Origin of the sequence: Pseudomonas sp. B21-012, assembly GCF_024749305.1 — a bacterium.
Classification (GTDB): Bacteria; Pseudomonadota; Gammaproteobacteria; order Pseudomonadales; family Pseudomonadaceae; genus Aquipseudomonas.
In genome coordinates this window covers 5,362,726-5,419,052 of record NZ_CP087197.1, presented here as the reverse complement: position 1 = coordinate 5,419,052, position 56,327 = coordinate 5,362,726, and the positions used below count along the sequence as shown (strand labels likewise).

The 56,327-nt window shown below is 61.2% G+C and carries 50 protein-coding genes, 2 tRNA genes and 2 rRNA genes (2 of these 54 only partly in view); 27 read left to right on the top strand and 27 right to left on the bottom strand.

Going from position 1 to position 56,327, the window contains the following annotated elements:
* Window positions 1–1,427 carry the 5' portion of a DNA primase gene (gene dnaG, locus LOY37_RS24950; protein ID WP_258715935.1) on the bottom strand. The gene continues 544 nt to the left of window position 1, outside the view, so 1,427 of the gene's 1,971 nt are visible here — the first part of the coding sequence; its start codon is at window positions 1,425–1,427; its stop codon lies beyond the left edge, outside the window.
* Window positions 1,428–1,731: 304 nt separating this feature from the next.
* Entirely contained in the window at window positions 1,732–1,947 is a 216-nt protein-coding gene (gene rpsU / locus LOY37_RS24945; protein WP_002551877.1) for a 30S ribosomal protein S21, read from the bottom strand.
* Window positions 1,948–2,148: 201 nt separating this feature from the next.
* Between rpsU and tsaD the strand changes: the two genes are divergently transcribed.
* Window positions 2,149–3,174 carry a tRNA (adenosine(37)-N6)-threonylcarbamoyltransferase complex transferase subunit TsaD gene (gene tsaD, locus LOY37_RS24940; protein ID WP_038998431.1) on the top strand — a complete coding sequence of 342 codons (1,026 nt, stop codon included), beginning with the start codon at window positions 2,149–2,151 and terminating at the stop codon, window positions 3,172–3,174.
* Window positions 3,175–3,200: 26 nt separating this feature from the next.
* Here the strand turns inward: tsaD and plsY are convergent, their stop codons facing one another.
* Window positions 3,201–3,770, bottom strand: coding sequence for a glycerol-3-phosphate 1-O-acyltransferase PlsY (gene plsY, locus LOY37_RS24935; RefSeq protein ID WP_045199269.1), 570 nt, complete (start codon window positions 3,768–3,770; stop codon window positions 3,201–3,203).
* A gap of 74 nt (window positions 3,771–3,844) precedes the next feature.
* On the opposite strand from plsY, the gene folB reads away from it, so the two are divergent.
* Complete coding sequence (gene folB, locus LOY37_RS24930; protein WP_045199271.1) at window positions 3,845–4,198, top strand: dihydroneopterin aldolase; 354 nt, start codon at window positions 3,845–3,847, stop codon at window positions 4,196–4,198.
* Window positions 4,189–4,698, top strand: a complete 510-nt coding sequence (gene folK / locus LOY37_RS24925) for a 2-amino-4-hydroxy-6-hydroxymethyldihydropteridine diphosphokinase (RefSeq protein WP_213603086.1) — start codon at window positions 4,189–4,191, stop codon at window positions 4,696–4,698. The genes folB and folK overlap by 10 nt, the downstream gene beginning before the upstream one ends.
* Window positions 4,699–4,761: 63 nt before the next feature.
* On the opposite strand, the gene LOY37_RS24920 is transcribed toward folK, so the two are convergent.
* From LOY37_RS24920 to LOY37_RS24870, 11 genes are all read right to left on the bottom strand, one after another.
* Entirely contained in the window at window positions 4,762–5,991 is a 1,230-nt protein-coding gene (locus LOY37_RS24920; RefSeq protein WP_258715934.1) for a multifunctional CCA addition/repair protein, read from the bottom strand.
* Window positions 5,992–6,046: 55 nt separating this feature from the next.
* On the bottom strand, window positions 6,047–7,609 hold the full coding sequence (locus LOY37_RS24915; protein ID WP_045199277.1) for a SpoVR family protein: 1,563 nt from the start codon (window positions 7,607–7,609) through the stop codon (window positions 6,047–6,049).
* Entirely contained in the window at window positions 7,606–8,877 is a 1,272-nt protein-coding gene (locus tag LOY37_RS24910) for a YeaH/YhbH family protein (RefSeq protein WP_045199279.1), read from the bottom strand. Before LOY37_RS24910 ends, LOY37_RS24915 begins: the two co-directional genes overlap by 4 nt.
* A gap of 134 nt (window positions 8,878–9,011) precedes the next feature.
* Window positions 9,012–10,934 (bottom strand): PrkA family serine protein kinase, encoded by a 1,923-nt coding sequence (locus LOY37_RS24905; RefSeq protein ID WP_010221441.1) that lies wholly within the window; start codon window positions 10,932–10,934, stop codon window positions 9,012–9,014.
* Between the two features lie 281 nt (window positions 10,935–11,215).
* Complete coding sequence (glpE, locus tag LOY37_RS24900; protein WP_045199281.1) at window positions 11,216–11,545, bottom strand: thiosulfate sulfurtransferase GlpE; 330 nt, start codon at window positions 11,543–11,545, stop codon at window positions 11,216–11,218.
* A 14-nt stretch (window positions 11,546–11,559) separates the two neighbouring features.
* Window positions 11,560–12,435, bottom strand: coding sequence for a symmetrical bis(5'-nucleosyl)-tetraphosphatase (locus LOY37_RS24895; protein WP_258715933.1), 876 nt, complete (start codon window positions 12,433–12,435; stop codon window positions 11,560–11,562).
* Window positions 12,435–12,815 carry a Co2+/Mg2+ efflux protein ApaG gene (gene apaG / locus LOY37_RS24890; protein ID WP_258715932.1) on the bottom strand — a complete coding sequence of 127 codons (381 nt, stop codon included), beginning with the start codon at window positions 12,813–12,815 and terminating at the stop codon, window positions 12,435–12,437. The genes LOY37_RS24895 and apaG overlap by 1 nt, the downstream gene beginning before the upstream one ends.
* 104 nt (window positions 12,816–12,919) lie before the next feature.
* On the bottom strand, window positions 12,920–13,726 hold the full coding sequence (gene rsmA, locus LOY37_RS24885) for a 16S rRNA (adenine(1518)-N(6)/adenine(1519)-N(6))-dimethyltransferase RsmA (protein ID WP_045199287.1): 807 nt from the start codon (window positions 13,724–13,726) through the stop codon (window positions 12,920–12,922).
* Window positions 13,723–14,712, bottom strand: a complete 990-nt coding sequence (gene pdxA, locus LOY37_RS24880; RefSeq protein ID WP_258715931.1) for a 4-hydroxythreonine-4-phosphate dehydrogenase PdxA — start codon at window positions 14,710–14,712, stop codon at window positions 13,723–13,725. Before pdxA ends, rsmA begins: the two co-directional genes overlap by 4 nt.
* Entirely contained in the window at window positions 14,709–16,028 is a 1,320-nt protein-coding gene (locus LOY37_RS24875; RefSeq protein WP_045199291.1) for a peptidylprolyl isomerase, read from the bottom strand. Before LOY37_RS24875 ends, pdxA begins: the two co-directional genes overlap by 4 nt.
* The gene (locus LOY37_RS24870; protein WP_258715930.1) at window positions 16,009–18,819 is read right to left on the bottom strand and encodes an LPS-assembly protein LptD; all 2,811 of its coding nucleotides are present in this window, start codon (window positions 18,817–18,819) and stop codon (window positions 16,009–16,011) included. The genes LOY37_RS24875 and LOY37_RS24870 overlap by 20 nt, the downstream gene beginning before the upstream one ends.
* Before the next feature lie 130 nt (window positions 18,820–18,949).
* On the opposite strand from LOY37_RS24870, the gene LOY37_RS24865 reads away from it, so the two are divergent.
* From LOY37_RS24865 to LOY37_RS24855, 3 genes are read left to right on the top strand one after another with little or no spacing between them, the layout of a single operon-like run.
* Window positions 18,950–19,975, top strand: coding sequence for an aminoglycoside phosphotransferase family protein (locus LOY37_RS24865; RefSeq protein ID WP_258715929.1), 1,026 nt, complete (start codon window positions 18,950–18,952; stop codon window positions 19,973–19,975).
* Window positions 19,972–20,643, top strand: a complete 672-nt coding sequence (murU, locus tag LOY37_RS24860) for an N-acetylmuramate alpha-1-phosphate uridylyltransferase MurU (RefSeq protein ID WP_258715928.1) — start codon at window positions 19,972–19,974, stop codon at window positions 20,641–20,643. Before LOY37_RS24865 ends, murU begins: the two co-directional genes overlap by 4 nt.
* Before the next feature lies 1 nt (window position 20,644).
* Window positions 20,645–21,409: a DnaJ domain-containing protein gene (locus tag LOY37_RS24855; RefSeq protein WP_258717224.1), complete on the top strand. Its 765-nt coding sequence runs from the start codon at window positions 20,645–20,647 to the stop codon at window positions 21,407–21,409.
* Here the strand turns inward: LOY37_RS24855 and LOY37_RS24850 are convergent.
* The gene (locus tag LOY37_RS24850) at window positions 21,406–22,410 is read right to left on the bottom strand and encodes an alpha/beta hydrolase family protein (protein ID WP_213603098.1); all 1,005 of its coding nucleotides are present in this window, start codon (window positions 22,408–22,410) and stop codon (window positions 21,406–21,408) included. The genes LOY37_RS24855 and LOY37_RS24850 overlap by 4 nt on opposite strands.
* A 94-nt stretch (window positions 22,411–22,504) precedes the next feature.
* Between LOY37_RS24850 and LOY37_RS24845 the strand changes: the two genes are divergently transcribed.
* The 9 genes from LOY37_RS24845 (at window position 22,505) to trpE (ending at window position 33,314) form a co-directional block, all read left to right on the top strand.
* The gene (locus tag LOY37_RS24845) at window positions 22,505–24,895 is read left to right on the top strand and encodes a PAS domain S-box protein (RefSeq protein WP_258715927.1); all 2,391 of its coding nucleotides are present in this window, start codon (window positions 22,505–22,507) and stop codon (window positions 24,893–24,895) included.
* A gap of 9 nt (window positions 24,896–24,904) precedes the next feature.
* Window positions 24,905–25,534 carry a response regulator transcription factor gene (locus tag LOY37_RS24840; protein ID WP_093378971.1) on the top strand — a complete coding sequence of 210 codons (630 nt, stop codon included), beginning with the start codon at window positions 24,905–24,907 and terminating at the stop codon, window positions 25,532–25,534.
* A gap of 259 nt (window positions 25,535–25,793) precedes the next feature.
* On the top strand, window positions 25,794–26,918 hold the full coding sequence (locus LOY37_RS24835; RefSeq protein WP_038998451.1) for an ABC transporter ATP-binding protein: 1,125 nt from the start codon (window positions 25,794–25,796) through the stop codon (window positions 26,916–26,918).
* Window positions 26,919–26,958: 40 nt separating this feature from the next.
* Window positions 26,959–27,990 (top strand): ABC transporter substrate-binding protein, encoded by a 1,032-nt coding sequence (locus tag LOY37_RS24830; RefSeq protein ID WP_258715926.1) that lies wholly within the window; start codon window positions 26,959–26,961, stop codon window positions 27,988–27,990.
* Window positions 27,991–28,054: 64 nt separating this feature from the next.
* Window positions 28,055–29,302: an ABC transporter permease gene (locus tag LOY37_RS24825; RefSeq protein WP_045199309.1), complete on the top strand. Its 1,248-nt coding sequence runs from the start codon at window positions 28,055–28,057 to the stop codon at window positions 29,300–29,302.
* Window positions 29,303–29,313: 11 nt separating this feature from the next.
* Complete coding sequence (locus LOY37_RS24820) at window positions 29,314–30,141, top strand: ABC transporter permease (RefSeq protein WP_045199311.1); 828 nt, start codon at window positions 29,314–29,316, stop codon at window positions 30,139–30,141.
* Window positions 30,142–30,273: 132 nt separating this feature from the next.
* Entirely contained in the window at window positions 30,274–30,948 is a 675-nt protein-coding gene (gene rpe, locus LOY37_RS24815; RefSeq protein WP_045199313.1) for a ribulose-phosphate 3-epimerase, read from the top strand.
* Window positions 30,945–31,763, top strand: a complete 819-nt coding sequence (locus LOY37_RS24810) for a phosphoglycolate phosphatase (protein ID WP_045199315.1) — start codon at window positions 30,945–30,947, stop codon at window positions 31,761–31,763. The genes rpe and LOY37_RS24810 overlap by 4 nt, the downstream gene beginning before the upstream one ends.
* Window positions 31,764–31,832: 69 nt before the next feature.
* Window positions 31,833–33,314: an anthranilate synthase component I gene (gene trpE, locus LOY37_RS24805; RefSeq protein WP_258715925.1), complete on the top strand. Its 1,482-nt coding sequence runs from the start codon at window positions 31,833–31,835 to the stop codon at window positions 33,312–33,314.
* Between the two features lie 47 nt (window positions 33,315–33,361).
* On the opposite strand, the gene estP is transcribed toward trpE, so the two are convergent.
* The gene (estP, locus tag LOY37_RS24800) at window positions 33,362–35,281 is read right to left on the bottom strand and encodes an esterase EstP (protein ID WP_408980735.1); all 1,920 of its coding nucleotides are present in this window, start codon (window positions 35,279–35,281) and stop codon (window positions 33,362–33,364) included.
* 407 nt (window positions 35,282–35,688) lie between these two features.
* On the opposite strand from estP, the gene LOY37_RS24795 reads away from it, so the two are divergent.
* The 4 genes from LOY37_RS24795 to LOY37_RS24780 are packed head-to-tail and all read left to right on the top strand — an operon-like array spanning window position 35,689 to window position 38,932.
* Entirely contained in the window at window positions 35,689–36,282 is a 594-nt protein-coding gene (locus tag LOY37_RS24795) for an aminodeoxychorismate/anthranilate synthase component II (protein ID WP_195885148.1), read from the top strand.
* 9 nt (window positions 36,283–36,291) lie between these two features.
* The gene (gene trpD, locus LOY37_RS24790; RefSeq protein ID WP_045199323.1) at window positions 36,292–37,341 is read left to right on the top strand and encodes an anthranilate phosphoribosyltransferase; all 1,050 of its coding nucleotides are present in this window, start codon (window positions 36,292–36,294) and stop codon (window positions 37,339–37,341) included.
* A complete protein-coding gene (trpC, locus tag LOY37_RS24785) occupies window positions 37,338–38,174 on the top strand; it encodes an indole-3-glycerol phosphate synthase TrpC (RefSeq protein WP_258715923.1) in 837 nt (278 codons plus the stop codon). The genes trpD and trpC overlap by 4 nt, the downstream gene beginning before the upstream one ends.
* A gap of 53 nt (window positions 38,175–38,227) precedes the next feature.
* Window positions 38,228–38,932: a lipoyl protein ligase domain-containing protein gene (locus LOY37_RS24780; RefSeq protein ID WP_258715922.1), complete on the top strand. Its 705-nt coding sequence runs from the start codon at window positions 38,228–38,230 to the stop codon at window positions 38,930–38,932.
* Here the strand turns inward: LOY37_RS24780 and crp are convergent.
* Window positions 38,929–39,573: a cAMP-activated global transcriptional regulator CRP gene (gene crp / locus LOY37_RS24775; protein ID WP_045199329.1), complete on the bottom strand. Its 645-nt coding sequence runs from the start codon at window positions 39,571–39,573 to the stop codon at window positions 38,929–38,931. The two genes, LOY37_RS24780 and crp, sit on opposite strands and share 4 nt — an antisense overlap.
* 192 nt (window positions 39,574–39,765) lie before the next feature.
* Between crp and LOY37_RS24770 the strand changes: the two genes are divergently transcribed.
* Window positions 39,766–40,188: an OsmC family protein gene (locus tag LOY37_RS24770; RefSeq protein ID WP_010221469.1), complete on the top strand. Its 423-nt coding sequence runs from the start codon at window positions 39,766–39,768 to the stop codon at window positions 40,186–40,188.
* Between the two features lie 31 nt (window positions 40,189–40,219).
* On the opposite strand, the gene LOY37_RS24765 is transcribed toward LOY37_RS24770, so the two are convergent.
* The 8 genes from LOY37_RS24765 to hemJ form a co-directional block, all read right to left on the bottom strand.
* Window positions 40,220–40,639: a hypothetical protein gene (locus tag LOY37_RS24765; RefSeq protein WP_258715921.1), complete on the bottom strand. Its 420-nt coding sequence runs from the start codon at window positions 40,637–40,639 to the stop codon at window positions 40,220–40,222.
* Entirely contained in the window at window positions 40,639–41,679 is a 1,041-nt protein-coding gene (locus tag LOY37_RS24760) for a DUF2157 domain-containing protein (RefSeq protein WP_258715920.1), read from the bottom strand. Before LOY37_RS24760 ends, LOY37_RS24765 begins: the two co-directional genes overlap by 1 nt.
* Window positions 41,680–41,687: 8 nt before the next feature.
* Entirely contained in the window at window positions 41,688–42,335 is a 648-nt protein-coding gene (gene coq7, locus LOY37_RS24755) for a 2-polyprenyl-3-methyl-6-methoxy-1,4-benzoquinone monooxygenase (protein ID WP_258715919.1), read from the bottom strand.
* Window positions 42,336–42,400: 65 nt separating this feature from the next.
* Window positions 42,401–42,739, bottom strand: a complete 339-nt coding sequence (locus LOY37_RS24750; RefSeq protein WP_045199336.1) for a histidine triad nucleotide-binding protein — start codon at window positions 42,737–42,739, stop codon at window positions 42,401–42,403.
* Between the two features lie 71 nt (window positions 42,740–42,810).
* The gene (locus LOY37_RS24745) at window positions 42,811–43,584 is read right to left on the bottom strand and encodes an SDR family oxidoreductase (RefSeq protein ID WP_045199338.1); all 774 of its coding nucleotides are present in this window, start codon (window positions 43,582–43,584) and stop codon (window positions 42,811–42,813) included.
* Window positions 43,585–43,664: 80 nt separating this feature from the next.
* Window positions 43,665–44,123, bottom strand: coding sequence for a DUF805 domain-containing protein (locus LOY37_RS24740; RefSeq protein WP_052676537.1), 459 nt, complete (start codon window positions 44,121–44,123; stop codon window positions 43,665–43,667).
* A 31-nt stretch (window positions 44,124–44,154) separates the two neighbouring features.
* Window positions 44,155–45,111 (bottom strand): nitronate monooxygenase family protein, encoded by a 957-nt coding sequence (locus tag LOY37_RS24735; protein WP_093378996.1) that lies wholly within the window; start codon window positions 45,109–45,111, stop codon window positions 44,155–44,157.
* Window positions 45,112–45,144: 33 nt separating this feature from the next.
* On the bottom strand, window positions 45,145–45,570 hold the full coding sequence (hemJ, locus tag LOY37_RS24730; protein ID WP_045199341.1) for a protoporphyrinogen oxidase HemJ: 426 nt from the start codon (window positions 45,568–45,570) through the stop codon (window positions 45,145–45,147).
* Window positions 45,571–45,712: 142 nt separating this feature from the next.
* Here hemJ and argC point away from each other — a divergent pair, with 142 nt between their 5' ends.
* Both argC and erpA read left to right on the top strand, forming a co-directional pair.
* Complete coding sequence (gene argC / locus LOY37_RS24725; RefSeq protein ID WP_213603112.1) at window positions 45,713–46,747, top strand: N-acetyl-gamma-glutamyl-phosphate reductase; 1,035 nt, start codon at window positions 45,713–45,715, stop codon at window positions 46,745–46,747.
* Window positions 46,748–46,905: 158 nt separating this feature from the next.
* Window positions 46,906–47,256 carry an iron-sulfur cluster insertion protein ErpA gene (erpA, locus tag LOY37_RS24720; RefSeq protein ID WP_010221479.1) on the top strand — a complete coding sequence of 117 codons (351 nt, stop codon included), beginning with the start codon at window positions 46,906–46,908 and terminating at the stop codon, window positions 47,254–47,256.
* Window positions 47,257–47,313: 57 nt separating this feature from the next.
* Here erpA and LOY37_RS24715 read toward each other — a convergent pair whose 3' ends face one another.
* Together LOY37_RS24715 and LOY37_RS24710 are read right to left on the bottom strand one after the other, a co-directional pair.
* A complete protein-coding gene (locus LOY37_RS24715; RefSeq protein ID WP_258715918.1) occupies window positions 47,314–48,405 on the bottom strand; it encodes an anhydro-N-acetylmuramic acid kinase in 1,092 nt (363 codons plus the stop codon).
* A gap of 3 nt (window positions 48,406–48,408) precedes the next feature.
* The gene (locus LOY37_RS24710) at window positions 48,409–49,830 is read right to left on the bottom strand and encodes a peptidoglycan DD-metalloendopeptidase family protein (protein ID WP_045199347.1); all 1,422 of its coding nucleotides are present in this window, start codon (window positions 49,828–49,830) and stop codon (window positions 48,409–48,411) included.
* Between the two features lie 210 nt (window positions 49,831–50,040).
* Between LOY37_RS24710 and tyrS the strand changes: the two genes are divergently transcribed.
* The 5 genes from tyrS to LOY37_RS24685 form a co-directional block, all read left to right on the top strand.
* Entirely contained in the window at window positions 50,041–51,240 is a 1,200-nt protein-coding gene (tyrS, locus tag LOY37_RS24705) for a tyrosine--tRNA ligase (protein WP_045199348.1), read from the top strand.
* Between the two features lie 604 nt (window positions 51,241–51,844).
* Window positions 51,845–53,381 (top strand): 16S ribosomal RNA (locus LOY37_RS24700).
* Window positions 53,382–53,466: 85 nt separating this feature from the next.
* Window positions 53,467–53,543 (top strand) — tRNA-Ile (locus tag LOY37_RS24695).
* 10 nt (window positions 53,544–53,553) lie between these two features.
* Window positions 53,554–53,629, top strand: a tRNA-Ala gene (locus LOY37_RS24690).
* Window positions 53,630–53,851: 222 nt separating this feature from the next.
* Window positions 53,852–56,327, top strand: a 23S ribosomal RNA gene (locus tag LOY37_RS24685); it runs 415 nt beyond the window's last position.
* The 16S and 23S rRNA genes sit together here with 2 tRNA genes alongside, the layout of an rRNA operon.

Here is a 56,327-nt window from a genome sequence, read left to right as displayed (position 1 = left end):
GTCCACTGCTGTTGCTGCGGCGCATACTCGGGCTGGTGAAAATCAGCGTAATCCGGCGTGTAGTCGGGAATCGCGTCGTAATCGATGCCCGGGTCGTAACTGGGTGGAGCTTCAACGGGCGCGCTGTGCGCCAGTTGTTCGACCTGCTGGTTGTCCAGGCCGGTGATTTCCTTGAGGCGATTGCGCATCAATGCGCGAAGATTCGCCCCGGGCACTTTTTCGATCAACGGTGCAGCGAGGGTGGCCATGTGTGCCTTGCCCTCGAGCGAGCGCGGGTCAGCTTCCTCGGTCAACTGCTGGAAAAAATAATCGGCCAGCGGCTGCGCATGCTGATTGATGCGCGCGCGGAAGGCATCAGTGCCTTCGGCGCGTACCAGGGTGTCGGGGTCTTCGCCTTCGGGCAAAAACAGAAAGCGCGCCTTGCGCCCGTCCTGCAGGCTCGAAAGCGTTGCTTCCAGGGCGCGCCAGGCGGCGTTGCGGCCGGCCTGGTCGCCGTCGAAACAGAACAGCACGCTCGGCACCACGCGAAACAGACGCTTGAGGTGCTCTTCGCTGGTGGCCGTGCCCAGGGTTGCCACCGCGTTGCGCAAGCCTTGCTGCGCGAGGGCGATGACGTCCATGTAGCCTTCGACCACGATGATCTCGTCGAGGTTGCGGTTGAATTTGCGCGCCTCGTACAGCCCGTATAGCTCCTGGCCCTTGTGGAACACCGGGGTTTCCGGGGAGTTGAGGTACTTGGGCTTGTCGTCGCCCAGAACCCGGCCGCCGAAGGCGATGACCCGGCCGCGGCTGTCGCGGATCGGGAACATCACCCGGTCGCGGAAACGATCGTAGCGCTTGCCGGATTCGGCGTTCTCGATCAGCAGGCCGGCGTCGATCATGGCCTTTTGCTGCAGGGTATCGCTGCTCAAGTGCTTGAACAGGTTGTCCCAGCCGGGCGGGGCAAAGCCCAGGCCGAAGTCGCGGGCGATCTCGCCGGACAGGCCGCGGCCCTTGAGGTAGTCGACCGCAGATTTGCGCGTCGGATGGCTGCGCAGTGCCTGGCGATAAAACTCGGCGGCTGCTTCAAGCAGCGGGTAGAGCGGTGAATCGACCGGTTGCCGGGGTTTGTGACCACGCCCGCTTTCTTCGCGGGGGATCTCCATGCCGGCGGCCTTGGCCAGTTCCTCGACGGCCTGGGGGAAATCCAGGTTGTCGTGGTCCATGATGAAGCCAAGGGCGTTGCCGCCCGCGCCGCAGCCGAAGCAGTAGTAGAACTGTTTGTCGGGGCTGACGCTGAAGGACGGGGTCTTTTCCTTGTGGAACGGGCAGCAGGCCGTGAGGTTCTTGCCAGCTTTTTTCAGCTGCACACGCGAACTCACCACATCGACGATGTCGGTACGGTTAAGCAGGTCGTCGATAAAACTCTGGGGAATCAGCCCGGCCATGGCACTCTCATCATCAGGCGATAAGCAAGTGTAATCGCTAATGCGGCGGGAACGGCTGCGCGTTCGAGCGATGTCGAATGGCGTAACACAAAATACGGAAAGACGTGCTCGTCTGCAGCCGGTGAAGGCTCGTCAGGAAGGACGTGCACAGCTGGCGTTGCGGCCAGTTCTGACGATTCAGGCAGGTTGTCCATGCTGCAGGGCAACAGGACGCCTTGGGCCCGAAGGCCAAAGGATCAAGCAACAACTGCCGGCAGCCCGGCTGTGGGCCGGGCGAGGCAGAAGCTTGCGACGGACGTCTGTATTAGTACAGACGAACGGCGCGGCGCTGTTCGCGCTGAACTTTCTTGGCGTGACGTTTAACAGCGGCTGCTGCTTTGCGCTTACGCTCAGAAGTCGGCTTCTCGTAAAATTCGCGGCTACGAACTTCAGCCAGAACACCGGCTTTTTCGCAGGAGCGCTTGAAACGACGCAGAGCTACGTCGAAGGGTTCATTCTCTTTAACTTTGACGGCTGGCATCCAGAGCTACCTTCATTCATTACCGGGGTCAACGAACTCGTGGCAAAAATGTGCGCTGGAGAACGTCGGTTTTTAAGGGTTGCGGATGTTAACCCTTAGCCGACCGGAATGCAAAGCCTCTGATCGAAAACCGCTGGTCGGCGTCGGGAGCGGGGACTATCATGCGCGCCTTCGAATTCAGCCTCAACAAGGCACGGACCCATGCTAGTACTGGGATTGGAAACATCCTGCGACGAAACCGGCGTCGCATTATACGACAGTGAACGCGGCCTTTTGGCCGATGCATTGTTCAGTCAGATCGACCTGCACCGCGTCTATGGCGGGGTAGTGCCGGAGCTGGCCTCGCGTGATCACGTCAAGCGCATGCTGCCGTTGATCCGCCAGGTGCTGGCCGAAGCCGACTGCGTCGCCACCGAGATCGACGCCATCGCCTATACCGCAGGCCCCGGCCTGGTCGGCGCACTCCTGGTGGGCGCTTCCTGCGCCCAGGCCCTGGCCTTTGCCTGGGGGATTCCGGCGCTTGGCGTGCATCACATGGAAGGTCACCTGCTGGCGCCGATGCTCGAAGAGCAGCCACCCGAGTTCCCGTTCGTCGCCTTGCTGGTGTCGGGCGGGCATACCCAGTTGGTGCGCGTCGACGGTATCGGTCAGTACGAGTTGCTCGGCGAGACCCTCGATGACGCCGCCGGCGAAGCCTTCGACAAGACCGCCAAGCTGATCGGCCTGCCGTACCCGGGTGGCCCGGAGATCGCTCGCCTGGCAACCCAGGGCGTGCCCGGGCGCTTTGTCTTCCCGCGGCCGATGACCGACCGCCCGGGGCTGGATTTCAGCTTCAGCGGCCTGAAAACCTTTGCCCTCAATACCTGGCAGCAGTGCCAGAGTGCTGGGGACGACGGTGAGCAAACCCGTTGCGACGTGTCGCTGGCCTTCCAGCAGGCGGTGGTGGAGACTTTGACCATCAAGTGCAAGCGAGCCCTCAAGCAGACCGGCCTCAAGCGCCTGGTGATCGCTGGCGGCGTCAGTGCCAACAAGGCCTTGCGCGCTTCGCTGGAAGACATGCTGGCTGGCATCAAGGGTAATGTGTACTACGCCCGGCCGCAGTTTTGCACCGATAACGGCGCCATGATTGCCTACGCCGGCTGCCAGCGTCTGGCCGCCGGGCAGCAGGAAAGCCTGGCGATCAGCGTGCAGGCGCGCTGGCCAATGGAGCAACTGGCGCCGCTGTGAAGCTGAGCGTTGCTCATGCAGTGGATTCAGAAATGCCGTTCGCGTCCGGCGAAAAGGTCGCGTAGATTGCCGCGGTGACGCCAGACGATCAGCACGGTCAGCACGCTGATTGGCAGCAACGCTTCCGGCTCGCGCCAGGCCAGTAGTGGCAGGGTCAGTGGCGTTGCCACCAGCGCCGCCAGCGAGCTGGTGCGGGTCAGGTAGAAGGTCAGCAGCCAGGCGCTGATGGCCAGCAAGGCGGCTGGCGGGTAAAGCCCCAGCAGCATGCCGGCGGCGGTGGCGACACCTTTGCCGCCGCGAAAGCGGAAGTACACCGGAAACAGATGGCCAATCACCGCGCACACGCCGATCCAGGCCTGTTGCTGCAGGTCGAGGCCAGCAAGATTGGCGACCAGCACGGGCAGCAGGCCCTTGCACAGGTCGCCAAGCAGGGTCAGGACCGCCAGTTTGCGGCCGGCCAGGCGCAGCATGTTGGTTGCACCGGCATTGCCTGAACCGCTCATGCGCGGGTCCGGGCTGCCATTGAGGCGGCTGAGGACGATGGCAAAGGACAGAGAGCCAAGCAGGTAGGCGCACAGCGCCAGTAACCAAAACATGCTAACCATTCCGGGCGAGGACGCCCTAATTCTAACGGCGCAACGCGCCCTTGTCGTGCTGTGGAGAGAAGTGCTTGGACAGAGTGTTCATCGAGGGGCTGGAAGTCGATACCGTGATCGGCGCCTATGACTGGGAGCGCGGAATCCGCCAGTGCCTGCGCCTGGACCTGAGCTTTGCCTGGGATAACCGCCCGGCCGCAGCCGGAGACGACCTGACCAAGGCCCTGGACTACGCCAGCGTGTCGGCGCGCATCCAGGCGTTTGCCGAGCAGTCCGAGTTCCAGTTGGTGGAAACCTTCGCCGAGCGCCTGGCGGCGGTGCTGATGAGCGAGTTCCAGATTCCCTGGTTGCGCCTGAAACTGACCAAGCCTGGCGCGGTACCGGCCGCCACTGGGGTCGGCGTGGAGATCGAGCGCGGATGTCTCTGAACAGGGTTTACCTCGGGCTGGGCAGCAATATCGAGCGCGAGCGGCACTTGACCGCCGGGCTCGATGCCCTGGCCGAAATGCTCACCGACATGCACTGTTCGGCGGTGTTCGAAAGCCAGGCGGTGGGCATCAAGAGCGGACCGTTCTTCAACCTGGTGGTCAGCGGTTTGACCGAGCTGCCGCTGATGGAACTGGATCGCCGGCTCAAGTTCATCGAGGCCGACAATGGCCGCTACGCCCCCGAGCGCAAAGGTCTGCCGCTGGATATCGACGTGCTGATGTACAACGACCTGCATGGCAGTTTCGACGGGCTGGTATTGCCGCGGGCAGAGATTCTCAAGAACGCATTCGTGTTGTGGCCGCTGGCGTTGATTGCGCCAGCGCTTAAGCACCCGGGTGCCGGCAAAACCATGAGCCAGCTGTGGGCCGAGGCGCAAATCGAGCAAGTGCTGGCGCCGGTGCCGTTCGAGTGGCGTGGGCAGCAGTTGACCGGTCTTTAGCTTCGATCGCGGGGCAAGCCCGCTCCCACAGGATTGTAGGAGCGTACTTGCCCCGCGATAGGTTCAGCGCCCGAGACCTTCCTTGTACGCCTTCAACGCCTTCAGCCGCTCGCCCTTGAGCGCCTCGCCCAGCGCCTGCCCGGTCAGCCCTCGTTGCACCAGCGGTTGCACCTGCACTGCACGCGCCGCCGCCGCTGCGCCGCGCAGGTAATCAGCCTGTGGATAATCACGTTGCTCCAGGCCCTTGCGGCCCCGGGCGTCCATCTCGCAGGCGACGATAAACTCCTCGAAACGCTGCGGCCGGCGGTACACATCGAAGCTTTGCAGTAGCTCCAGCAAGGTCGAGGCGCGCAGTTCCAGGGCCCGGTGGCAGTGGGTGTGATATTCCCCGACCAGCAAGGCCAGTTCCTGGCATTCACGGGGCGCCTTGAAGCGCTGGTTCACCGCCTTGATCAACTTCAGCCCGCGTCGCTCGTGAGCGATGTGCCGTGGCCATTCTTCCTCTGGGGTAAGGCCCTTGCCCAGATCGTGCAGCAAACAGGCCCAGCGCACGCTCAGGGGCTGCTGGTGCAGGGCGGCTTGCTCGAGCACCGAGAGGGTGTGGATGCCGCTGTCGATCTCCGGGTGATGGGCCTCAGGCTGCGGCACACCGAACAGCGCATCGAGCTCGGGCATCAGTTGCTTGAGGGCGCCACAATCGCGCAGCACCTGGATGAATACCTGGGGTTGGTCCTCCATCAGCGCCCGGGCGATTTCCTTCCAGCTGCGCTCGGCGGTCAGGGCTTGCAGTTCGCCTGAATCTCCCAGTTCGCGCATCAGCTCGATGGTTTCCGGGGCCACGCTAAAGCCCATGCCGGCATAGCGCGCGGCAAAGCGGGCGACGCGCAGCACGCGCAAGGGATCTTCGGCGAATGCCGGGGAAACATGGCGCAAAATTCGGGCTTCTAGGTCTTTCTGGCCGTTATACGGGTCGCAGATATTGCCCTCGTCGTCCTCGGCCATGGCATTGATGGTCAGGTCGCGGCGGATCAGGTCCTGCTCGAGGGTAACCTCGGGGCTGGCGTGGAAGGTGAAGCCGCCATAGCCGCGTCCGCTCTTGCGCTCGGTGCGCGCTAAGGCGTATTCCTCACCGCTTTTGGGGTGCAGGAACACCGGGAAATCCGCCCCGACCGGGCGATAGCCCAAGGCTTGCATTTGTTCCGCCGTGGCGCCGACCACGACCCAGTCGATATCACTGACCGGCCTGCCGAGCAGGCGGTCGCGTACGGCGCCGCCGACTTTGTAGATCTGCATGTAGAACCTCCGTTGATGCCACAGGATAACCTGTCTGGCAGCAACGGAGGGCGTGCTAGAGGTGCACTACCGCCAGGTCCAGGCGACCATAGTCAGCTTCGCCGTGCTCGCCTTTGGGCGGCACATGGTGGGTTTTCATCACCTGCTCGCCCTGCAGGGTCTCCAGGTGGATGTCAAAGCCCCAGAGGCGGTGCAGGTGCTTGAGAACCTCCTCGGTTGAGTCGCCCAGGGGTTTGCGGTCGTGTTGCTGGTGGCGCAGGGTCAGCGAGCGGTCGCCGCGACGGTCGATGCTCCAGATCTGCACGTTGGGTTCACGGTTGCCGAGGTTGTACTGGGCGGCCAGGGTCTCGCGGATAATCCGGTAGCCACTTTCGTCGTGGATGGCCGGTACCAGCAGGTCTTCGCGCTGATCGTCATCGAGGATGCTGAACAGCTTTAGGTCGCGGATTACCGTCGGCGACAGGTACTGGAGAATGAAGCTTTCGTCCTTGAAGCTGCTCATGGCGAACTTGATGGTCGACAGCCAGTCACTGCCGGCGATGTCGGGGAACCAGCGGCGGTCCTCTTCGGTAGGGTGTTCGCACATGCGGCGGATGTCGCGGTACATCGCAAAGCCCAGGGCATAAGGGTTGATGCCGCTGTAATAGGGGCTGTCGAAGCCTGGCTGGAACACCACGCTGGTGTGCGACTGCAGGAACTCCATCATGAAGCCTTCGGTCACCAGGCCTTCGTCATACAGATCGTTCATCAGGGTGTAGTGCCAGAAGGTTGCCCAGCCTTCGTTCATCACCTGGGTCTGGCGCTGCGGGTAGAAGTACTGGGCGATCTTGCGCACGATACGCACGATTTCACGCTGCCAGGGTTCGAGCAGCGGCGCGTGTTTCTCGATGAAGTAGAGGATGTTCTCCTGGGGTTCGGCCGGGAAGCGCGCGTTGTCGCGGTCGCTGTTCTTGTCGGCGCCCTTGGGAATGGTGCGCCACAGGTCGTTGATCTGTTTTTGCAGGTGCTCTTCGCGTTCCTTCTGGCGGCGCCGCTCTTCTTCGGCGGAGATCGGGTAGGGCCGCTTGTAGCGGTCGACACCGTAGTTCATCAGCGCGTGGCAGGAGTCGAGCAGGTCTTCGACGGCATCGATGCCATGGCGTTCTTCGCACTGGGTGATGTACTGCTTGGCAAACACCAGGTAGTCGATGATCGAGCTGGCGTCGGTCCAGGTGCGGAACAGGTAGTTGCCCTTGAAGAAGCTGTTGTGCCCGTAGCAGGCGTGGGCAACCACCAGGGCCTGCATGCAGATGGTGTTTTCTTCCATCAGGTAGGCGATGCAGGGGTCGGAGTTGATCACGATCTCGTAGGCCAGGCCCATTTGACCGCGGCTATAGGACTTTTCAGTGCTCAGAAAGTGTTTGCCGTAGGACCAGTGGTGATAGCCCAGCGGCATGCCGACGGAGGCGTAGGCGTCCATCATTTGCTCGGCAGTGATCACCTCGATCTGGTTGGGGTAGGTGTCCAGGGCGTAGCGCTCGGCCAGGCGGCTGATTTCCCGGTCATAGGCCTGGATCAGTTCGAATGTCCATTCGGACCCGGTAGAAATAGGGTGGCGCTTCTGCTCTCTAGCGGTCATGTCACTAACCTGCGCTGGAAGAGTTCACGGAAGACCGGATAGATATCGCCGGCCGACACCAGCTGCTGCTGGGCGAACGTATCGGCAAAGGCTTCGCCGATACGCTCATACTCGTACCACAATGCCTGATGTTCGCGAGGGGTGATCTCAACGTAAGTGTAGTACTGGACGAACGGCATGATCTGCTTGGTAAGAATCTCGCGGCAGATCGGCGAGTCGTCGTTCCAGTTGTCGCCGTCCGAGGCCTGGGCGGCGTAGATGTTCCATTCATTGGCCGGATAGCGTTCTGCCATGATCTCCTGCATCAGCTTCAGGGCGCTGGAGACGATGGTGCCGCCGGTTTCCCGAGAGTAGAAAAACTCCTCTTCGTCGACTTCGCGGGCGCTGGTGTGATGGCGGATGAACACGACTTCGATCTTGTCGTAGTTGCGCTTGAGGAACAGGTACAAAAGGATGAAGAAGCGCTTGGCGATGTCCTTGGTGGCCTGGGTCATGGAGCCGGAAACGTCCATCAGGCAGAACATCACCGCCTTGGAACTGGGGTTGGGTTGCTTGACCAGCAGGTTGTACTTGAGGTCGAAGGTGTCGAGGAACGGCACGCGGTGGATGCGCGCGCTCAATCGCTCGATTTCCGCTTCAATTTCCTGAATATCGCCGAAGTTGTCCGGTTCTTCGCGCTTCAGGCGCGCCAGTTCTTCCTGCGCCTCACGCAGTTTTGCCCGGCTGCTGCCGGACAGGGCGATACGCCGGGCATGGGCTGAACGCAGGGTGCGGATGATGTTGATGCGTGACGGGTTGCCTTCGTTGCTGATACCGGCGCGCACGGTCTTGAAGGTGTCGGTGCCGGTCAGGTGACGTTTGACCAGGTTGGGCAGTTCGAGGTCTTCGAACATGAACTCGAGGAATTCTTCCTGGGTAATCTGGAAGACGAACTCGTCCATGCCTTCGCCAGAGTTGCCGGCCTTGCCGCGGCCGCCGCCCCCGCCGCCCCCTTGCGGACGGGCGATATGCTCGCCCGCGGTGAATTCCTTGTTGCCAGGGTGCACCACGGTCTGCTTGCCGCCGCGGCCATGGTGCAGCACCGGCTCGTCGATGTCGCGACCGGGAATGCTGATCTGCTCGCCATGCTCCATATCGGTGATGGAGCGGCGGCTCACGGCCTCCTCGACGGCCTTCTTGATATGGTCACGGTAACGCCGCAAAAAGCGCTGGCGGTTGACCGTGCTCTTGTTCTTGCCGTTCAGGCGTCGGTCGATCACATAGCTCATAGGCCCCTCCGGGAGTAGGCGGTAGCTGCAAGCTGTAAGCTTCAAGCTTCAAGTTGGATCACCGCTGCCCCCGCAAGCCGACACGTATTTGACCTACGTGCGCGACTTGCAAATGACAGCTTGCAGCTTGGCGCTTATTGCGATTTTCTGACTCGCAGGTACCATTCCGAGAGCAGCCGAACTTGCTTGTCTGTGTAACCGCGTTCCACCATTCGGGTGACGAAGTCGTTGTGCTTTTGTTGATCCTCTTTGCTGGCCTTGGCGTTGAAGCTGATGACCGGCAGCAGGTCCTCGGTGTTGGAGAACATTTTCTTCTCGATCACCACCCGCAGTTTTTCGTAGCTGAGCCAGGTCGGGTTCTTGCCGTTGTTGTTGGCCCGGGCGCGCAACACGAAGTTGACGATTTCGTTGCGGAAATCCTTCGGATTGCTGATGCCGGCCGGCTTCTCGATCTTCTCCAGCTCTTCGTTGAGGGCGATGCGGTTGAGGATCTCGCCGGTTTCCGGGTCGCGATACTCCTGGTCCTGAATCCAGAAGTCGGCATACAGCACGTAACGGTCGAAGATGTTTTGCCCGTACTCGCTGTAGGACTCCAGGTAAGCGGTCTGGATTTCCTTGCCGATGAACTCGATGTAGCGCGGTGCCAGGTACTCTTTGAGGTAGCGCAGGTAGCGTTCGCGCACTTCGGCCGGGAACTGTTCCTGTTCGATTTGCTGCTCCAGCACATACAGCAGGTGCACCGGGTTGGCGGCAATTTCGTGAGGGTCGAAGTTGAACACCTTGGAGAGGATCTTGAAGGCGAAGCGGGTCGACAGGCCGTTCATGCCTTCGTCCACTCCAGCGGCGTCGCGGTACTCCTGGATCGACTTGGCCTTGGGATCGGTGTCCTTGAGGTTTTCGCCGTCGTACACCCGCATTTTCGAGTAGATGTTCGAGTTTTCCGGCTCTTTGAGCCGTGACAGCACGGTGAACTGGGCGAGCATCTTCAGGGTGTCTGGCGCGCAATGGGCCTTGGCCAGCGAGCTGTTGAACAGCAGCTTGTCGTAGATCTTGATCTCGTCGCTGACCCTCAGGCAGTACGGCACCTTGACGATGTAGATACGGTCGATGAAGGCTTCGTTGTTCTTGTTGTTGCGGAAACTGTGCCATTCCGATTCGTTGGAGTGGGCCAGCAGGATCCCGGAGTAGGGGATCGCCCCAAGGCCTTCGGTACTGTTGTAGTTACCTTCCTGGGTTGCCGTGAGCAGCGGGTGCAGGACTTTGATTGGCGCCTTGAACATCTCGACGAATTCCATCAGGCCCTGGTTGGCCCGGCACAGTGCGCCCGAGTAGCTGTAGGCGTCGGCGTCGTTCTGCGGATATTCCTCGAGTTTGCGGATGTCGACCTTGCCGACCAGGGCGGAAATGTCCTGGTTGTTTTCATCACCCGGTTCGGTTTTGGCCACGGCAATCTGGTTGAGGATCGACGGGTAGAGTTTGACCACTTTGAACTGGCTGATGTCGCCCCCGAACTCGGCCAGTCGCTTGGTCGCCCAGGGCGACATGATGGTGTTCAGGTAGCGTCGTGGAATGCCGAAGTCTTCTTCGAGAATGGCGCCGTCTTCAGCGGCGTTGAACAGCCCCAGGGGCGATTCGAACACCGGTGAGCCCTTGATGGCATAGAAGGGCACCTTCTCCATCAATTGTTTGAGCTTTTCGGCCAAGGACGATTTACCACCGCCCACCGGGCCCAGCAGGTAAAGGATCTGTTTCTTCTCTTCCAGGCCTTGGGCGGCATGGCGGAAATACGACACGATCTGGTCGATGCACTCTTCCATGCCATGGAAGTCTTCAAAGGCCGGATAACGGCGGATCACCTTGTTGGAGAAAATGCGCGACAGCCTTGAGTTGTTCGAGGTGTCGACCAGTTCCGGCTCGCCGATAGCCATCAACAGGCGTTCGGCCGCCGACGCATAAGCGCTGCGATCGCTTTTGCAGAGCTCAAGGTACTCTTGCAGCGAAAGTTCTTCCTGACGGGTGGACTCGAAACGTTGTTGGAAGTGGCTAAAAATACTCATGACGTCACCTCGCTCGATACGTGGAGCCGACGCCGGATCAGTCAGCTGATGCTGGCATGCAATCGACACCGCCGATTGCTGTATACCCCCCAGAACACCTAGAACTCGCTACCGATGACCCGCACGCCGGTGTACCGGCTCTCCCCTTTTTGGATGGCCTGCGCTTAAGGATAGTTCGTTATCGGGGAGGTCAAGGGCGGTTGTACATGAAGTTCGCCATGACCGTTCGTCTGGCCAGGCGCGAGCCCGCACAGGACGCGGGCTGCGAGAGATGAAAAAAATTATTCGGCAGTGCCTTGGGCGGTTTCTGCAGGGTAGGTGCCACGCCACAGCTCGAAGCCGCCGTCGAGGCTGTAGACGTCGGAAAAGCCCTGGCTGATCAGGTAGGCGGCAGCGCTCTGGCTGGAGTTACCGTGATAGCAGACCACTACGGTGGGGGCATCGAGATCGGCAGTGCGGATGAAGTCCGCTACCGAGTGATTGTCCAGGTGGCTTGCGCCGGTAATGTGGCCGGCGGCAAAGGCTTGCGGGTCGCGAATATCGACCACGACCGCACCTTGCTCGCGCAGCGCCTGGGCCTGCTCGGGAGGGATGCGTTTGAATTCGCTCATGGGTACGGTTTCCTTCAGGACTGGTCGTTCATTCTAGCCGGTTGTGCGGACGCAGGCTGCGTGCGCGGGGTGCCTTGCTCGGTGCATTCACAGCGCTGCAATGCGCCGGTATCGACGTTGTACAGGGTCATCGCGCCACCCCAGACGCAGCCGGTGTCCAGGGCGATCACCCCGGGCTCCTTGCAACGCCCTTCAAGGGCGGCCCAATGGCCGAAGATGATTTTCACATGCCTTGAGCGGCGGCCCTTGTGGGCGAACCAGGGCTTGTAGCCGGGCGGGGCGGTGTCGGCGCCTTCCTTGCCTTTGAGGTCGAGCTTGCCTTCGCTGGTGCAAAAGCGCATGCGGGTGAAGTAGTTGGTGATCACCCGCAGGCGGGTGACGCCGCTCAGGTCCTTGCTCCACTTGTTCGGCTCGTTGCCGTACATGCCATCGAGGTAGGGCTTGAAGCGATTGTCGTCGCGCAGCGCTTCCTCAACTTCGCCTGCCAGCTCCAGGGCCTTGCCCAGGGTCCACTGCGGCGGGATGCCGGCGTGCACCAGCACTACGCCGCGCTGCTCGTCGTAATGCAGCAGCTTTTGCCGGCGCAGCCAGTCGAGCAGTTCGCCAGCATCTGGCGCATCGAGAATTTCGCGCAGGGTGTCGCTTTTTTTCAGGCGCTCGATGTTGTGCCAGGCGGCCAGCAGGTGCAAGTCATGGTTGCCCAGTACGCACACCAGCGATTCGCGGATGGAATAAAGGAAGCGCAAGGTTTCCAGTGATTCCGGGCCGCGGTTGACCAGATCGCCGACCAGCCACAGGCGGTCGACCTCTGGATCGAAGTTCACCCGTTCGAGCAGGCACTTGAGCGGCTGCAGGCAGCCTTGCAGGTCTCCGACTGCGTATACCGCCATCAGTGCAGGGCTCCGGGGACGGCGAGGCGGAAGGGGGCAATGACGGCGTCGAAACGCTTACCGTCCTCGGCAAACATCTGATAGCTGCCCTGCATGGTGCCGACTTTGGTGCTGATCACCGCGCCGCTGCTGTAGGTGTGGCTTTGCCCGGGTTCAATGGTCGGTTGCTGGCCGATCACACCGGCGCCCTTGACCTCTTCGACATGGCCATCACCGTTGGTGATCAGCCAGTGTCGTGACATCAGCTTGGCGGTCACAGAGCCATTGTTCTTCACCGTAATGGTATAGGCGAAGGCGAAACGGTCGTTTTCGGGGTCGGATTGTTCTTTGAGAAAGCGGGTCACGACGCTGACGTCGATCTGGTAACGGGGATCAGACATGCAAGGGGCCTTGGCAACAGACGCGGATACGGCGATGGCGTCAGTCTAGGCTATCGGCGGGGTAGCCGGCCAGTCATGCGGGCATGACTGGCCTATGGCGCAGGTTACGCGGCGCCCTGTTGCTCGGCCAGCTTGTCGGCCAGGCGCACGAAGGCGGCGAGGTCGAGTTGCTCGGGGCGCAGGCTGCCATCGACGCCGGCAGCTTCAATGGCGTCGCTGCTGAGCAGGGCCTTGAGGGTATTGCGCAGGGTTTTGCGGCGCTGGTTGAAGGCTTCGCGAACGATGCGTTCGAGCAGGCGATGGTCCTTGGCCGGGAACGGCAGGGTTTCGTGTGGCACCAGGCGCACGATCGCCGAATCGACCTTGGGCGGCGGGTTGAACGCGCCGGGACCGACGTTGAACAGGTGTTCGACCCGGCAGTGGTACTGCACCATGATCGACAGGCGGCCCCAGTCGCCACCGCCAGGGCCTGCGGCCAGGCGCTCGACCACTTCCTTCTGCAGCATGAAATGCATGTCGCGGATCAGCTCGGCGTTGGCCAGCAGGTGGAAGATCAGTGGCGTCGAGATGTTATACGGCAGGTTGCCGACCACGCGCAGGCTGTGGGGGGCAGCGCCGAGGGTGGTGAAGTCGAACTTCAGTGCATCGCCCTGGTGCAGGCGAAAGTTGTCGCGGTTAGCGAACTGCTGGTTGAGGATCGGTACCAGGTCCTTGTCCAGCTCGACCACGTCCAGCTGCGCGCCGCTGGCGAGCAGGCCGGAGGTCAGGGCGCCCTGGCCAGGGCCGATTTCCAGCATGCGCTCGCCGGCCTTGGCGTGGATCGAGCGCAGGATGCGGTCGATGACCCCGGCGTCGTGCAGGAAGTTCTGGCCAAAGCGCTTGCGCGCCTTGTGTTGGTATTGCTCGGTCATTTTCGGGTCTCGGCCATCTGGTAGGCGGTTTCCAGGGCGACCTGCAGGCTGCCGGTGTCGATCTTGCCGCTGCCGGCCAGGTCCAGGGCGGTGCCGTGGTCGACCGAGGTGCGGATGATCGGCAGGCCCAGGGTCACGTTGACCGCAGCGCCGAAGCCTTTGTACTTGAGCACGGGCAGGCCCTGGTCGTGGTACATCGCCAGCACTGCATCGCAGTGCTCCAGATATTTGGGGGTAAACAGGGTGTCGGCGGGCAACGGGCCGCGAAGGTCCATGCCTTCGCTGCGCAGGCGCGCCAATGTCGGTTCGATGGTGTCTATTTCTTCGTGGCCCAGGTGGCCACCCTCGCCGGCATGCGGGTTGAGGCCGCAGACCAGGATGCGCGGGTTGGCTATGCCGAACTTGTGTTGCAGGTCAGCATGCAGGATCCGCGTGACGCGCTCCAGACGCTCGCTGGTGATGGCATCGGCAACCTCACGCAGCGGCAGGTGCGTGGTCACCAGGGCCACGCGCAGGCCGCGGGTCGCCAGCATCATCACCACTTGCGCGGTGTTGGTCAGGTCGGCGAGAAACTCGGTGTGCCCGGAAAAGGCGATACCGCTTTCGTTGATCACACCCTTGTGCACCGGTGCGGTGATCATCCCGGCGAAATACCCGTCCAGGCAGCCTTGCCCGGCGCGGGTCAGGGTTTGCAGGACGAATGCGGCGTTGGCTTTGTCCAGCTGGCCGGCGACCACCGGGTTTTGCAGCGGCGTGTCCCAGACATACAAGCTGCCTGCCGGAGCGGGCTGGTCGGGGAGGGCGTCGAGGCTCACCGGCAGCAGCGTGACGGCCACGCCCAGCTGCGTGGCCCGCTCGGCGAGCAGGTCACGGCTGGTAATGGCAATCAGGGGGTGCGGCTGGGATTGCGTGGCGAGCAGCAGGCACAGGTCAGGACCTATGCCGGCCGGCTCGCCGGGTGTGAGGGCGAAGCGCTGCGGTTTCACTGCGCGGCCTGATCGGCGCCAGGAAGCTTGATTTCGACGTAGGCTTCGTCACGGATCTGACGCAGCCAGGTCTGCAGTTCTTCATCGTACTTGCGGTTACGCAGTACGTTCATCGCTTGTTGCTCGCGGGCCTGTTCGGTGCTGTCGGTGGCGCGGCGGCCCAGCACTTCGAGCACGTGCCAGCCATACTGGGTCTTGAATGGCTTGGTCACCTGGCCCTGTTGGGCGTTGGCCATTTCTTCGCGGAACTCTGGCACCAGGGCGCTTGGATCGATCCAGTTGAGATCGCCGCCATTGAGTGCCGAGCCAGGGTCTTCGGAGAAGCTCTTGGCCAGCGTGGCGAAATCTTCACCATTCTGGATGCGGTCATACAGCCGTTGTGCCAGTTCCTTGGTCGCCGCTTCGCTGCGAATCTCGCTTGGCTTGATCAGGATGTGGCGGACATGCACTTCGTCGCGCATGGTGGCACCACCGCCGCCGCGTTTTTCCTGCATCTTGATGATGAGGAAACCGGTAGGAATACGCAGTGGCTGAGTCACGTCGCCGACGCTCAGGCTGCTGAGCAGCTTGGCGAGCTCTGGGGGCAACTGGCCGGCTTTACGCCAGCCCATTTCACCGCCTTCCAGGGCGTTCTCGCTGGCGGAGCTGGCGATTGCCATCTGGCCGAAGTCGGCACCGCTTTTCAGGCGCGAGTAGACCTCACCAGCCTTTTGCGCGGCCGCCTGGATCTGCGCCGAGTTGGCGCTTTCCGGGGTCGGGATGAGGATATTGGCCAGGCGCCATTCTTCCGACAGTTGCATCTGGCCTTGCTCCGAGGCGAGGAAGTTCTTCACTTCCTGCTCAGAGACCTGGATGCGCTCGGCAACCCGGCGCTGGCGCACACGGCTGATGATCATCTCGCGACGAACCTGCTCGCGGGCATCTTCGTACGACAGGCCGTCATGGGCCAAAGCGGCGCGGAACTGTTCCAGGTTCATGCCATTGCGCTGAGCAATGGTGCCGATGGCCTGGTTCAGTTCTTCGTCGGTGATGCGGATGCCCGAGCGATCGCCGATCTGCAGTTGCAGGTTCTCGACGATCAGGCGCTCGAGCACCTGTTGGTCCAGGACACCGGCAGGCGGCACCTGGCCGCCACGCTTGGCGATGGTCTGCTGGACTTCGCGTACGCGGCTGTCCAGCTGGCTTTTCATCACCACGTCGTTGTCGACGATGGCCACAACGCTGTCCAGAGGTTGCACGGCGGCGTGCGCCGTGCCGGTCAGCAATACTGCGCCCAGCAACAGCGGGCGCAGACAATCAGTAAGCTTGGTCTTCACGAGTACGATAACCTTGAATGCCCTGGTCGAGGAAAGACTCGACCTTGTTGCCCACTACGCCGCCGAGGCCTTTCAGCACAATCTGCAGGAAGACGCCGTGGTCGCCTTTTTCGTTTTGCGGAATTGCCTGGCTGTAATCGTCGTAATCGATCCAGTAACGGTTGATCAGACGCAGCTTCCAGCAGCAGTTGTCATATTCGAAACCACCGAAGGCTTCCAGCGTGCGGTTGCGGTTGTAGTCATGCTGCCAGCGCGCGATCGCGGTCCACTGCGGAACGATCGGCCACATGACCGAGAAGTCATGCTGCTGGATCTTGTAGTAGTCCTTGATGTAGTTCGCGTCACCCGGCTGGCCATAGTCGCCACCACCTACCTGCCAGCGACCAGTGGCGCTGTTGTAGATGACCATGTCGTTGCGGTAGCGGTAACCGAGGTTGACCACCTTGTTGACGTTGTCTTCAGGCTGGTAATGGAACATCGCGCTGCCCGAACGGGTGCTGCGGCTGTCCGGATCCCAGTTGAAATCGGAATTGAAGCGCCAGTCACGATTGAAGCGGTATTCGTATTCCAGTGCGTACGGGGAAACGTCCGACTGTGCGTCCTGACGGTCCTTGTAGGCAATGCCAGGCAACTGAACCTTGCGGTCCTTGAAGTACAGGGCCTGGCCAACGCTCAGGCGCTGACGTTCAAAGCCGTTCTCTTCGATCCAGCGGTTGGTCACGCCCAGCGACAGCTTGTTCTCGTCGCCGATACGGTCGTTGCCGCTGAAACGGTTGTCGCGAAACAGCGAGGCGTAGTTGAAGGTGTACTCGCTGGTGTCGAAGACCGGGATGTCCATCTGGTTCTTGTACGGGACGTACAGGTAGTACAGACGTGGTTCCAGGGTCTGGGTGTAGTTCTTGCCGAACCACTGGGTGTTACGGTCGAAGTACAGGCCGCTGTCGACGCTGACGATCGGTACATCGCGATCCTGCGAAGAGTTGAACCGGCCGAATTCGCGCGGCTGGCCTGGTGCCTGGGCCTTGCCCTGACTGTCGAGGTCGAGGTCATAGTGGGTGTAGGCGTACTTCAGCGATGGCCGCACATAACCATAGCTTGCTTCCATCGGCAGGCTGATGGTCGGCGCCAGGTGCAGGCGAGTGCCGTTGGCCCGGGCCAGACCTGTGATGTTCTGGTCGATGCGGCCACCGTCAGCGCGAACGCTGGTATCGAGCTTGCCGTCCTTGTCGAAGACAGTGCCGTTCTTCAGATCACGCTCGAAGCGTACAGCCTCGGATTCGTAGGTGAAGTTCATCCCGCCCGGGTGGTAAGGCAGCATGCCGTTGAAAGTGACCTGCGGCAGGCGGTCATACGGGGTGATCTGCGAAATGGTCGCCAGCTCGAAAGCCTGCACGTTCAGCCGCGCGGTGTAGGTATCGCCGCGATAGGTCAACGCACCTTGCTGATTGACGAAGTCCCGGCTTTCGACACCGATCTGATCCGATTCCAGGTCCTGGAAGTAGAACGGGTCGCTGAAGTCGGTGTAGTCGACTTCAGTCATCAGGCGCTCGTCGAGGCCGCCCTTGTGCTGCCAGTTGACCATCCAGCGCTGATCTTTGTAGTCCGTCTGCAGCTTGCGGTCATCATCCTTGTCATTCAGGTAGGCACCACCGAACTGTCCTTCGCTGGACTTGGTCAGGTAGCGGAACTCGCCTTCCATCAACATGCCGCGCTTGGCCATGTAGCGTGGATACAAGGTGGCGTCGTAGTTTGGCGCCAGGTTGAAATAGTACGGCGTGACCAGCATGAAGCCGGTATCGCTGCTGGTGCTGAACGACGGCGGCAGGAAACCGGACTGGCGGCGGTCATCGATCGGGAAGTAGATGTACGGTGTGTAGAACACCGGGAAATCCTTGACCCGCAGGGTGACGTTGGTCGCGGTACCGAAGCCGGTGGCCGGGTTCAGGGTAATGTTGTTGCCTTTGAGCTGCCAGGCGTTGCTGTTCGGCTCACAGGTGGTGTAGGTACCATCCTTGAGGCGGATGATGGCGTTTTCTGCACGCTTGGCGTACAGGGCGCTGCCGCGGATGCGCGATTTGTGCATCACGTATTCGGCGTTATCGACCTTGGCTTCACCGGTGTCGAGCTGGATGTCGGCGTGATCGCCGACCACCAACGAACCGTTGTCGCGAATCTTCACATTGCCGCTCAGCTCACCACGGTTCTCGGCCTGGTACAGGTTGGCCTCGTCGGCCTCGACCTGCATGCTGCCCTGGCGCATGACTACGTCACCGGCGAGGGTGGCGATCTGCTGCTCCTGCTGGTAGCGCGAAACCTTGGCACCGATGAAGGTCGGCGACTCGTCTTTGGGCGTGGTGTCGGTCATGCCCGGACGGGTCGGCTCGATGTAGGCACCGGCGCAGTAAGGCCCGGTTTCGGCGAGCTGGGCTGGGGTGAGCTGGTCACGAGGGACCCAATCCAGATGGCTGGCATCGGGGCTACGGGATTTCAGCACGCGGCCTTTGGCTTCGGTGACCAGCACCGGACCTTGAGCCTGCTCCTGGGCGACCTCGCCGGAGCCGGCTGGCGTTTCACCGGACGAGCTGGCGGCCGCCCCGGCGTGCACCGGGCGCGGCGGCAGTGCGGCGGCAGGGGTTTTGGGCTTGCAGTCCCAGCCTCCGGCAGCAGACACTTGGCAGTCGAACTGCTCTGCGGCAACCACGTATGGGGTGGCCAGAGGTTGCATCGCCAGCAAACCGCCGGTGACCAGCAACGGGAATTTTTTACGAAACGCGGGGGATTTCAATGCCATCTTATTAGTCCGGGCTTCCTGCGTGCCATCTGCCCGCGTGTGGGGCCGCACGCCTCTCGATGGTCTGAAAAAGATGCTGGATAATAAAGCATGACCCGCTTGACGGCTAGGGCCGTCGGAGACCCTTGTAATGCCCGATCACGATGTACGCTTGCAACACCTGAATGTCTGGCTCGCCGAGCAGCTGGCAAATCTGTTCCATAAACAGGGCTGGGGCACGGTTCCCGCGGGTAGCCTGACCGCCGCCAGCAGCGATGCGAGCTTTCGCCGCTACTTCCGCTGGCAGGCCGAAGGCCACAGCTTTATTGTCATGGATGCGCCACCACCGCAGGAAAACTGCCGGCCATTCGTTGATATTGCCCACTTGCTGGCCACGGCCGAGGTCAATGTTCCGGTCATTCATGCCCAGGACCTTGAACGTGGTTTCCTGTTGCTCAGCGACCTGGGCACCCAGACCTACCTCGATGTGATCAACGCCGAGAACGCCGATGGCCTGTTCAACGACGCCATTGATGCGCTGCTGGCCTTCCAGCAGTTGCCGATGAACGCGCCGCTGCCAAGCTACGACGTGGCCCTGTTGCGCCGCGAGCTTGAGCTGTTCCCCGAGTGGTACGTCGGCCGTGAACTGGGCCTGGGCTTTACCGATGCGCAACTGGCCGCCTGGCAGCGTATCAGCAGCCTGTTGATCGACAGCGCCCTGGCCCAGCCAAAGGTGCTGGTGCACCGCGACTATATGCCACGCAACCTGATGGACAGCAAGCCAAACCCCGGCGTGCTGGACTTCCAGGACGCGGTGTACGGGCCGGTCACCTATGACATCACCTGCCTGTTCAAGGATGCCTTCCTGAGCTGGCCGCAGGCACGCGTGCAGGGCTGGCTCGAGGATTACTGGCAGCGCGCCCAGGCCAAGGGCATCCCGGTGCAGGCCGAGTTCGAGGACTTCCACCGCGCCAGCGACCTGATGGGCGTGCAGCGTCACCTCAAGGTCATCGGCATCTTTGCGCGCATCTGCCACCGCGACGGCAAGCCGCGTTACCTGGCCGATGTACCGCGCTTCTTTGCCTATATAGATGAAGTGATCGCGCGCAGGCCGGAGCTGGCCGAACTCGATGAACTGATCGAGAGCCTGCAGGCCGCAGCCGGAGCGCGTCCATGAAAGCGATGATTCTTGCTGCAGGCAAAGGCGAGCGCATGCGCCCGCTGACCCTGCACACCCCCAAGCCGCTGGTGCCGGTGGCAGGTATGCCGCTGATCGAGTACCACCTGCGTGCGTTGGCAGCGGCCGGCCTCAAGGATGTGGTAATCAATCACGCCTGGCTCGGGCAGCAGATCGAAGATCACCTGGGCGATGGTTCGCGCTGGGGCCTGAACATCAGTTACTCACCCGAAGGCGAGCCGCTGGAGACCGGCGGCGGCATCTTCAAGGCCCTGCCGTTGCTGGGCGATGAGCCTTTTGTGTTGGTCAATGGCGATATCTGGACCGAGTACGACTTCGCCGGCTTGCCGAAGCATCTCGACGGCCTGGCCCACCTGGTGCTGGTGGATAACCCTGGTCATCATGGCAAGGGTGACTTCTGTCTGGATAAAGGCCAGGTCAGCGATGCTAACGCCGATGCTGACACCCTGACCTACAGCGGTATCGCCGTCCTCGCCCCACAGCTGTTCGCCGACTGCCAGGCCGGCGCCTTCAAGCTGGCGCCGTTGCTGCGCCAGGCGATGACGGCCGGGCAGGTCAGTGGTGAGCATTTCAGCGGGCACTGGGTGGATGTCGGCACCCTGGAGCGGCTGGCCGAAGTCGAGCAACTGCTCGCTGAGCGCCGCTGATATGTTGTGGCCGAGCACAGTGATAGGTGCCGGAGCAGGCTTTGCCATCGCCAGTATTCCCGGGGCGTTGTTGGGGGCGTTGCTGGGCCAGGCGATGGACCGCCGTTTGCAGTTGCACAGTTGGGCGCATCTGCGTGAACGCCTGGGTGGGCGGCCGGTGCTGCGTGACGACGAGGTACTGTTCGTCCTGCTTGGGCGCCTGGCCAAGAGCGACGGACGGGTGGTCGATGGCCATATCCAGCAGGCACGGGTGGAGATGCAGCGCCTGGAAATGAGCGAGCCGGCCAGGCGCCGCGCCATCGCCGCGTTTAATCGTGGCAAGGCTGGCAAGGAGCGCCTGGGTGTTCATCTGCGCCGCCTCAAGCAACAGCCGCATGCCGCCGAAGGCATGTTGCGCGCATGCTGGCGCATGGTCTGGGCTGATGGCCAGGCTGGCCGGCATGAATGCGAGCTGCTGCTGGCGTGGGGCCAGGCCCTTGGCTGGTCGGCAGCCAAGGGCCAGGCCCTGGCGCTGGACTATGAGCCGCAAAAGGCTGTGCTGGCCGATGGCACGCTGGGTTATCCACAAGCCTTGCGCATGCTTGGGGTCAGCGCCGACAGCGAAGCCGGGCAGATCAAACAAGCCTACCGGCGCCTGCTCAGCCGTCATCATCCGGACAAGCTGGTGGGCAATGGCGCAAGCCCCGCGCAGGTTCGCGAGGCCACCGAACGAACCCGCGAACTGCATCAGGCCTACGCCGTCATCCGTAAACGCCGTGGCTTCTAGTCGAGTTTTTCCGGGCTGAGCCAGCCGCGGATGCGGCGGAACAATTGCTCCTGTTCCGCCGCGCTGTTGCCTGGCATGGCGGTCAGGCTGACCTGCCGGTAGTTGGCGTCCTTCAAGCGTTTACTGGCTTGCAGGCGCTGCTCGGCGGCGCGCCTGGCCTGGGGCAGGGTGGCGTAGAAGAAGTCTGCGGTGGCTACCTTGAGGTTCGGCGCCAGGCTGTCCAGGCTCTGTTCGGCCTGGGCTGGCGTCTGCGCGGCGACCATTACCAGCTTCTGCACCTGGGCCGGTTGCCGTTCGCTCAGGTAACGCGCTGCCCAGTAGGCGCCGCTGCCGTTGCCGAGCAGGACAATGCTGCGGGCGTTCTGTTGCTGAGCATAGGCAACGGCCGCATCGAGGCGGGCGAAGATGCGTTCGGCATCGGCCTTGTCATCGTCGACCGGCGCCTTCGCTTGTTCGATACTTTCGCTGTTCTCGCTTTCGGCTGCCGTGGCCTGCTCGATACTGGCGTTGGCATTGGCCGGGGTGTCCTTGGCCGGTGCGCTTTCGCCTGGCTCGGCCTTTTTTTCCACTGCCGGGGGTACTTCGACGCGCGCCTGCGGGGCGCTGGCAAGCAAATCCGGCTGGGCCAGGCTCAGGCTGTGCCAACCGGCATCGGGAAACTTGCGCCGCAGCGGGCCGACGGTTTTCGGCCAGTCGGCATTTTCGCCAGCACCGGCAAGAATGATCAGGGCGCCTTCGGGTTCGGCAGTGTTGGCCGGTTTCCACAGGGCCAGGAAGCTGTCGCTGCCAGCCTGCAGGGTTTGCTGTTCGGCTGCAGGAACCTGGCGTTCCAGGGCCTGGGCGTCTTCCTGGCTGCGTTCGGCCAGCGGTTGGCGTTCGACTGCGGCAGGTTTGCTGTCGGCAGCCGCTTCTGGCGTTTCGCCAGCGGCTGCTTGTGCGGTACAAGGTAGTATCAGTGACAGGCATAACGCCGGCAGCGTCGTGCGATAAAGTGCGAACATGGATCGATCCAGGCCAGATTAATACCGGCAGCCTAATAGTATTTGCTCAGGACGGCCATGCTCGGTGGCCGTCCTACCCTTGATGAGAGTGCAGATGAAGCTTTTGCGCTGCCTGTTGCTTATCGGCTGTTTTTGCCTGCCCTTGATCACAGGGGCAGCTTCGCCTGCCACGCCTGCGCAGGTTGTGCTGGAGCCGGCTCAGCAGCAATGGCTTGAGCAACACCGCAGCCTGCGCGTCGGGCTGGTGTTGCAGGCACCTTTTGCCCAGTTCGACCGGCGCCTGCAGCAGCTCTATGGGGTCAACGTCGAGCTGATGAACTGGCTTGGCCGTTCGCTGGGGCTGGACCTTACCTGGCGCAACTTTACCGATCAGGCTGCCCTTGAGCATGCGCTGCAGGCCGGCGAAGTCGATCTGGCCCCAGGTCTGACCCAGACACCTGCCAGCCTGCGCCTATGGTTGTTCAGCGATCCCTACATGCGCGTGCCGCAATTGATTGTCGGCCCGCGTACTGGCGCGGTGGCGGTTGATCTGGAGAAGCTCGCCAGTACCGATCGGGTCGCCGTGCGCATGCCCAGCACTGTCGCCGACTACCTGCGTGCCACCTACACCAACCTCAACCTGCAAGGCGTGCCTCAGGAGCGCCAGGCGTTGCAGCTGGTGCTCAGCGAACAGGCGCGGTTTGCCGTGGTAGATGAAGCGCAGTTGAGCCGTCTGTCTCGGGAAAGTGAATTCAGCGAGCTGGTGGTGGTCGGTGATATCGGCCTGCCGCAGTTGCTGCGGGTCGGCTCGCGCCGGGACTGGCCGGAGCTGGCCGAGATTCTTGAGCGCGGCCTGCAGGCCGTTCCGGCCAAGGACCTGGAGCAACTCCACCAGCGCTGGCTGGAGCCTAAATACCCGCGCCTGAGCGAATCCCCGGGCTTTTGGCAGAACCTGGGGCTGTTGCTGGCGGCGCTGCTGCTCAGTTGCGTGGCCATCGTCATTTGGCAGCGTCGGCAACTACAGCAGCTCGAGTACAGTCTATTGGCCACCCGCGACACCCTGGCCCAGCGCCAGGCCCGCGAAGAAGCCTTGCGCCTGAGCCAGTTTTCCATCGACCAGAGCACCGTGGGCATTCTCTGGGTCAACTGGGACAGCCATGTGCGCTATGCCAACCGGGCCGCCGAAAGCATGCTCGGTTACCCCTCGGGGGCGCTGATCGATCGGCCGCTGATTGATTTCGAGCCGAACCTGCACATGGACCGCTGGCTCGATCTGTGGAAGCGTGCCCGTGCCAGCGATGAAGCCCCGCAGCATTTTGAAACCCGGTGCCTGCGTGCCGATCGCAGCCTGCTGCCGGTGGATGTGTCGCTGAGCTTTCTGCGCTTTCGTGATGCCGAATACCTGGTGGTGTTTCTTGCCGATGTCACCGAACGCAGGCGCGCCCTGGCGGCGCTGCGCGAGAGCGAGGCACGGCTCAAGGGTATTGCCGGCAACGTACCCGGCCTGGTGTTTCGCCTTGAACGCAACCCGGCCGAAGGCGAGCTGGAGTTCCCCTACATCAGTGAAGGCAGTGAAGCCCTGGTGGGCTATGCGCCTGCGGCGTTGCAGCATCCGGACATGGGCCTGCGCAACCTGGTGCACCCTGACGACCGCGCCGATTACCACCGGGTCCAGGACCTGGCCCTGGCCACTGACAGCGACTGGTCCTGGCAAGGGCGGATCCTGACCCGCCAGGGCGAGCAGCGCTGGGCCGACATCAAGGCCAGTACCCGCACCCTGGCGGATGGCCGGGTGGTCTGGGACGGAGTGGTCTGGGACATCAGCCAGAGCAAGCGCGTCGAGCTCGAGCTGGCCCGTTCACAGGAGCAACTGCGCGAACTGTCGGCGCACCTGGAAAGCGTTCGCGAGGAAGAAAAAGCCCGTATTGCCCGGGAAGTGCACGATGAGCTGGGACAGATGCTCACGGTGCTCAAGCTTGAAACATCCATGTGCGAACTGGCCTACGCCGAACTGGACCCCGGCCTCAACGAGCGCCTGGGCAGCATGAAGCGCCTGATCGCCCAGCTGTTCCAGCTGGTGCGCGATGTGGCCACCGCCTTGCGCCCGCCGATCCTCGATGCCGGCATTGCTTCGGCCATCGAGTGGCAGGCCCGGCGTTTCGAGGCGCGCACGCAGATCCCCTGCCTGGTGCAGGTACCGGAGAATCTGCCACCCTTGAGTGATGCCAAGGCCATTGGCCTGTTCCGCATCCTGCAAGAGGCGCTGACCAATGTCATGCGCCATGCCCAGGCGCATACTGTGCAGATCAGCCTGAGCCTCGATGGCCAGACCCTGCGCCTGACGGTGATCGATGATGGCGTAGGGTTTGTCCTCGAGCAAAGTCGGCCAACGTCCTTTGGCCTGGTCGGTATGCGTGAGCGGGTGCTGATGCTCGGTGGCAGCATGACCCTGGAAAGCGAGCCGGGCGAGGGCACCAGCCTGAGCGTGGCCATCCCCCTGGATTAGGAGCATTGCGTGATTCGAGTACTGGTTGCCGAAGACCACACCATTGTCCGTGAAGGCATCAAGCAGTTGATCGGCCTGGCCAAGGACATGCAGGTAGCGGGGGAGGCCGGCAATGGCGAACAGCTGCTGGAAACCTTGCGCCATACCGAGTGTGAGGTGGTGCTGCTGGATATTTCCATGCCCGGGGTCAATGGCCTGGAGGCGATCCCGCGGATTCGCGCCTTGAACAACCCACCGGCGATCCTGGTGCTGTCGATGCACGACGAAGCGCAGATGGCAGCGCGGGCGCTGAAAGTCGGCGCTGCCGGCTACGCCACCAAGGACAGTGATCCGGCATTGCTGCTCACCGCGATTCGTCGGGTCGCCGGTGGCGGGCGTTACATCGACCCGGACCTGGCTGACCGCATGGTCTTCGAGGTCGGCCTCACCGATGCCCGGCCGCTGCATTCATTGCTGTCTGAGCGCGAATTCTCGGTGTTCGAGCGCCTGGCCCAGGGCGCTAACGTCAACGATATTGCCCAGCAACTGGCGCTGAGCAACAAGACCATCAGCACCCACAAGGCGCGGCTGATGCAGAAGCTCAACGTCACCTCGCTGGCGGAGCTGGTGAAGTACGCGATGGAGCACAAGCTGTTGTGAGTGTTCCAGAAGCGACATTGCGCTGAGCTCATCGCGGGTCAAGCCCGCTCCTACAAAGTAGGGATCTGTAGGAGCGGGCTTGACCCGCGATAGCATTGAACCTGCCATGCACATATCCAAAAACGCCACTCTTGTAGGGCAATCCCTACCCCAACCCTTCCATCCTGCTGATATCAATCTCTCTCCACCGCCGATTTGCGCCGCTTGCCGCCTTCACTAGGCTTTGGATACAGCAGTCATCCAACAAAAAGGTGCGGGTATGAGTGAGGTGAATTCGAGCGCTGCAACCGGCGAAGTGCTGGTCAGCTTCCGTGGTGTGCAGAAGAGCTACGACGGCGAATCGCTGATCGTCAAAGACCTCAACCTGGATATCCGCAAGGGTGAGTTTCTCACCTTGCTCGGCCCGTCCGGTTCCGGCAAGACCACCAGCCTGATGATGCTCGCCGGCTTCGAAACGCCGACTGCAGGCGAGATCCAGCTGGCTGGCCGTTCGATCAACAACGTGCCGCCGCACAAGCGCGACATCGGCATGGTGTTCCAGAACTACGCGCTGTTTCCGCACATGACCGTGGCTGAGAACCTGGCCTTCCCCTTGAGCGTGCGCAACCTGAGCAAGACCGACATCAGCGAACGGGTCAAGCGCGTGCTCAACATGGTCCAGCTCGACGCTTTCGCCCAGCGTTACCCCGGCCAGCTTTCCGGTGGCCAGCAGCAACGGGTAGCCTTGGCCCGGGCGCTGGTGTTCGAGCCGCAACTGGTACTGATGGATGAACCGCTGGGCGCCCTCGACAAGCAACTGCGCGAACACATGCAGATGGAGATCAAGCACCTGCACCAGCGCCTGGGCGTCACTGTGGTCTATGTGACCCACGACCAGGGCGAAGCGCTGACCATGTCCGACCGCGTCGCGGTATTCCACCAGGGCGAGATCCAGCAGATCGCCGACCCGCGCACCCTGTATGAAGAGCCGAAAAACACCTTCGTCGCCAACTTCATCGGCGAAAACAACCGCATCAATGGCCGCTTGCTCAGCCACGATGGCGAGCGTTGCCAGGTGCTGCTGCCGCGCGGCGAGAAGGTCGAGGCGCTGGCGGTCAATGTCGGCCAGGCCGGCGAGCCGGTAACCCTGTCGATCCGCCCCGAGCGCGTGCGCCTCAACGGCCACAGCGAAAGCTGCGTCAACCGTTTCTCCGGGCGCGTGGCCGAATTCATCTACCTGGGCGACCACGTGCGGGTACGCCTGGAAGTCTGCGGCAAGGCCGATTTCTTCGTGAAGCAGCCGATTGCCGAACTCGACCCGGCCCTGGCCGTGGGCGATGTGGTACCGCTTGGCTGGCAGGTGGAGCACGCCCGCGCGCTCGATCCTCTGCTGGAAGCCAATTGAAGGTTTGCTTCACCAACCCTGTTCTGTGGAGAGAATAATAATGCTCAAGCACTTGAAGTTGACCGCCCTGACCCTGGGCCTGTTTGCGGCAAGCCAGGCCATGGCGGCCGACCTGACCGTGATTTCCTTCGGCGGCGCCAACAAGGCGGCCCAGGTCAAGGCGTTCTACGAGCCATGGGAGAAGGCGGGCAAGGGCAAGATCGTCGCTGGCGAGTACAACGGTGAAATGGCCAAGGTCAAAGCCATGGTCGACACCAAGAGCGTGTCGTGGAACCTGGTGGAGGTCGAATCGCCGGAGCTGGCCCGTGGTTGCGACGAGGGTATGTTCGAAGAACTTGATCCTGCGCTGTTCGGTAACGAGTCCGACTATGTTCCCGGCGCTATCCAGCCGTGCGGTGTCGGCTTCTTCGTCTGGTCCACGGTCATGGCCTACAACGCCGATAAGCTGAAGACTGCGCCGACCAGTTGGGCGGATTTCTGGGACACCAAGCAGTTCCCAGGCAAGCGCGGCCTGCGCAAAGGCGCCAAGTACACCCTCGAGTTCGCCCTGATGGCCGACGGTGTTGCGCCCAAGGACGTTTACAAGGTACTCGCCACCAAGGAAGGCCAGGACCGCGCCTTCAAGAAACTCGACGAACTCAAGCCGAGCATCCAGTGGTGGGAAGCCGGTGCCCAGCCGCCGCAGTACCTGGCCTCGGGTGACGTAGTCATGAGCTCGGCCTACAACGGCCGGATTGCCGCGGTGCAAAAAGAGAGCAACCTGAAAGTCGTATGGAACGGCGGTATCTACGACTTCGACGCCTGGGCCATCCCCAAAGGCGCCAAGGATGTTGAAGAGGCAAAGAAATTCATCGCCTATTCGGTCCAGCCTGAACAGCAGAAGACCTACTCCGAGAACATCGCCTACGGCCCGGCCAACTCCAAGGCCGTCGCGCTGCTGTCCGACGAGATCAAGAAAGACATGCCGACCACCCCGGAAAACATTGCCAACCAGGTGCAGATCGACGTGGCGTTCTGGGCCGACAACAGCGAGCAGCTGGAGCAACGCTTCAACGCCTGGGCTGCCAAGTAAGGGCTGCTGATGGGGCGTCGGCTTGCCGCCGGCGCTCCTTGTTCTCAAGATTTCGGAGTTCGCTATGGCCATCGCAGTGCCCCTGAATGAAGGCGCCGGTTCCAACCTCAAGCAGCGTCTCAAGCGTGCCGAGCGGGTCAACCGCTGGAAGGCGCAAGCGCTGATCGCACCGCTGGCGCTGTTTCTGCTGCTGGTGTTCCTCGTGCCGATTGCCGCGCTGTTGTACAAGAGCGTGGGCAACCCGGAAGTGGTCGGCGGATTGCCGCTGACTGTGACGGCTGTGGCCGAGTGGGACGGCAAGGGCCTGCCAGGGGAGGCGGTATATAAGGCGCTAAGCGAAGACCTCGCGCAAGCACGCAAGAACCAGACCCTGGGCGATACCTCCAAGCGTCTGAACATGGAGCTGGCCGGCTATCGCAGCCTGCTGGCCAAGACCGCGCGAGCGTTGCCGTTCAAGACCGAGCCGGCTTCCTATAAAGAAGCCCTGCAGGAACTGGACGAGCGCTGGGGCGATCCGGCCTACTGGCAGGCGATCCGCCGTAACACCAGTAGCGTCACCCCGTTCTACCTGCTGGCGGCCCTGGACCATCGTATCGATGACCTCGGCGAGCTGGCCAAGGCCACCCCGGACCAGGCCATTTACCTGGACATCTTCACCCGTACCCTGTGGATGGGCTTCGTCATCACAGCCATCTGCCTGGTGCTGGCCTATCCGCTGGCCTACCTGCTGGCCAACCTGCCGACCCGGCAGAGCAACCTGCTGATGATTCTGGTGCTGCTGCCGTTCTGGACCTCGATCCTGGTGCGGGTCGCGGCCTGGATCGTGCTGCTGCAATCGGGCGGGCTGATCAACAGCGCGCTGATGGCCATGGGCATCATCGACAAACCGCTGGAACTGGTGTTCAACCGCACCGGGGTGTACATCTCCATGGTGCACATTCTGCTGCCGTTCATGATCCTGCCGATCTACAGCGTGATGAAGGGCATTTCGCCCACCTACATGCGTGCGGCGATATCCCTGGGCTGTCATCCGTTTGCCAGCTTCTGGCGCGTGTACTTCCCGCAAACCTACGCCGGCGTAGGCGCGGGCTGCCTGTTGGTGTTCATCCTCGCCATCGGCTACTACATCACCCCGGCGCTGCTCGGCAGCCCCAACGACCAGATGGTCAGCTACTTCGTGGCCTTCTACACCAACACCAGCATCAACTGGGGCATGGCGACCGCGCTGGGCGGCCTGCTGTTGCTGGCCACCGTGCTGCTTTACCTGATCTATAGCTGGCTGGTCGGCGCCAGCCGCCTGCGCCTGAGCTGAGGAGCGTTGTCATGCTGAGCCCCTACATGTCGCCCGTCGAGCGGGTCTGGTTCTACAGCTTGCGCATCCTTTGCGGGCTGATCCTGTTGTTCCTGGTGTTGCCGGTGCTGGTGATCATTCCGCTGTCGTTCAACTCCGGCAGCTTCCTGGTCTACCCGCTGCAGGGCTTTTCGCTGCAGTGGTACCACGACTTCTTCGCCTCCGCCGAGTGGATGCGCGCGCTGAAGAACAGCATCATCGTTGCCCCGGCGGCCACGGTGCTGGCGATGATCTTCGGCACCCTGGCTTCGATCGGCCTGACCCGCGGTGATTTCCCCGGCAAGTCGCTGATCATGGCCCTGGTGATTTCGCCCATGGTGGTGCCGGTGGTGATCATCGGTGTGGCCAGCTACCTGTTCTTTGCCCCGCTGGGCATGGGCAACAGCTTTATCTCGTTGATCCTGGTGCATGCGGTGTTGGGTGTGCCGTTCGTCATCATCACCGTTTCGGCGACCCTGCAGGGCTTCAACCATAACCTGGTGCGTGCCGCCGCCAGCCTGGGCGCCTCGCCGCTGACCACCTTCCGGCGGGTGACCCTGCCGCTGATTGCCCCGGGGGTGATCTCCGGGGCGCTGTTCGCTTTTGCCACGTCTTTTGACGAGGTGGTGGTCACCCTGTTCCTCGCCGGCCCCGAGCAGGCGACCCTGCCACGGCAGATGTTCAGCGGCATTCGCGAGAACCTCAGCCCAACCATCGCCGCCGCTGCAACCTTGCTGATTGCCTTCTCGGTGGTGCTGTTGCTGACCCTGGAGTGGTTGCGTGGGCGCAGCGAGAAGCTGCGTACCCAGCAGCCGGGTTGAGATCGTTCGCGGGGCGAGTCGAGTCGACTTGCCCCGCGATGAGCACCCGTCGACCGCCTTGATACCGGTCAGCCCCTGAGCGTTTGCCTGAGGTACAATGCGCGCCACTGTGATTCTGCCTACAGGTGCGCCATGCAGCCCTACGCTATTGCCCCCTCGATTCTTTCTGCCGACTTCGCCCGCCTCGGCGAGGAAGTCGACAACGTCCTGGCCGCGGGTGCCGACATCGTTCACTTCGATGTAATGGACAACCATTACGTGCCCAACCTGACCATCGGCCCGATGGTCTGCACCGCCCTGCGCAAGTACGGCATCACCGCACCGATCGACGTGCATTTGATGGTCAGCCCGGTCGACCGCATTATCGGTGACTTCATCGAAGCCGGCGCCAGCTACATTACCTTCCATCCGGAAGCCACCCTGCACATCGATCGTTCGCTACAGTTGATTCGCGACGGCGGTTGCAAGGCCGGCCTGGTATTCAACCCGGCGACTCCGCTCGACACCCTCAAGTACGTGATGGACAAGGTCGACATGATCCTGTTGATGAGCGTCAACCCAGGCTTTGGTGGCCAGAAATTCATCCCCGGCACCCTCGACAAGCTGCGCGAAGCCCGCGCGCTGATCGACGCCAGCGGCCGTGATATCCGCCTGGAAATCGACGGTGGCGTCAACGTCGGCAACATCCGTGAAATCGCTGCTGCTGGCGCCGACACCTTCGTCGCCGGTTCGGCGATCTTCAACACCCCGGACTACCGTGAGGTGATTGCCAAGATGCACGCCGAACTGGCCCTGGCCCGCCCATGAGTGGCTTCGAGCAGCTGTTCCCCGGCGCCCTGCCCAAACTGGTGATGTTTGATCTGGACGGTACCCTGATCGATTCGGTACCGGACCTGGCAGCGGCGGTGGATAACATGCTGCTCGCAATGGGCCGCCCGCCCGCTGGCCTTGAGGCGGTACGCCACTGGGTCGGCAATGGTGCGCCGGTGCTGGTGCGCCGCGCGCTGGCCGGTGGCATCGAGCATGGCGCAGTGGATGACGACGAAGCCGAACGGGGCCTGGAGCTGTTCATGCAGGCCTACGCCGAAAGCCATGAGCTGACGGTGGTCTACCCCGGCGTGCGCGACACCCTCAAGTGGTTGCACAAGCAGGGCGTGGAAATGGCTCTGATCACCAACAAGCCCGAGCGCTTCGTTGCACCCTTGCTTGACCAGATGAAAATCGGCCGTTATTTCCGCTGGATCATCGGCGGCGACACCCTGCCGCAGAAAAAGCCCGATCCGGCTGCCTTGCTGTTCGTGATGAAAATGGCCAGCGTCGAGCCCGAGCAGGCGCTGTTCGTTGGCGACTCGCGCAGCGACGTGCTGGCGGCCAAGGCTGCCGGGGTCAAATGCGTTGGCCTGACCTATGGCTACAACCATGGCCGGCCGATCAGCGAAGAGGCGCCGTGCCTGGTCATCGACGACCTGCGCGCGCTGTTGCCTGGTTGCTTAGATCCGGCCACTGGGATAACGTTGGCGGACGTTCAATCCCCCTCAGATCGAGATTCCATCGTGGCGGTTATCGGCAAACTCTGGATGAAAGTCATCAAGGCCCTGGCCCGCTGGCGTTGGCGCGCCTGACTGCTATCCGCCGGCCCACGCCGGCCTGCTTGCCTGCCTGACCCATCTGCTGCTTGCCACGAGGCTATCATGACCCGCGAAGAATTCCTGCGCCTGGCCGCTGCCGGCTACAACCGCATTCCCCTGGCCTGCGAGACCCTGGCCGACTTCGACACGCCGCTGTCGATCTACCTGAAACTGGCTGACCACGCCAACTCCTACCTGCTCGAATCGGTGCAGGGCGGCGAGAAGTGGGGGCGTTACTCGATCATCGGTCTGCCGTGCCGCACCGTGTTGCGTGTGCACGATCACCAGGTGCGGATCACCCATGATGGTGAACTGGTCGAGCAGCATGAAGTGGAAGATCCGCTGGCCTTCGTCGAAGCCTTCAAGGAGCGCTACCAGGTGCCGACCATCGCCGGCCTGCCGCGCTTCAACGGCGGCCTGGTCGGCTACTTCGGTTATGACTGCGTGCGTTATGTCGAGCGGCGCCTGGGCAAGTGCCCGAACCCTGATCCGCTGGGCGTGCCGGACATCTTGCTGATGGTCTCCGATGCCGTGGTGGTGTTCGACAACCTGGCCGGCAAGATGCACGCCATTGTCCTCGCCGATCCGGCTGAACAAGACGCTTACGAAAACGGCCTGGCCCGGCTCGAAGGCCTGCTTGAGCAACTGCGCCAGCCTATCGCCCCGCGTCGCGGCCTCGATCTGGGTGGGCCGCTGCCGGCAGAACCTGAGTTCCGCTCAAGCTTTACCCAGAGCGACTACGAACGTGCGGTCGATACCATCAAGGAATACATCCTCGCTGGCGACTGCATGCAGGTGGTACCGTCGCAGCGTATGTCCATCGACTTCAAGGCCGCGCCGATCGACCTGTACCGGGCGCTGCGCTGCTTCAACCCGACGCCATACATGTACTTCTTCAACTTCGGCGACTTCCACGTAGTGGGCAGCTCGCCGGAAGTGCTGGTGCGGGTCGAAGACAACCTGGTCACCGTGCGCCCGATCGCCGGTACCCGCCCACGCGGCGCCACCGAAGAGGCTGATCGCGCGCTGGAAGAAGACTTGCTGTCTGACGACAAGGAAATCGCCGAGCACCTGATGCTCATCGATCTGGGCCGCAACGACGCTGGCCGGGTGTCGGAAACCGGCTCGGTCAAAGTCACCGAGAAGATGGTGATCGAGCGTTATTCCAACGTCATGCACATTGTGTCCAACGTCACCGGCGAGCTGAAGCAGGGCTTGAGCGCCATGGATGCCCTGCGTGCCATCCTGCCGGCGGGCACCTTGTCCGGCGCGCCGAAAATCCGCGCCATGGAAATCATCGACGAGCTGGAGCCGGTCAAGCGTGGCGTCTACGGTGGTGCGGTGGGGTATTTTGCCTGGAACGGCAACATGGACACCGCAATTGCCATCCGTACCGCGGTGATCAAGGACGGCGAGCTGCACGTGCAGGCCGGTGGCGGTATCGTTGCCGATTCGGTGCCAGCGCTCGAGTGGGAAGAAACCATCAACAAGCGCCGGGCGATGTTCCGTGCGGTGGCGCTGGCCGAGCAGTCGCCGCGTAGCTGAGCCTGATCCACGGCGCCTGTTGGTAGCAGGCGCCGTGTTCCCCCTCTCTAGAACTCCAAGCTTAATGCCAGGTTGATCCCCTGCTGGGTCAGCTCGTCGCTTTTGCGCCAGTTGTAACTGCCGCGCAGGGCCAGGCCGGGTGCGAGGGTCTGACTCACGCCCAGGGCCGCCCGATTCAGATTGCTCTGCGGGGTGTAGCCGGTCAGGGTGAAATCGTTGCCCTGCAGACTGTTGAGGTGGAGGGTCAGGTCCTGCTGGTCGTCTTCGAACTCGTGTTCGTGAGCGACTTCGGCGAACAGCAAGGTACTGGGCCCGGCCTGGTACTTGCCCTGCAGGCCCAGGCCCAGGCGCCGCGATTCGCGGTCCTGATCGTCAAAGCTCAGGGCAGTGGCGCGGGTGCCTTTCTCCGAATAGCCATCGACTTTCACCCGTGCATAGTCGGCGCTGACAAACGGCGACAGGCTCCACCGGCTGCCGGGCGCTGCCAGGTCATAACCCAGGCGTGCGGCGAAGGCCCACAGTTCGCCATCGGTATCACCTTTCTCGCTGCGATCATTTACCCCCAGGGCGAAGGTGCGCTTCAAGTCGCTGTAGTCCAGGTGCCCGCCGGTCAGGGCGGCATCGGCCCACCACTGGTTCTGCTGGAACTGCACGAAAGCGGTGGCCAGGTAGCTGTCGAGCTTGTAGTCGGAGTCTTGCTCGCCGGCTTCGAGCTTTTGCTGGTAAACGCCGGTGGCCACGCCAATACGCCAGGCCTCGTCCAGACGATAGCTGCCGCCCAGGGTCAGGTTATAGCCATGGCCGTCGGCGCTGGCCGAACTGCGCTGGCTGTCGATATCCAGGTTCTGCCCCCCGGCGGCTACGATGGCCTGCCATTGGCCAACCGGCTGCCAGCGGCCTTGCCATTGGTTGCGCAGTTCATCCTGGTGCGCGCGCAGGCTGGCGTGGGCCATTTCTGGTAACAGCGTCAGCTCCCAAGGGGCGGAAAGAATCGAAAACGCGTAGTCGGCGATCAGCTCCTGCCCAGCACTGGTGGGGTGGACCGAATCGTTGAACAGCAGCTTGCTCGGGTCGGGCGTGGCGCCGTTGATGCCGTAGGTTGCGTTCTGCACACAGCCATTACCGCTGAAACAGGTACCGACCAGGTTCTGCCCGCTGGCCAGGCCGAACTGCGTCGGAGCAGCCAGGGCTTCCTGGAGCAGCAACGGCACATTGAGCGGAATAACTTGTGCATCAATCTGGCTCAGCTGGCCGACCAGTTGCTGGTTGAAGATACTGCTCAACTGCGAAGCCGGGCCCTGCATCGGCGTGCCGTTGATGGCCGGAGTCAGGCCCAGGTCGGGCAGCAGCCAGACCATGATGTACTGCGCGCCACCCTGTTGCAGGGCCTGGGCGCTGGCGGCCAGGCGATTGGCGGCAGCTGCGGCGGTTGCCGGGCTGGTGATCTGGCCCTGGAGGAAGTCGTTGCCGCCACCGGTCAGGTAGTAAAGCGCGTTGGGGTCGGCGCGCAGACCACCGGCCAGATAGCCCGGGCGTTCGCGCAGCACGGTGCCGGCGCCGGGGTTGCCCGGTGGAATGATCACGTCGGAAGTACCGGTGATCGAGTCGAGAATCTGGTCGGTACGGTAACCACCCACTGCCCAGTTGTTGCCGTCCGGGCGACCCAGCGCGGCATTGACTGGCGAGGTCGAAGCGCCCAGGTCGGCAGCAGCAACACCCAGCTGGGCACCGAGCAGCATGGGCGAAACCGCGCCGAAGGCTTCGCCGTTGGCGTATGTTGGCCCGACCCGATTGGTAAAGCGCTGGGTGGAACCCGCCGGGCCATTGCTGTCGGGGAACTGCCCGGCATCGGCAAGGCTGTCGCCGAAGACGATCAGAGTTGAGTAAGGGGAGGGGGCGGCATGGACGCTGGAGCAGGCCAGGGCCAGCAGCGAGAATGCACAAGGCAACAGGGAGCGCGCGTTCAACATCGCAAAGATCCTTTTTCGTTGTTGTTATCGGATGACGCCTTACGACGTTAGCAAAACATTCCGCGCGTCTTCCATCGCTAAAGCGTTTCGGCATGCCACCGTCATATTGCGTGGACCGCGCCGGTACGCTACTGTGCGGGAACGTATGAACGAGACCTACCCCGTGTTGATCGTCAGCAAACTCTTGATGCGCGTTATCAAGGCCCACGCCCGTTGGCGTTGGCGCGCCTGACTTTATCTCTTGCCGGTTAGCCGGCCCTGTACCGCTTTGCCTTTCTGAATGCTTTACCTGCTGTAACCGGCGCTTGCTGGTGTGCACCGGGAAGCTCGCACCTGTAGCACCGAGCACAGGTACATCGAAAGGCATGTATTCAAAGTCAGTAGATGCAAGAGGTTGAACCCAGATGTTACTGATGATCGACAACTACGACTCCTTTACCTACAACGTCGTGCAATACCTCGGCGAGCTGGGTGCAGAGGTCAAGGTCATTCGCAATGACGAACTGACCATCGCCCAGATCGAAGCCCTTAACCCCGAGCGCATTGTCGTTTCCCCTGGCCCCTGCACCCCGACCGAAGCCGGTGTGTCGCTGGAGGCCATCAAGCATTTTGCCGGCAAGCTGCCGATCCTCGGCGTATGCCTGGGCCACCAGTCCATCGGCCAGGCCTTCGGCGGTGAAGTCGTGCGCGCCCGCCAGGTGATGCATGGCAAGACCAGCCCGGTGCTGCACAAGGACCAGGGCGTGTTTGCCGGCCTCAACAACCCGCTGACCGTCACCCGCTACCACTCGCTGGTGGTCAAGCGCGAAACCCTGCCCGAGTGCCTGGAACTGACCGCCTGGACCGCCCTTGAAGACGGCTCGGTGGACGAGATCATGGGCCTGCGCCATAAAGAGCTGAATATCGAAGGGGTGCAGTTCCACCCCGAATCGATCCTCACCGAGCAGGGCCACGAGCTGTTCGCCAATTTCCTCAAGCAGACCGGCGGCCGCCGTTAAGGATCGAACATGGATATCAAGAGCGCGCTGAGCCGCATCGTCGGCCACCTGGACCTGAGCACCGAAGAAATGCGCGACGTCATGCGCGAAATCATGACCGGCCAATGCACCGAGGCGCAGATCGGCGCCTTCATGATGGGCATGCGCATGAAGAGCGAGAGCATCGATGAAATCGTCGGTGCCGTGTCGGTGATGCGCGAGCTGGCCGACAAGGTCGAGCTCAACACCCTCGACCAGGTGGTCGACGTGGTCGGCACTGGCGGTGATGGCGCCAACATCTTCAACGTATCCACCGCTTCGGCCTTTGTCGTCGCCGCCGCCGGTTGCACCGTGGCCAAGCACGGTAACCGTGCGGTCTCGGGCAAGAGTGGCAGCGCCGACCTGCTGGAAGCCGCTGGCATCTACCTGAACCTGACGCCGGTTCAGGTCGCACGCTGCATCGATAGCGTCGGCATTGGCTTCATGTTTGCCCAGACCCACCACAAGGCGATGAAATACGCCGCTGGCCCGCGTCGTGACCTGGGCTTGCGTACCCTGTTCAACATGCTCGGCCCGCTTACGAATCCGGCCGGGGTCAAGCACCAGGTCGTCGGTGTGTTCACCCAGGCACTGTGCCGCCCACTGGCTGAAGTGCTGCAACGCCTGGGCAGCAAGCATGTGCTGGTGGTGCATTCGAAAGATGGCCTGGACGAATTCAGCCTGGCGGCGCCAACCTTCGTTGCTGAACTCAAGAACGACCAGATCAGCGAGTACTGGGTCGAGCCCGAAGACCTCGGCATGAAAAGCCAGAGCCTGCATGGCCTGGCCGTGGAGAGCCCGGCCAAGTCGCTGGAGCTGATCCGCGATGCCCTGGGCCGGCGCAAGACCGAGAACGGCCAGAAGGCTGCGGAAATGATTGTGCTCAACGCCGGCGCCGCACTGTACGCCGCCGACCACGCCATGAGCCTCAAGCAGGGCGTGGAGCTGGCTCACGACGCATTGCACACTGGCCTTGCCCGGGAAAAACTCGAAGAGCTCGGTGCCTTTACCGCGGTATTCAAGCAGGAGAATGAAGGATGAGTGTGCCGACGGTTCTGGAAAACATTCTGGCGCGAAAGGTCGAAGAAGTCGCCGAGCGCAGCGCCCGTGTCAGCCTTGCCGAGCTTGAACGCCTGGCGGCCGCTGCCGATGCGCCACGCGGTTTTGCCAAGGCCCTTATCGAACAGGCCAAGCGCAAGCAGCCTGCAGTCATTGCCGAAATCAAGAAAGCCTCGCCAAGCAAGGGCGTGATCCGCGAAAACTTCATTCCGGCCGACATTGCCGTCAGTTACGAGAAGGGCGGGGCGACCTGCCTGTCGGTGCTGACCGACGTCGATTACTTCCAGGGTGGCGACATTTACCTGCAACAGGCGCGCGCCGCGTGCAAGCTGCCGGTGATTCGCAAGGACTTCATGATCGATCCTTATCAGATCGTCGAAGCCCGGGCCTTGGGCGCCGACTGTGTGCTGCTGATCGTTGCCGCGCTGGATGATGTGAAGATGGCCGAATTGGCCGCGACGGCAAAAGGCGTGGGCCTCGATGTGCTGCTCGAAGTGCACGACGGCGACGAGCTGGAGCGGGCGCTGAAGACTGTCGACACGCCGCTGGTGGGCGTCAACAACCGCAACCTGCACACCTTTGAAGTCAGCCTGGAAACCACCCTCGACTTGCTGCCGCGCATCCCCCGTGATCGTCTGGCTATCACCGAGAGCGGCATCCTCAACCGCGCCGACGTCGAGCTGATGCAAATCAACGAGGTCTACTCCTTCCTGGTCGGCGAAGCGTTCATGCGCGCCGAACACCCGGGGCTGGAGCTGCAGCGCCTGTTCTTCCCGGAGCGTGTGGTGCAGAACCCGGTGCAAGGCCTGGACTGATTCAACTCTGAAGCCGGCGATGCCGGCTTTTTTGTCTCTACAAGGTTAATGCGATGACTGATCAAGTGCTTGATGTCACTGTCGAGGCCGGGCTGCACGCCGAGCAGGAACTGCTGGCGGCGGTATGCAAGGGCGAAAAGGATCATGGCCTGTTGTTCTGGCGTCCGACCGATCATGCCCTGGTCATGCCCCGACGCATGAGCCGCCTCGAAGGCTTCGAGGCGGCCTGCGCCGAGCTAGCGATTGCCGGTTGGCCGGTGCTGCTGCGCGAAACCGGTGGTGAGCCAGTGCCGCAGTCGCCGGCGGTGATCAACATCGCCCTGATTTACGTCGCACCAAAAAGCGAAGGTGATCACGGCCGCATCGAAAACGCCTACGAGCGCCTGTGCCTGCCGCTGTGTGATGTGCTGCGCGAATGGGGCGGGATGGCATCGGTGGGGGAAATCGAAGGGGCGTTCTGCGATGGCCGCTACAACGTCAACCTCAACGGTCGCAAACTGGTCGGCACTGCCCAGCGCTGGCGCCAGGGCCTGGGTGGCAAGCGCCCGGTGGTGTTGGTACATGGTGCGTTGCTGCTGGATAACCAGCGCGAGTCGATGGTGGCGGCGGTCAACCGCTTCAACGAATGCTGCGAGCTGGAGCAGCGCTGCCTGGCCGACAGCCACATCGCTTTGCACGAGGTGGTACCCGAGGCGCCGCTGCTCGAGCGCCTTGGCCAGGCCTATGCCGAAGTGATCAAGGGCATCGCCCGCGATTAACGGGTACCGAAGACCACCATGGTCTTGCCCTTGACGTGTACCAGGCTGCGCTCTTCGAGATCCTTGAGGACGCGGCCAACCATCTCCCGCGAACAACCGACGATGCGGCCGATTTCCTGGCGGGTGATCTTGATCTGCATGCCGTCGGGGTGGGTCATGGCGTCTGGCTGCTTGCACAATTCCAGCAGGCAGCGGGCTACCCGGCCGGTGACGTCGAAGAAGGCCAGGTCGCCGACCTTGCGCGTGGTGTTGCGCAGGCGCTGGGCCATCTGGCTGCCCAGGGCATAGAGAATGTCCGGGTCGTGACGCGCCAGTTCACGGAATTTTTCGTAGCTGATTTCTGCAACTTCACATTCGCTTTTGGCCCGCACCCAGGCGCTGCGCTGGTGTTCCTGGCCGGCTGGTTCAAACAGCCCCAGCTCGCCGAAAAAGTCGCCACTGTTGAGGTAGGCGATTATCATTTCGTGGCCGTTGTCATCCTCGATAAGGATGGTCACCGAGCCCTTGACGATAAAGGACAGGGTTTCGGCCTTGTCACCGGCGCAGATGATGTTGCTCTTGGCCGCATAGCGGCGGCGCTGGCAATGGACCAGCAGCTTGTCGATGTTCTTGATCTTGGCTGGAAGGGCTGATGCAACCATGGCTGGATCCCGGTCAGGAGGCGACGCTTCAATTTCTTTTATAGATAGTCTGGCGATTAGCGCCAGTGATTTGGCGTCAGCTTATCAGACACTTGTCCTTCTATCGGCAGATTTACTCATGCGCTTGAGCTTTTCCGCCGGGCTCGCAGGGTCTAAGCTGGCAGCCTTTTTTCAATCAAGGGAGTCCAGGTAATGAAGGCGCGTATCCAGTGGGCAGGTGAAGCCATGTTTCTGGGCGAATCGGGCAGTGGCCATGTGGTCGTGATGGATGGCCCGCCCGAGGCCGGTGGCCGCAACCTGGGTGTACGGCCCATGGAAATGCTGTTGTTGGGCCTGGGTGGCTGCAGCAACTTCGATGTGGTCAGCATCCTGAAGAAATCCCGCCAGGCAGTAGAGAGCTGCGAAGCTTTCCTTGAAGCCGAGCGCGCCAGCGAAGACCCGAAGGTATTCACCAAAATCCACCTGAATTTCGTGGTCAAGGGCCGTGGCCTGAAAGAAGCCCAGGTCAAGCGTGCGGTCGAGCTGTCGGCAGAGAAGTATTGCTCGGCCTCGATCATGCTCGGCCGGGCCGGTGTCGAGATCACCCACAGCTACGAGATTGTCGAGCTCGGTTGATTACCAGCAAGCCCGCTCCTGTGGGGGCGGGCTAACGGCGCAGGCGCTCCAGCCCGATCAGCCAGGCCAGCCCCGGAACCAGCGCCACCAGCAACCAGTGCAGGTTGAAGACGAGCAAACCGACGATTTCTGCGCTACTCCAGGTATTGCCAAAGGCGTCGGCAAATATCAGGCACTGCAGCCAGGCCGTCAGCGCGGCCGATAGCACAAAGGCCAAGGCAAGCAGGCGCTGCCTGTGAATGAAGCAGCCCGCCAGCAGCAACAGCAGTTGCCCGGGCAGTGAGAACACCCACAGGTCGACGGCACTGTTGCCATCAGGTTGGGAGATGTCAGGCAGTTTCAGGCTAAAGGGTTCCCCGCTCATGCCGGCGGTCAGCAGGCACACGAACAGATAAGCCACCAGCACCAGCCCCAGGCTTTGCAGCAAGCGAAGGCAAAATAACCGAATCATCAGTGGCGCAACCCCGGCAGCAGCTTCAGCAAGCCTTGCGGCAATCGCGCCTGCAAACGGCTGCTCAAAGCCTCGCGGTGCTTCTGATAGAAAAGCCCCAGGCCAATCACGCCCAACCCGATCAGGGTCAGCACCACCGGGAACAGCAGCGACTCGGCAAACACCTCGTAAGACAGGTAACCCAGGTACATCGCCACGCCCATGCCACCAAAGACTATGAACAGCGGACGGCGCAGCAACAGTGCTATGCCCATCAGGCCAAGGTTGATCAGACCATAAAGCGCTTTGTCCCATTCACTGTCGGTATCCAGCAGCGGCAAGCCGAGCCAGAAGGCCAGCAATCCGGCCAGATAGCCCCAGAAGGCATAGTCCTGGCGGGTGCGACCGTCGATCACCAGGAACACCAGCAATGTCGCCAGGCCAAACCACAGTGACACCGTACGCCGCTGATTCCAGTCGAAAGCCTCGCCATAGAACCATTCGCTCAGGTCCATGGACATGAACCACAAGGCCACGGCAATCGGCATGACGATGAACGGAAACGGGATCAGGCGCAGCATCAACAAGCCGGCCAGTATCGTCGCCGCCTCCATCAGCAGCCAACCGTCCTGCACGTAGGTGTAGTAGTTGTGGTAGTTGCCCTGGGCGTTGTCCAGTAGCCAGAAACCGCTGAGTCGCTGCGCCGCAAACACTGCCAGCGGTACGATGCTCACCGCCACCGCAGCAAGTACGCCAGCAGGGATGACCTGGCCGCGGCGTTGCATTAGCAAGGCGCCCAGGGTCAGTACGCCGATATAAATCAGTGAGACCAGCAGCAGGGCGCTGTCACCGACGCGCATCCAGGCTTCACTGAGCAGCCAGCCCATGGCGGCCATGATCAGCAGGGCGCCGAAGTAAAACGCCACGTGGGCCAGCTGGAAACTGGCCTGGGTTTGCGGCTGGCGCTTGAGAAATTCAAGCAGGGCCTGATCCTGGCCCGGGTTCAGAACGCCGGCGCTGACTGCGCGGGCCAGGTCCTTGGCGTCGAAGCGTTCCGTCATCGGTGGTCCTAGATACGATAAGTGCTTTTGGTCATGACCTTGGCCATCAGGCTCATGCCGAACTTGACCGGTGCCGGGAAGCGGAAGCCGCCAGCATCCAGGGCCGATTCGGCATGTTGCTCTTCGTCGATGCGCATCTGCTCAAGAATCGCCCGGGATTTTTCATCCTCGGCCGGGATTTGCTCCAGGTGTTCGTCCAGGTGCTTGCACACCTGATGCTCGGTGGCGGCGACAAAACCCAGGCTGACCTTGTCGCTGACCAGGCCCGCGAGGGCACCGATGCCGAAGGACATACCGTAGAACAGCGGGTTGAGGACGCTGGGGTGGCTGCCGAGCTGGCGAATTCGCTGTTCGCACCAGGCCAGGTGGTCGATTTCTTCTTCGGCGGCGTGCTCCATGGCCTTGCGAACCTGGGGCAGCTTGGCGGTCAGGGCCTGGCCCTGGTACAGCGCCTGGGCACAGACTTCACCGGTATGGTTGATACGCATGAGCCCGGCCACATGGCGGGTCTGGGTTTCGTCGAGGGCGACATCCGGCTGGATGATCGCCGGCGACGGCCGGGAAGGCTGGCCGCTGAAGGGCAGCAAGGTGCGCATGGCGGTGTCGGCCTGCAGCAACAAGCGGTCGAGCGGGGAATAGTGACGTTCGGTAGCCATCGGGCACCTCCGCAAGAATGTGCCCGACAGTTTACCCCAATCGCGATGCCGGGGCTTGCCCTGGATCAGCCCGGTGGCCAGTGCATCTGACGCTGGCCAAGCACGTGCATATGAATGTGGTAGACGGTCTGCCCACCCAGCTCATTGCAGTTCATGACCACGCGAAAGCCGTCTTCGCAGCCCAGTTCCTTGGCCAGCCGCTGGGCGGTGAACAGGATGTGCCCGGCCAGGCCCTTGTCTTCTTCGGTCAGATCGTTGAGGGTGCGGATCGGTTTTTTCGGGATGACCAGAAAATGTACCGGTGCCTGCGGGGCGATATCGTGGAAGGCCAGAACCTGGTCGTCCTCGTAGATGATCTTGGCCGGGATTTCCCGGTTGATGATCTTGGTAAACAGAGTATCCACTACGGCTGCTCCATGAGGGTGATCGGACTTGAGTGTACGCAGGCCAGACGCTTGCGCCCAGCCCTGTACAACTAGCGCGGGCAATAGGCCTGGTTGATGGCGCCGGCCAGCTTGCGTGCCAGCCAGCGCGATAGCCAGCGCGGGCTGAAGGCCAGCCAGCGGTTGCGCCGGCCGGGGATGATCAATGCGCGGTTCTTGTCCAGGGCGCGTACGGTATACAGCGCGACTTCTTCCGGGCTCAGGCTGCGTTGGCCGTTTTCCAGCCGCGGGATACGTCGCAACGGCGAACGCACCGGGCCTGGGCACAGCACCGAAACCTTGATGCCGGTGCGTTTGAGCTCTTCGCGCAGGCCTTCGGAAAAGTGCAGCACATAGGCTTTGCTTGCCGCGTAGCTGCTCATCCACGGGCCGGGCGCGAAGGCGGCAAGCGAAGCGACGTTGAGTATCTGCCCGCCGCCCTGAACCGCCATGGCATTGCCAAGGGCGTGGCAGAGGCGGGTCAGGGCGAGGATGTTCACCTCGATCAGGTCCTGCTCATCGCTCCATTCCTGGGCCAGAAAGTGCCCGTAGGAGCGAATGCCGGCGCAGTTGACCAGCAAGTCGATGTGCCGCTCGCTTTCTTCCAGCTCCAGCAGGAACCCCGACAACCGCAACGGCTCGCCCAGGTCGCAGGCACGAAACAGCACTTCGACGCCAAACCGCTGGGTCAGCTCGATGGCGATGCTTTCCAGCGGGTCGCGCTGTCGGGCCACCAGGATCAAATTGCGTCCCCGACGTGCCAGCGCCTCGGCCAGTGCCAGGCCCAAGCCGCTGGAGGCACCGGTGATCATGGCGTAACGGGTCATGCAGTTCTCCAGTCGGGAAGGGTGGCCAAAGTGCGCAGTTTACAGGTGCCGGGCCCGGAGTGCTGCTACCCGTGGCGTGTCTAGATGCCGGGGCGGGTGACGGTGACGTATGCAAGCCCGGCAACCAGGACCAGCCACAGCCAGGCCAGGATCACCACTGCGTTGTTGTTGGGCACTGGCGGCGCACCGAAGCGGTTGCTGCCACGCGTGCCGGGCATCAGTACCAGCACCAGGATGAAGAAGTTGCCGACCCATGGCAGGATCGACAGCCAGCAGAACCAGCCGCTCCAGTTCAGGTCGTGCAGGCGCTGGACGATGAACAGCATGCTCAGGATCCGTGCCGACAACAGGCCGATCATCATCAGGCCGCCGAGGTCCAGCGACATTGAACTGGACAGCAAGGCCACCAGGAAAATGCCGCCGATGGTCGCAGCGAACAAGACCAGGCTCCAGGCCAGCAGGCGCACGCGGCCAATTCGCCCTTCCAGGCTCATGACCTTGGGTTTGCTCGAATTGGCGAGAGTCAGAGTGTCATACATGCGGGCTTCCTTTGCCGTGATAATGCGTGAGTCAGCCCGGCCAGCGATGGCCAAGGGCTGTGGCCGAGGCGTGCGCCTGGCGGTATTCGGTATCCAGGCGGGTAATCAGTTGCTCGACCGAGCAGAGCTGGTCGATGGCACCGACACCTTGTCCGGCAGACCAGACGGTCTTCCAGGCCTTGGCCTCGTCGTCGATGGGTTTGAGCTTGGTCTCGGTGTGGCTGCGCAGGGCGGCCATGTCGAAACCGGCGTTTTCCAGGCTCTGGCGCATGAAGCTGGCAGGCACCCCGGAAACCGCAGCGGTGTGGATGATATCGGCTGCCTTGGCTTCAAGCATCATTTCTTTGTAAGGCCCCGGCGCCTGGCTCTCGTGGGTGGCGATAAAGCGCGTACCCAGGTAGGCGAGGTCAGCGCCCAGCAACTGCGCGGCGAGGATTTCCTGGCCACGGTTTATGCAACCGGCCAGCAGCAAGGTCTTGTCGAAGAACTGGCGAATCTCGGCGATCAGGGCGAACGGGCTCCAAGTGCCAGCGTGGCCGCCGGCGCCCGCAGCCACGGCAATCAGACCGTCGACGCCGGCCTCGGCGGCTTTCTCGGCATGCCGGCGGGTGGTCACGTCATGGAACACCAGGCCGCCATAGCTGTGCACGGCATCGACCAGTTCCTTCACCGCCCCGAGGCTGGTGATGACGATCGGCACCTTGTGCTCGACGCACAACGCCAGGTCTGCCTGCAGGCGCGGGTTGCTCTGGTGCACGATCAGGTTGACGGCATAGGGTGCAGGTTTGTCGAGGGCCGCGAGGCCCGTTTCGATCTCTTCCAGCCAAGCCTTGAAGCCTGCGCTGTCGCGCTGGTTCAGGGCCGGGAAACTGCCGACCACGCCATTGGCACAACAGGCCAGTACCAGTTGCGGATTGGAGATCAGAAACATCGGCGCCGCTACCACCGGCAGGCGCAAGCGTTGTTCGAGCAGGGCAGGCAATGACATGGCAGGTTTCCCGAGGCTGAGTATGGGTTTAGGTTAGAACGGTTTGACCACCACCAGAATTACCACGGCCAGCAGGACCAGCACCGGCACTTCATTGAACCAGCGGTAGAACACGTGGCTGCGGGTGTTTTCGCCGCGGGCGAAGCGCTTGAGCTGTGCGCCGCACATATGGTGGTAACCGATCAGCAGCACCACCAGGGTGAGCTTGGCGTGCATCCAGCCCTGGCTCATGAAGCCCGGGGTCAGGCTCAGCAGCCAGATGCCGAAGACCAGGCTGGCGATCATCGCCGGCAGCATGATGCCGCGGTAGAGCTTGCGCTCCATGATCACGAAGCGTTCCTGGCTGATGCTGTCCTGGCTTTGTGCGTGATAGACGAACAGGCGCGGCAGGTAGAACAGGCCGGCAAACCAGCAGACTACGCTGACGATATGCAGCGCTTTGATCCAGAGAAAAAGCATGGGGTTGAGTTCCTTCAGGGTTCACGGTGGTCAGATAGTAGAGGCAAGGGGCCCGGCGAGCCATCGCAACAGTTGTGGGCGTGTTTCAGCGCCCCTATTATCGTGGGCTTTCCTGATGGTTCGTTGATAAGGGGCACGCGTTATGGTCAAGGTCGGTATCGTTGGCGGCACGGGTTACACCGGGGTCGAGCTGCTGCGTCTGTTGGCACAGCATCCACAGGCCGAGGTGGCAGTGATCACCTCGCGTTCCGAAGCTGGTCTGGCGGTTGCCGATATGTACCCGAACCTGCGAGGCCACTACGACGGCCTGGCCTTCAGCGTGCCGGACGTGAAGACCCTGGCCGCCTGCGACGTAGTGTTCTTTGCCACCCCGCACGGTGTCGCCCACGCCCTGGCCGGCGAGCTGCTGGCCGCGGGCACCAAGGTCATCGACCTGTCCGCCGACTTCCGCCTGCAGGACGCCGATGAGTGGGCCAAGTGGTACGGCCAGCCGCACGGCGCGCCCGAGCTGCTCAAGGACGCGGTCTACGGCCTGCCTGAAGTCAATCGCGAGCAAATTCGCCAGGCACGCCTGATCGCCGTGCCGGGTTGCTACCCAACCGCTACCCAGCTTGGCTTCCTGCCGCTGCTCGAAGCCGGTATCGCCGACGCCTCGCGGCTGATCGCCGACTGCAAATCCGGGGTCAGCGGCGCCGGCCGTGGCGCGGCGGTGGGCTCGCTGTTCTGTGAGGCGGGCGAAAGCATGAAGGCTTACGCGGTCAAGGGGCACCGTCACCTGCCGGAAATCACCCAGGGCCTGCGCCGGGCGGCGGGTGGTGATGTCGGACTGACCTTCGTGCCGCACCTGACCCCGATGATCCGCGGTATCCATTCGACCCTGTATGCAACCGTCGCCGATACCTCGGTCGATCTGCAGGCACTATTCGAAAAACGCTACGCCGATGAACCGTTCGTCGACGTAATGCCGGCCGGCAGCCACCCGGAAACCCGCAGCGTGCGCGGTGCCAACGTCTGCCGAATTGCCGTGCACCGTCCACAGGGCGGCGACCTGGTGGTGGTGTTGTCGGTGATCGACAACCTGGTCAAGGGCGCGTCGGGGCAGGCGGTACAGAACCTCAACATCCTCTTTGGCCTGGACGAGCGCATGGGGCTTTCCCACGCCGGTCTGCTTCCGTAAACGCCAGCTTTCAAGCTGCAAGTAAAAGGTGCACGCGATCCGCTTATAGCTTGCGGCGCACCTCTTGCAGCTTTTGTATTGTTGACCGCTTTTCTCGGAGAAGCGGATAATGCGCGTCATCACGCATTATGGCGGCATAGCGCCGGGAGATAGTCAGCATGAGCGTCGAATCCTTCACCCCTGTGGCATTGCAGTTCACTGAGGGTGCAGCGCACAAGGTGAAGACCCTGGTCGATGAAGAAGGCAATGATCGCCTGAAGTTGCGAGTTTTCGTGACCGGCGGCGGTTGCTCGGGTTTTCAGTACGGTTTCACTTTCGATGAAGACGTTGCCGAAGACGACACCATCGTCGAGCGCGAAGGCGTGGCTCTGGTTGTCGATCCGATGAGTTTCCAGTATCTGGCAGGAGCCGAGGTAGATTACCAGGAAGGCCTGGAAGGCTCGCGTTTCGTTATCAAGAACCCGAACGCCACCACGACCTGTGGTTGCGGCTCCTCGTTCTCGATCTGATCGCCAGGGCAGTACCGCAAACGCCGCGCTGATGCGCGGCGTTTTGCTGTCTGCGAGTTATGCCGGGTAGATCGCGCCCAGTACCCGCAGGCCACGGGCAGCGGTGACGCTGGGGCGGTTGGCGGGGATGCGCTGCAGGCAGCAGTGGGCCAGCCAGGCAAAGGCCATGGCCTCAACCCAGTCAGGGTCGATCCCGCAAGCGGCAGTGCTGCTGACCCGGGCATTGGGCAACAGAGCAGCCAGGCGCTGCATCAGCACGCTATTGTGGGCGCCGCCGCCGCAGACCAGCAGTGCCTGGGTATCATCCTGTGCCGCTTGCAGCGAGCTGACGATGCTACGGGCGGTCAGTTCCAGCAGGGTGGCCTGCACGTCTTCATCCCGAAGGCTTGGCTGAGGGGCCAGGTGCTGATTGAGCCAAGGCAGGTTGAACACTTCGCGGCCGGTACTTTTCGGGCCGCTGCCTGCGAAGAACGGATCGCTCAGCAGCGAGGCGAGCAGGCCTGGGATAACCTGGCCGGTGCCCGCCCAGGCACCATTGGCGTCATAGCTGTGCCCTTGTTTCTGCTGAATCCAGGCATCGAGCAGCACGTTACCCGGCCCGCAGTCGAAGCCGCTGACTGGTTTGTCCTGTTCGATCAGGCTCAGATTGCTGAAGCCACCGACATTGAGCACCGCCAGGCGTTGGCCCTGATGGGCGAACAGGGCTTCGTGAAAGGCCGGTACCAGCGGCGCGCCCTGGCCGCCGGCGGCAACGTCACGGCGACGGAAGTCGCTGACCACGCTGATGCCGGTAAGCTCGGCCAGCAGCGCCGGGTTGCCGATCTGTACGGTAAAGCCGCGCGCCGGTTCGTGGCGGATGGTCTGGCCGTGGCTGCCGATGGCGCGAATGGCCTCGGGCGTGAGGTTGCGCGCGGCCAGCAGGTGCTGGATACCTTCGGCGGCAAGCTGCACCCAGCGGTTTTCGGCCAGGGCGGCGCGGGCGATCTCGTCCGGCCCGCTGGCGCACAGGGCCAGCAGGTCCTGGCGCAGGTCGGCGGGCATGGGGATGTAATGGGTGGCGAGCAGCGTGAGTTGCTGCTCCTGTTCGATCAAGGCGATGTCCAGGCCATCGAGGCTGGTCCCGGACATCACACCCAGATAGAGCGGCATTGCTTAACGCTTGCTCGAAGCAAGCAGAGTGGCCTTTTCCTGGTCCATGCGCGCAACCAGTGGCTGGCTTTGCTGCAGGAAACGCTGGCGCTCGGCCTTGGCGATCGGATCAGCCATTGGCAACTTCTGCCCGAGCGGGTCGACGTGGACGCCGTTGACCTGGAACTCGTAGTGCAGGTGCGGGCCGGTAGACAGGCCGGTGGTGCCAATGTAGCCGATGATCTGCCCTTGCTTGACGGTGCCGCCGGTCTTCACGCCCTTGGCGAAGCCCTGCATGTGCCCGTACAGGGTCTGGTAGCGGTTACCGTGCTGGATGATCACGGTGTTGCCGTAGCCGCCGCGGCGGCCTGCCAGCAGCACTTTACCGTCACCGGCCGCCTTGATCGGTGTGCCGCGTGGTGCTGCGTAGTCGACACCTTTGTGCGCGCGGATCTTGTTCAGGATCGGGTGCTTGCGGCCAGCCGAGAAGCGCGAGCTGATGCGGGCGAAATCAACCGGAGTGCGGATGAACGCCTTGCGCATGCTGTTGCCGTCGGCGGTGTAGTAGTTGGTGTTGCCCTGCTTGTTGGTGTAGCGCACTGCGGTGAAACTCTTGCCGCGGTTGGTGAAGCGGGCAGAGAGGATGTTGCCGGTACCGACGACCTTGCCGTTCATGACCTTCTGTTCATAGATCACGTCGAACTCGTCGCCCTGGCGGATATCCTGGGCGAAGTCGATGTCATACCCGAAGATGCGCGCCATATCCATGGTCAGGTTGTGATTCAGGCCGGCACGCTGGGCCGAGGCCGATAGCGAACTCTTGATCACGCCATGTACATAGGCCGAGCGCACCACGGGCTTGCTGATTTCACGGTTGAACGCGTAACCGTTTGCGCTCTTGGTCAGGCGAATGGTTTCCAGGTCGCTGAGCTTGCTGTGCAGGCTGGCCAGCTGGCCGTCCTTGTCCAGTTCGATCTGCAGTACCTGGCCATGCTTGAGCTGGCTGAACTGCTTGGCCTGCTTGTTACTGGCCAGCACTTCATGCACGGCGGTGGCCGGCAGGCCGACCTTGGCGAACAGGGTCGACAGGGTATCGCCACGGCTCACGGTGACTTCGCGGTGGCTTGGGTCCTTGGCTGGCGCGGCTTCGGCAGCGGCGGGCGCAGGCTCGGTCTTGGCGGTTTCCTCGGTTGCTGCGGCGCTGTTGTCGATCTGCGCAAACGGCGAGGGGGCGGCGTCGGTGTTCTGGGTAAGTGGGGCGTCCTGTTCCTGCTTGAGTTGCTCTGCCGGGCTTTCCAGCTCCAGGTTCAGGGTGGTTTTCTTGGCTTCGACCTCGCTGGATGGGAACACCAGCAAGGCCAGGCTGAGTAAGGCGGCGATGCCGCTGGCGGCCAACAGGTGGCTCTTCGGATAAAGCGGGGGCGCTTTAGGCGGTTCGTTGGTCATAGATGAATTGACTTTGAAATAGATGAAGTGGAAAAGATGAATGACATGATGAAGATGAAATAACTGTATAAAATATAACCAAATCCCCTTCAGCGCAAGCGCGCAGACGTCATCAGTCGGCTTCGAGGTCACACTCGGGGCAAAAACTTGTATTTGATGGCTGATCTTGTATGGTTGGGTCCCTTTGAATCTGAGCCTTACGGGTCTGTTATGAAGTCGGTTGAAGAGCAGCTAGCGCTGATCAAGCGTGGAGCGGAAGAGGTACTGGTCGAGTCCGAGTTGGTCGAGAAGCTCAAGCGCGGGCAGCCGCTGCGGATCAAGGCGGGTTTTGACCCGACTGCGCCTGACCTGCACCTGGGGCATACCGTCCTGATCAACAAGCTGCGCCAGTTCCAGGACCTGGGTCACCAGGTGATCTTCCTGATTGGCGACTTCACCGGCATGATCGGTGACCCGAGCGGCAAGAGCGCTACCCGTCCGCCGCTGACCCGCGAGCAGGTACTGGATAACGCCGAGACCTATAAACAGCAGGTGTTCAAGATTCTCGACCCGGCCAAGACCGAAGTCGCGTTCAACTCCACCTGGATGGACAAGCTCACCCCGGCCGACTTCATTCGCCTGGCGTCGCAGTACACCGTGGCGCGCATGCTCGAGCGCGACGACTTCGACAAGCGCTACACCACCAACCAGCCGATCGCGATCCATGAGTTCCTCTATCCGCTGGTGCAGGGTTATGACTCGGTGGCACTCAAGTGCGACGTCGAGCTCGGCGGTACCGACCAGAAGTTCAACCTGCTGATGGGGCGCGAGCTGCAACGTGCTTACGGCCAGGAAGCACAGAACATCGTGACCATGCCGCTGCTCGAAGGGCTCGACGGCGTGAAGAAGATGTCCAAGTCCCTGGGCAATTATGTCGGCATCCAGGAAGCCCCCGGGGTGATGTACAGCAAGCTCGTGTCGATTCCTGATACCCTGATGTGGCGTTACTTCGAGCTGCTGAGCTTCCGTTCCATGGAAGAGATCGAGCAGTTGCGTGCCGATGTCGCCAATGGCGCAAACCCGCGTGACATCAAGATCAAGCTGGCGGAAGAGATCGTTGCCCGCTTCCATGGCGAGGAGGCTGCTGCCAATGCTCACCGCGCGGCAGGTAACCGTATGAAAGAGGGCGAGTTGCCGGAGGATCTGCCTGAGGTTGAGGTCTCTGCGGCTGAAGGCTTGCCGATCGCTGCCGTGTTGAACCGCGCGGGTCTGGTGAAGAACTCGGCGATGGCGCGGGATCTGCTCAATGGCGGCGCGGTGAAGGTCGACGGTGCGGTGGTTGATCGTGATTTCATGTTTGCACTTGGCGCGACCCATGTATGCCAGGCGGGCAAGAAGGCATTTGCCCGGGTTACCCTCAAGGCTGAGTAGGCGGTAGTGGCAAGCTATAAGCTGCAGGCTACAAGTTGGGCGCGGTGATGCTGCTTTTACTTGTAGCTTGAAGCTTGCTGCTTATAGCCAAAACGCCCCTTCTGAAACAAAGTTGAAATAAGTCCTTGACGCCCCTGCAGATCTCTCTATAATTCGCCCCACTTCCGGCGCAGTCGGAACTGAAAACTCCTTGAGTTTCAAAGAGTTATCGGTTCCAGGGTCATCCGGAGGTGCTTCGATCGAAAGATCGGCAGCGGTGAAAAAGGCAGTTGACAGCGGTTTGAAACGCTGTAGAATTCGCCTCCCGCTACGAGAGATCGCAGCGAGTCAAGTGTTTGAAGTGAAACGAAAAACTTCAAAATAAACGCTTGACAGGCTCTGAGGAAAGCGTAGAATGCGCGCCTCGGTTGAGGCGAAAAGCTCTTAACCAACCGCTCTTTAACAACTGAATCAAGCAATTCGTGTGGGTGCTTGTGAGCTCAGACTGATAGTCAAAAAGATTATCAGCATCACAAGTGGCTACACGAAAATCGAAAGATTTGAAAGTAAGTCATTTGAGATTGCTGAGCCAAGTTTAGGGTTTTCTCAAAACCCAAGCAGTATTGAACTGAAGAGTTTGATCATGGCTCAGATTGAACGCTGGCGGCAGGCCTAACACATGCAAGTCGAGCGGATGAGAAGAGCTTGCTCTTCGATTCAGCGGCGGACGGGTGAGTAATACCTAGGAATCTGCCTGGTAGTGGGGGACAACGTTTCGAAAGGAACGCTAATACCGCATACGTCCTACGGGAGAAAGCAGGGGACCTTCGGGCCTTGCGCTATCAGATGAGCCTAGGTCGGATTAGCTAGTTGGTGAGGTAATGGCTCACCAAGGCGACGATCCGTAACTGGTCTGAGAGGATGATCAGTCACACTGGAACTGAGACACGGTCCAGACTCCTACGGGAGGCAGCAGTGGGGAATATTGGACAATGGGCGAAAGCCTGATCCAGCCATGCCGCGTGTGTGAAGAAGGTCTTCGGATTGTAAAGCACTTTAAGTTGGGAGGAAGGGTACTTACCTAATACGTGAGTATTTTGACGTTACCGACAGAATAAGCACCGGCTAACTCTGTGCCAGCAGCCGCGGTAATACAGAGGGTGCAAGCGTTAATCGGAATTACTGGGCGTAAAGCGCGCGTAGGTGGTTCGTTAAGTTGGATGTGAAATCCCCGGGCTCAACCTGGGAACTGCATCCAAAACTGGCGAGCTAGAGTAGGGCAGAGGGTGGTGGAATTTCCTGTGTAGCGGTGAAATGCGTAGATATAGGAAGGAACACCAGTGGCGAAGGCGACCACCTGGGCTCATACTGACACTGAGGTGCGAAAGCGTGGGGAGCAAACAGGATTAGATACCCTGGTAGTCCACGCCGTAAACGATGTCAACTAGCCGTTGGAATCCTTGAGATTTTAGTGGCGCAGCTAACGCATTAAGTTGACCGCCTGGGGAGTACGGCCGCAAGGTTAAAACTCAAATGAATTGACGGGGGCCCGCACAAGCGGTGGAGCATGTGGTTTAATTCGAAGCAACGCGAAGAACCTTACCAGGCCTTGACATGCAGAGAACTTTCCAGAGATGGATTGGTGCCTTCGGGAACTCTGACACAGGTGCTGCATGGCTGTCGTCAGCTCGTGTCGTGAGATGTTGGGTTAAGTCCCGTAACGAGCGCAACCCTTGTCCTTAGTTACCAGCACGTTATGGTGGGCACTCTAAGGAGACTGCCGGTGACAAACCGGAGGAAGGTGGGGATGACGTCAAGTCATCATGGCCCTTACGGCCTGGGCTACACACGTGCTACAATGGTCGGTACAGAGGGTTGCCAAGCCGCGAGGTGGAGCTAATCTCACAAAACCGATCGTAGTCCGGATCGCAGTCTGCAACTCGACTGCGTGAAGTCGGAATCGCTAGTAATCGCGAATCAGAATGTCGCGGTGAATACGTTCCCGGGCCTTGTACACACCGCCCGTCACACCATGGGAGTGGGTTGCACCAGAAGTAGCTAGTCTAACCTTCGGGAGGACGGTTACCACGGTGTGATTCATGACTGGGGTGAAGTCGTAACAAGGTAGCCGTAGGGGAACCTGCGGCTGGATCACCTCCTTAATCGACAGACATCAGCTGTCTTATGAGCTCCCACACGAATTGCTTGATTCATTGAAGAAGACGATATCGGTAACAGCTCTTAACTGGGTCTGTAGCTCAGTTGGTTAGAGCGCACCCCTGATAAGGGTGAGGTCGGCAGTTCGAATCTGCCCAGACCCACCAGTTTCTTGTTGGGGCCATAGCTCAGCTGGGAGAGCGCCTGCCTTGCACGCAGGAGGTCAGCGGTTCGATCCCGCTTGGCTCCACCACCCCTTGCTACCGTGTCAAAGCTTAGAAATGAATATTCGCGTCGAATATTGATTTCTGAACTTTTTCAGAATCGTTCTTTAAAAATTTGGGTGTGTGATAGAAAGATAGACTGGACAGCACTTTCACTGGTGTGTGTTCAGGCTAAGGTAAAATTTGTGAGTAATTACAAGTTTTCGGCGAATGTTGTCTTCACAGTATAACCAGATTGCTTGGGGTTATATGGTCAAGTGAAGAAGCGCATACGGTGGATGCCTTGGCAGTCAGAGGCGATGAAAGACGTGGTAGCCTGCGATAAGCTTCGGGGAGTCGGCAAACAGACTTTGATCCGGAGATCTCTGAATGGGGGAACCCACTCAGCATAAGCTGAGTATCTTGTACTGAATACATAGGTGCAAGAGGCGAACCAGGGGAACTGAAACATCTAAGTACCCTGAGGAAAAGAAATCAACCGAGATTCCCTTAGTAGTGGCGAGCGAACGGGGACTAGCCCTTAAGTGGCTTTGAGATTAGCGGAACGCTCTGGAAAGTGCGGCCATAGTGGGTGATAGCCCTGTACGCGAAAATCTCTTAGTCATGAAATCGAGTAGGACGGAGCACGAGAAACTTTGTCTGAATATGGGGGGACCATCCTCCAAGGCTAAATACTACTGACTGACCGATAGTGAACCAGTACCGTGAGGGAAAGGCGAAAAGAACCCCGGAGAGGGGAGTGAAATAGATCCTGAAACCGTATGCGTACAAGCAGTGGGAGCCTACTTTGTTAGGTGACTGCGTACCTTTTGTATAATGGGTCAGCGACTTATATTCAGTGGCGAGCTTAACCGAATAGGGGAGGCGTAGCGAAAGCGAGTCTTAATAGGGCGTTTAGTCGCTGGGTATAGACCCGAAACCGGGCGATCTATCCATGGGCAGGTTGAAGGTTAGGTAACACTGACTGGAGGACCGAACCGACTACCGTTGAAAAGTTAGCGGATGACCTGTGGATCGGAGTGAAAGGCTAATCAAGCTCGGAGATAGCTGGTTCTCCTCGAAAGCTATTTAGGTAGCGCCTCATGTATCACTGTAGGGGGTAGAGCACTGTTTCGGCTAGGGGGTCATCCCGACTTACCAAACCGATGCAAACTCCGAATACCTACAAGTGCCGAGCATGGGAGACACACGGCGGGTGCTAACGTCCGTCGTGAAAAGGGAAACAACCCAGACCGTCAGCTAAGGTCCCAAAGTTATGGTTAAGTGGGAAACGATGTGGGAAGGCTTAGACAGCTAGGAGGTTGGCTTAGAAGCAGCCACCCTTTAAAGAAAGCGTAATAGCTCACTAGTCGAGTCGGCCTGCGCGGAAGATGTAACGGGGCTCAAACCATACACCGAAGCTACGGGTATCACTTAGGTGATGCGGTAGAGGAGCGTTCTGTAAGCCTGTGAAGGTGAGTTGAGAAGCTTGCTGGAGGTATCAGAAGTGCGAATGCTGACATGAGTAACGACAATGGGAGTGAAAAACTCCCACGCCGAAAGACCAAGGTTTCCTGCGCAACGTTAATCGACGCAGGGTTAGTCGGTCCCTAAGGCGAGGCTGAAAAGCGTAGTCGATGGAAAACAGGTTAATATTCCTGTACTTCTGGTTATTGCGATGGAGGGACGGAGAAGGCTAGGCCAGCTTGGCGTTGGTTGTCCAAGTTTAAGGTGGTAGGCTGAGATCTTAGGTAAATCCGGGATCTTAAGGCCGAGAGCTGATGACGAGTTGCCATTAGGCGACGAAGTGGTTGATGCCATGCTTCCAAGAAAAGCTTCTAAGCTTCAGATAACCAGGAACCGTACCCCAAACCGACACAGGTGGTTGGGTAGAGAATACCAAGGCGCTTGAGAGAACTCGGGTGAAGGAACTAGGCAAAATGGCACCGTAACTTCGGGAGAAGGTGCGCCGGTGAGGGTGAAGGACTTGCTCCGTAAGCCCATGCCGGTCGAAGATACCAGGCCGCTGCGACTGTTTATTAAAAACACAGCACTCTGCAAACACGAAAGTGGACGTATAGGGTGTGACGCCTGCCCGGTGCCGGAAGGTTAATTGATGGGGTTAGCTAACGCGAAGCTCTTGATCGAAGCCCCGGTAAACGGCGGCCGTAACTATAACGGTCCTAAGGTAGCGAAATTCCTTGTCGGGTAAGTTCCGACCTGCACGAATGGCGTAACGATGGCGGCGCTGTCTCCACCCGAGACTCAGTGAAATTGAAATCGCTGTGAAGATGCAGTGTATCCGCGGCTAGACGGAAAGACCCCGTGAACCTTTACTATAGCTTTGCACTGGACTTTGAATTTGCTTGTGTAGGATAGGTGGGAGGCTTTGAAGCGTGGACGCCAGTTCGCGTGGAGCCATCCTTGAAATACCACCCTGGCAACTTTGAGGTTCTAACTCAGGTCCGTTATCCGGATCGAGGACAGTGTATGGTGGGTAGTTTGACTGGGGCGGTCTCCTCCTAAAGAGTAACGGAGGAGTACGAAGGTGCGCTCAGACCGGTCGGAAATCGGTCGTAGAGTATAAAGGCAAAAGCGCGCTTGACTGCGAGACAGACACGTCGAGCAGGTACGAAAGTAGGTCTTAGTGATCCGGTGGTTCTGTATGGAAGGGCCATCGCTCAACGGATAAAAGGTACTCCGGGGATAACAGGCTGATACCGCCCAAGAGTTCATATCGACGGCGGT

What these genes read in the sequence shown, in the direction of transcription:
- LOY37_RS24810 (WP_045199315.1), top strand. Translation starts at nt 30,945, where the DNA reads ATGAGTGGCTTCGAGCAGCTGTTCCCCGGCGCCCTGCCCAAACTGGTG.
- hemJ (WP_045199341.1), bottom strand. Translation starts at nt 45,570, where the DNA reads ATGCTTTTTCTCTGGATCAAAGCGCTGCATATCGTCAGCGTAGTCTGC.
- LOY37_RS24895 (WP_258715933.1), bottom strand. Translation starts at nt 12,435, where the DNA reads ATGGCGGTATACGCAGTCGGAGACCTGCAAGGCTGCCTGCAGCCGCTC.
- LOY37_RS24740 (WP_052676537.1), bottom strand. Translation starts at nt 44,123, where the DNA reads ATGTATGACACTCTGACTCTCGCCAATTCGAGCAAACCCAAGGTCATG.
- LOY37_RS24850 (WP_213603098.1), bottom strand. Translation starts at nt 22,410, where the DNA reads ATGTTCGCACTTTATCGCACGACGCTGCCGGCGTTATGCCTGTCACTG.
- tyrS (WP_045199348.1), top strand. Translation starts at nt 50,041, where the DNA reads ATGAAGTCGGTTGAAGAGCAGCTAGCGCTGATCAAGCGTGGAGCGGAA.
- LOY37_RS24825 (WP_045199309.1), top strand. Translation starts at nt 28,055, where the DNA reads ATGGCCATCGCAGTGCCCCTGAATGAAGGCGCCGGTTCCAACCTCAAG.
- trpD (WP_045199323.1), top strand. Translation starts at nt 36,292, where the DNA reads ATGGATATCAAGAGCGCGCTGAGCCGCATCGTCGGCCACCTGGACCTG.
- plsY (WP_045199269.1), bottom strand. Translation starts at nt 3,770, where the DNA reads ATGTTTTGGTTACTGGCGCTGTGCGCCTACCTGCTTGGCTCTCTGTCC.
- LOY37_RS24910 (WP_045199279.1), bottom strand. Translation starts at nt 8,877, where the DNA reads ATGAGCTATGTGATCGACCGACGCCTGAACGGCAAGAACAAGAGCACG.
- trpE (WP_258715925.1), top strand. Translation starts at nt 31,833, where the DNA reads ATGACCCGCGAAGAATTCCTGCGCCTGGCCGCTGCCGGCTACAACCGC.
- LOY37_RS24770 (WP_010221469.1), top strand. Translation starts at nt 39,766, where the DNA reads ATGAAGGCGCGTATCCAGTGGGCAGGTGAAGCCATGTTTCTGGGCGAA.
- LOY37_RS24765 (WP_258715921.1), bottom strand. Translation starts at nt 40,639, where the DNA reads ATGATTCGGTTATTTTGCCTTCGCTTGCTGCAAAGCCTGGGGCTGGTG.
- coq7 (WP_258715919.1), bottom strand. Translation starts at nt 42,335, where the DNA reads ATGGCTACCGAACGTCACTATTCCCCGCTCGACCGCTTGTTGCTGCAG.
- LOY37_RS24835 (WP_038998451.1), top strand. Translation starts at nt 25,794, where the DNA reads ATGAGTGAGGTGAATTCGAGCGCTGCAACCGGCGAAGTGCTGGTCAGC.
- glpE (WP_045199281.1), bottom strand. Translation starts at nt 11,545, where the DNA reads ATGAGCGAATTCAAACGCATCCCTCCCGAGCAGGCCCAGGCGCTGCGC.
- murU (WP_258715928.1), top strand. Translation starts at nt 19,972, where the DNA reads ATGAAAGCGATGATTCTTGCTGCAGGCAAAGGCGAGCGCATGCGCCCG.
- LOY37_RS24830 (WP_258715926.1), top strand. Translation starts at nt 26,959, where the DNA reads ATGCTCAAGCACTTGAAGTTGACCGCCCTGACCCTGGGCCTGTTTGCG.
- LOY37_RS24915 (WP_045199277.1), bottom strand. Translation starts at nt 7,609, where the DNA reads ATGACCGCTAGAGAGCAGAAGCGCCACCCTATTTCTACCGGGTCCGAA.
- folK (WP_213603086.1), top strand. Translation starts at nt 4,189, where the DNA reads ATGTCTCTGAACAGGGTTTACCTCGGGCTGGGCAGCAATATCGAGCGC.
- LOY37_RS24820 (WP_045199311.1), top strand. Translation starts at nt 29,314, where the DNA reads ATGCTGAGCCCCTACATGTCGCCCGTCGAGCGGGTCTGGTTCTACAGC.
- LOY37_RS24920 (WP_258715934.1), bottom strand. Translation starts at nt 5,991, where the DNA reads ATGCAGATCTACAAAGTCGGCGGCGCCGTACGCGACCGCCTGCTCGGC.
- LOY37_RS24710 (WP_045199347.1), bottom strand. Translation starts at nt 49,830, where the DNA reads ATGACCAACGAACCGCCTAAAGCGCCCCCGCTTTATCCGAAGAGCCAC.
- rpsU (WP_002551877.1), bottom strand. Translation starts at nt 1,947, where the DNA reads ATGCCAGCCGTCAAAGTTAAAGAGAATGAACCCTTCGACGTAGCTCTG.
- LOY37_RS24870 (WP_258715930.1), bottom strand. Translation starts at nt 18,819, where the DNA reads ATGGCATTGAAATCCCCCGCGTTTCGTAAAAAATTCCCGTTGCTGGTC.
- trpC (WP_258715923.1), top strand. Translation starts at nt 37,338, where the DNA reads ATGAGTGTGCCGACGGTTCTGGAAAACATTCTGGCGCGAAAGGTCGAA.
- erpA (WP_010221479.1), top strand. Translation starts at nt 46,906, where the DNA reads ATGAGCGTCGAATCCTTCACCCCTGTGGCATTGCAGTTCACTGAGGGT.
- LOY37_RS24735 (WP_093378996.1), bottom strand. Translation starts at nt 45,111, where the DNA reads ATGTCATTGCCTGCCCTGCTCGAACAACGCTTGCGCCTGCCGGTGGTA.
- LOY37_RS24905 (WP_010221441.1), bottom strand. Translation starts at nt 10,934, where the DNA reads ATGAGTATTTTTAGCCACTTCCAACAACGTTTCGAGTCCACCCGTCAG.
- LOY37_RS24855 (WP_258717224.1), top strand. Translation starts at nt 20,645, where the DNA reads ATGTTGTGGCCGAGCACAGTGATAGGTGCCGGAGCAGGCTTTGCCATC.
- apaG (WP_258715932.1), bottom strand. Translation starts at nt 12,815, where the DNA reads ATGTCTGATCCCCGTTACCAGATCGACGTCAGCGTCGTGACCCGCTTT.
- tsaD (WP_038998431.1), top strand. Translation starts at nt 2,149, where the DNA reads ATGCTAGTACTGGGATTGGAAACATCCTGCGACGAAACCGGCGTCGCA.
- LOY37_RS24760 (WP_258715920.1), bottom strand. Translation starts at nt 41,679, where the DNA reads ATGACGGAACGCTTCGACGCCAAGGACCTGGCCCGCGCAGTCAGCGCC.
- crp (WP_045199329.1), bottom strand. Translation starts at nt 39,573, where the DNA reads ATGGTTGCATCAGCCCTTCCAGCCAAGATCAAGAACATCGACAAGCTG.
- LOY37_RS24715 (WP_258715918.1), bottom strand. Translation starts at nt 48,405, where the DNA reads ATGCCGCTCTATCTGGGTGTGATGTCCGGGACCAGCCTCGATGGCCTG.
- LOY37_RS24795 (WP_195885148.1), top strand. Translation starts at nt 35,689, where the DNA reads ATGTTACTGATGATCGACAACTACGACTCCTTTACCTACAACGTCGTG.
- rsmA (WP_045199287.1), bottom strand. Translation starts at nt 13,726, where the DNA reads ATGACCGAGCAATACCAACACAAGGCGCGCAAGCGCTTTGGCCAGAAC.
- argC (WP_213603112.1), top strand. Translation starts at nt 45,713, where the DNA reads ATGGTCAAGGTCGGTATCGTTGGCGGCACGGGTTACACCGGGGTCGAG.
- LOY37_RS24780 (WP_258715922.1), top strand. Translation starts at nt 38,228, where the DNA reads ATGACTGATCAAGTGCTTGATGTCACTGTCGAGGCCGGGCTGCACGCC.
- LOY37_RS24865 (WP_258715929.1), top strand. Translation starts at nt 18,950, where the DNA reads ATGCCCGATCACGATGTACGCTTGCAACACCTGAATGTCTGGCTCGCC.
- rpe (WP_045199313.1), top strand. Translation starts at nt 30,274, where the DNA reads ATGCAGCCCTACGCTATTGCCCCCTCGATTCTTTCTGCCGACTTCGCC.
- LOY37_RS24845 (WP_258715927.1), top strand. Translation starts at nt 22,505, where the DNA reads ATGAAGCTTTTGCGCTGCCTGTTGCTTATCGGCTGTTTTTGCCTGCCC.
- LOY37_RS24745 (WP_045199338.1), bottom strand. Translation starts at nt 43,584, where the DNA reads ATGACCCGTTACGCCATGATCACCGGTGCCTCCAGCGGCTTGGGCCTG.